We start from the raw sequence: 43,945 nt of genomic DNA on the forward strand, positions 1-43,945 counted from the left end.
CGATTTTATTATAGGGCATCAGATGCTTTTTGTGTATAAAAAAATAAATGATGCCATTGAAGAATTTCTTCAACAACATCATTTATTGTAGAACCAAAATTATTTATCCCTTTACAATGCGAATGTATGTTCGTATAATAGAGATGTAAACAAACAAGTATTGGAGGAATTATAGATGAATAACTATCAAGATCGTGGGATGAAGAAGTGGCAAGGATTCTTTTTATCTGAGCATAGTGAACAATTAGCTGAAAAAGAAGAGCCATTAGTAGTCCTAGAAGAGCAAAGTGATGATGAGAAGAGTCGCTATATATATGATGCTTGGCGTAAGAATTTACCGATTTTGGTGCAATTGCGGATGCGTTCGGTGGGTGGTGATGTCTATCAATTTCATGGGAAGGTAGAAGGCTTATTGGATGATCGGATTGTCTTTCAAAAGGATGGGCGTTGGAAGTCTTATCAATTAGCAAGTATTGAGGCCGTTCGTGTCCAAGCTAGTCAGCCGTGGTTTGTCGATTAATGGATTATAAAGAGTATCCCAAGCGTGATATTATGTGTATTGATTGTAAGTCGTTTTTTGCATCTGTCGAGTCGGTGAAGCTGGGGCTGAATCCTTTGACGTCTTATCTTTGTGTGGTGAGTCATGCGGATAGAAAGGGTGGTTTGGTGTTGGCGTCAACTCCTAAGATGAAGAGTGAGTATGGCATTAAGACGGGGAGCCGTATGTTTCAAGTTCCAAAGTATGATAAGAGGATTAAGATTGTGCCACCTCGTATGGGGTTGTATCTGAAGGTGAATGGCTTGATTAATGAGGTGTTCAAAAAGTATACGAGTGATGAGTATTGGTATCCGTATTCGATTGATGAGAGCTTTATTGATGTGAGTGGTAGTCATAAATTGTTTGGTAGTAATGAAGAGATTGCCAAAAAGATTCAACAAGAAGTCTGGCAGAAGTATAAAATTCCTTTATGTATCGGGATTGGGGATAATCCTTTGTTGGCGAAGTTATGTCTTGATAATGAAGCTAAGAATTATCCGCCCTATATTGCGACTTGGCATTATCAAGATGTGCCAGAAAAGTTATGGCAGATTAGACCGATTACTAATATGTGGGGCATTGGTAAGAAGACGGCTCAACGTTTGGAACGCCTAGGAATCACTAGTGTTAAGCAATTAGCTAATGCCAATCCAGAAGTTTTAAAGCGTCAATTTGGCGTGATGGGTCTGGAATTGTATCATCATGCGAATGGCATTGATCAGTCGATTTTATCGAAGCGTGAGGCGCCTAAAGAGAAGAGTTATGGTTTGAGTCAGGTGTTGCCCCATGATTATCTGGAAGCCTCTCAAGTTAAGGTGATTATTCACGAGATGGCTGGGCAGTTAGCTAAAAGGTTAAGGAAGCATCAGGTAGAGACGCGGTGTATTCATTTAATGATTGGCTATAGTCGTGATATTGTCGAAAAGGGATTTTCCCATCAGATGACGATTTATAAGACCAATCAATCGAGTGTTTTAGAGGCGTATTTCACAGAATTATTCGAGAAGTACTACCAAGGCCAGCCTGTGCGAACCGTTGCTTTAACAGCAGGTAAGTTAGTCCCTAAAGAGAGTCTGCAGTTGAATCTCTTTGAAGCACCCCAAAAGCAAATCCAGCAAGATGACCTCGATAAGATTGTCGACAAAATTCAAGCACGTTACGGTATTACTAGTCTCATTCACGCCAGTAGTCTAACAAAGGGTGCGACGGCTATTGAGCGGGCTAATTTACTAGGTGGACATAGACGATAATGCTAGTTCAATAAGTACTTACAAATTAGGTGGCCATAAACGTTAATGCTAGTTCAATAAGAGCTTACAAGCAGTGACACAATAGTTTTTCGAGACAAGATACTTGCAAATACTATAGAAGATGGCATAATCAAACTAAGTAAAAGGACTGATGGAAGAGAATAGTGAGAAGTTAGTGATAATATTGGAGGAAAAAAAGTGCAAAGAATATTAGTCGTCATTGATATGCAAGTGGATTTTGTTAGTGGATCATTAGGCTCAAAAGAAGCTTTAGGAATTATTGAGCAGGTTACAGAAAAGATTCAATCATATCCTAAAGAACAAGTCTATGCGACACGTGATACGCATGGACCAGACTATCTTTCAACGATGGAAGGGCAAAAGCTCCCCATTATTCATTGTCAAAAAGATACGAAGGGCTGGGAGATTTATCAGTCATTAGCAGATTTAGTATTACAGCAGCATATTTTTGATAAGCAGACATTTGGATCCGTTCGTTTGGCACAATATATGCAAGAATTAGCTGGTAAAGAGCCAATTGAACTAGAATTAGTTGGTTTGTGTACTGATATTTGTGTAGTGTCTAATGCTTTACTATTAAAAGCGTATTTACCCAATACTAAGATAATCGTCGATGCTAGTTGTTGTGCCGGATCAACGCCCGAAAAGCATCAAGCAGCCTTAGATACGATGCGCTCTTGCCAGATTGATATTATTGGATAGAGAGTTTTTTAGGTGAGATAAGTTCATTCATGGTGGCTAGGGAATGATTGTTACACGAATTAGAGCTGATTTTTTTGCAAAATATGATAAAGTGTGGCATGATATGGATAAGTTTTTTATAAGGATTGTAAAAGCTAATAAATAGATAGAAGAGGTGTATTGTTGATGGGGTGTTTATTGGTATAACAGGCAATAAAAAATTGTCGATAATAGGAGAAGATGAACGGCAGATATCATATACGTCGAATGATATTGTTCACATTATTCAGAATAGAGATGCATCACCGATTATTATTCCAATTGGTTCGCCAACGAATGCAAGAGAATATATCAATCGTGTGGATGGACTTTTGGTAACGGGTGGGCAAGATGTTAGTGCACACTTATATGGTGAAAAAGAAGTGCAGATGGATTCAGATAGTTGTTATCAGCGTGATTTATTTGAGATTGCTTTGATTCGTGAAGCATATCGTCAAAATAAGCCGATTTTAGCGATATGTCGGGGGATGCAGATTGTGAATGTTGCTTTTGGAGGGACATTATATCAAGAGCTTGATGCTCCTGATGCGACGGTTATTCATCGTCAGAAGTTTGATTTGACTCAGGTTAGTCATTCAGTTACTATTAATCCAACTAGTGAATTATTTCAAATTCTGAATCAAACAAGCCAATTACAGGTGAATTCATATCATCATCAAGCAGTAAAAGACTTAGCGACACCATTCAAAGCAAGCGCCTGGGCAAGTGATGGGACAATTGAAGCCTTTGAAGCTATCGAAAGTCGTATTAATATCATTGGTATTCAATGGCATCCAGAATTCCTGCTACAAACAGAGCCATTAATGAATAATATTTTTACTGATTTTATTGCAAATGTTCAAAAGTATAAGCTATATTTAGAAGAATCGGAAGTTATTTAGGATGGATAGCAGGAATCCTCGGTAATGTATTAATAGATAGTTTAGTAAGAAGAAAGCTAATTTAGTTCTAATGGAGGGCTAGATTAGTTTTTTTTTGTTTCTTAATACAAAACTTTGCGAGATGATGTATAATAATGAAGTATAGATAAAATTAGTATATAAATAAAAAATAAATAGATAAAAGAGGGCTAGATAAAGATGATAATAATGATTATGAGTATAGTACTGCCAACATTAATCGTCATGTTAGCAGACTATTACTTTTTTAAAGATAATAAAAAAGGGAAATTAGGTTATATCAAAAACTTTTTCTTATATGGAATTGTTAGTAATGTTTATGTATTAGCTTTTTTTAGATATGGTATGAACTTTAGGCAAGTGATTTCACCGAGTACGTTTGGCTCAGTGGGCTTTGTGCTTTGTTATATATTATTAACAGTGGCGGTTGGGGCTTTATTAGTCGTGATTGAATATGGTGTGTTCCAAAAATATTGGCGCGAGAGATTAACTAGTAAAACTCAACATAAGAAGAGTTTGATTTTTTATGTGGTTGCGGTGCTAGTGTATATTCTTGGTTTGGTGGGTATCTTTATGACGGATTGGTTCTTGCAAGAAGTTGAAGGTGTCACTTCAGAACAGATTTTGTTTAATTTGATTTCGCCAGTGGATGGAGCAAGTGGTACAGATGTCTCCTATAGTATTATGAATGATATTGCTTTGCCTGTCTTAGTATTGACGGTGACGGGTGTATTAATCTTAATGATAGCAAGATTTATTCCTAGAAAAAATGTAACAGCCAAGTATTCATTACGTCATGCGATTCAACTTGTTGCTAGTATGGTGATGCTTGGAGTGGGTATCTGGGGGATGAAGTATTGCTTAGTGACCTTGCAATTGAATGAGATATACTATGCGCAAAATGTAGAGTCAGAATTTATTGAGGAGCATTATGTCTCTCCTAAAGAGCTAGATTTGCAGTTCCCAACGAAAAAACGTAATTTAATTCATATTTATTTGGAATCGGTGGAGACATCTTACTTATCGAAGGAATTAGGCGGCTATATGGATGAAAACTTAATGCCAGAATTAACCGAGCTAGCCAAAGAAGGGGTTAACTTTTCTCATAGTGATAAAATGGGTGGCCCACATCAAACATATGGTTCATCATGGTCAATGGCATCAATGGTGAATATGACATCTGGTTTACCGCTTAAGTTCTCAATGCAATTGAATCAAGCGAATATGGGGAAAGACTTTTATCCTGGGGCGATTACTTTGGGAGATATTTTGGCAAAGGAAGGTTATAATCAGACATTAATGATTGGTTCAAGTGCCGTCTTTGCAGCGGTGGATACGTATTATACGAATCATGGGCACTATAAGTTATTTGATTATAACTACGCAATTAAACAAGGCTTAATTCCAAAAGATTATTATGTTTGGTGGGGCTTTGAAGATGAAAAGCTATATCAATATGCAAAAGAAGAGATTACACGCTTAGCAAGTGAAGGTGAACCATTTAACTTTACGATGGAGAATGGGGATACGCACTTCCCGGATGGCTATTTAGATCCGAAAGCTGAACAAAAATACGACCAACAATATGCGAATGTGATTGCTTATAGTTCAAAAGAAGTAGCCAAATTAGTACGTTGGATTCAAGAACAACCCTTTTACGACGATACAACGATTATCTTAACGGGGGATCATTTAAGTATGGATAAGCATTTCTTTGAGGATTTTGATCCCAATTATGAAAGAACTATCTTTAATGTTATTTTAAATCCGGCAACAACAACGACTCATAATCATCATCGTGACTATGCGCCATTTGATTTCTATCCAACGATTTTAGCGGCAATGGGGGTTACTATTCCAGGAAATCACTTAGGCTTAGGAACGAATTTATTTTCAAATGAGCCAACTTTAATTGAACAATTTGGTGAAAAAAGATTAAATAATGAATTAAGTGCCAGAAGTGATTATTTTAATAAAGAGATTATCGATGATGGCAAAGAAAAAATCCATCTCTTTGAAGATATGAAAGCAAAGGTTAAAGAATAAAATTTTGCGAGGGGGCTGCGGTCTCTTCGTTTTTTTTAGTATATATAGAAAAAATATATTTATCATATTAAGAGAACCTTTATGCTACACTAAAAGTAGAAAAAAGTAGAATATTTTTTTATATAAATAATTGACAACGTTTTCATGAATCTGTTAGAATACCTCTATATAAAGAATTCATAAACAAGGGAGATGTTAGAATGAAAGCAAACACATACTTAGGACCAGGGGAATTTGGATTAACTGAAAAGCCAAAACCAACTATTGAAAAGCCAACTGATGCAGTCGTACGTTTGGTAAAAACAACTATATGTGGAACAGATTTACATATTTTGGGTGGTCATGTTCCAGCTTGTCAACCAGGAACAACATTAGGACATGAAGGTATTGGGATTGTCGAAGAAGTTGGTTCAGCAGTTAATAACTTTAAGGTGGGAGATAAAGTTATTATTTCTTGTGTGACAGCATGCAATACTTGCTATCATTGTAAGCGTCAATTACCAAGTCACTGTGATGATGGTGGTTGGATTTTGGGACATTTAATTGATGGTACTCAAGCAGAATATGTTCATATTCCAAGAGCTGATGGGAGTTTATATCATGCGCCATCAACAGTCTCAGATGATGCTTTAGTAATGTTATCAGATATTTTACCGACATCATATGAAATCGGTGTGCAACCTTCACACGTTAAGCCTGGTGATACAGTATGTATTGTAGGTGCTGGCCCAATTGGCTTATCAGCATTATTAACTGTTCAATTCTACTCCCCAGCTAAGATTATTATGATTGATTTATCAGAATCACGCTTAGAAGCCGCTAAAAAATTCGGCGCAACGCATACAATCGTGTCAACAGATCTTGAATCAGTAAAAGCACAAATTGATGACATTACTGACGGACACGGCGTTGATATCTCAATGGAATGTGTTGGCTATCCGCAAACATTTGATATCTGCCAAAAAATCATTTCAATTGGTGGTCACATCTCAAACTTAGGTGTTCACGGCAAACCAGTTCAATTTGATTTACAAGATTTATGGATCAAAAATATTACCTTATCAACCGGCTTAGTAAATGCTAATACAACGGAATTATTATTGGATGTATTAGAAAGCGGTAAGATCGATGCAACACAATTAGTAACGCATCATTTCAAATTATCTGAAATTGATAAAGCTTATGAAGTCTTCCAAAATGCCGGCGAAAACAATGCTCTAAAAGTCATTATTGAAAATGATATTACCCAAGTTCACAAATAGACAGTACTAACCAAAAAATAGAATAAAATATCAAAAAGCATTAGGAATGTCACAAAATGGCGTTTCTAATGCTTTTTTAACTTAGTTTTCAGAAACACGATAGGAATAAATCACAAAATTTGATGAAAAATAAAGAACATATTATAATGAGAGTAGAATAAAGGACTGAAACCATAAAATAAGGTGTTGAGTGTCCAAAATATGTCTTTCAACTAAAGATATAGTGACAACAAGAGTGGTATTTATTGCTAAAAATTTAATAAAAATATATAATAGTAAGATGAGTCACTTGTAGTTAGGGAGGAATATATATGAAAAAGGTACTTTTAATTTTCGGAACACGACCAGAAGCAATCAAAATGTGTCCGTTAGTTAACGAATTAAAAGGGAGAAAAGGGTTTGAAACAACAGTCTGTGTGACTGGTCAACATAAGGAGATGTTGGAACAAGTTTTGACAGTTTTTGATGTAAAACCAGATTACAACTTAGCTATTATGACTAAAAATCAAACATTAGAAGGAGTTACTGCTAAAATATTGAACCTCTTAGGTGAAGTTTTGGATGAAGTTAAGCCAGATGTTATTTTAGTGCATGGTGATACGACAACATCATTTGTAGCAGCCTTGGCAGGATTTTATCGTCAAATTCCAATCGGTCATGTAGAGGCAGGGTTGCGTACGCATGATATTTATTCACCGTTTCCGGAAGAGTTTAATCGTCAGGCAGTCGGCTTAGTGGCGAAGTATCATTTTGCGCCTACAGAAGAGTCAGCAGAGAATTTAATAGCAGAAGGAAAGAATAAGGATAATATTTATGTGACGGGGAATACGGTGGTTGATGCGATTAAGATAACGATTTCTAAAGAGCATTCACATGAGGCAATTGAGTGGGCGAAGGATTCAAGATTAATCTTATTGACAGCTCATCGTCGTGAAAGTATTGGAGAGCCGATGCGTCATATGTTTAGAGCGATTAAGCGAGTGATTGAAGAGCATCCAGATTGTAAGGTCGTCTATCCTATTCATATGAATCCAGTTGTTAGACAGATTGCTGCAGAAGAATTCGCTGGGGTGGATCGTATTCGTTTGATTGAGCCATTAGATGTAGTAGATTTCCATCATTTTATGGATCAGAGTTATCTAATTTTAACGGATAGCGGTGGTATTCAAGAAGAAGCATGTTCTATTGGGAAGCCGGTTCTTGTGATGCGTGATAAGACAGAGCGCAGTGAAGGCGTTAAATCAGGCAGTCTGAAGTTAGTTGGTACTGATGAAGAGCGTATCTACCATGAGATGAAGGAATTACTAGAAAATCCAGAAGAATATCAGAGAATGCATCATGCTAAGAATCCATATGGGGATGGCTTTGCGTCGAAGTATATTGCGGATATTTTGGAGGCTAACCTATAATGAAACGACAAGTATATTATCCAAGAACTTATAGACGCTTGAAGAATAATTATATTAAAAGCGGACTATATTTATTGGTAACGGTATTTATTCCATTATATTATCTATATCGAAATATCGGAACATTTACCAATTTTGTATCAAATACTGTGATTGGTGCATTGAATCAGGTGCTACCATCAGCCTCACCAAGCATTCATGAGACGACATTTTCATTTATGGGGCTAATTTCTTATGTGGACTTAAAAGCTTCTGTAATATCGCCTTATTATTTAGAAGTGCAAATTATTGCGACTATTTTAATTTTAATTATTTGCGTAACAGGTAGAAGGCATAATGTTCCATTTTTTATGTTTTGTTTTTTTGAGGGATTAGGTTTTTTAATTAATTGTATTTATTTTTATTTTAAGGCTGCTGATTTTCCATATTCGATTAATGATTTTTCACAATTATATATGAAGCAGCAATTAGGTATTTGGATTGCCTTTATTATCATTTATGGTGTTACAACGGCATTTATTGGTGAAAAAGGATATCGTTATAAGTTATTATCAACATTTTTATTAGGGGGCTATTCTTTTGTATTTGGAGTAGTGCGTTATATAGTCTTTTTATATGTTTTATCGAAATATTCAACTGTGTATATGTATTTCATGTTTTTCACTTTAGGACCATTATTTGACTTTTTATATTTAGTAGAATTTTATGGGATTTTGATTAACAAATTAATTAAGATATATGATGGAAGTGAAGGAGAGAATCAATGGGAGTGGTATTAAGTATATTAAAAGGATATATGGTAGTGTTAATGGTATTATTAATTGCCTATACATTTAGACACTATATATTCTCATTTAACCGTCTATTGTCAAGACAGAAGATGTATTATCAAGATATTATGACAAGTGAACCAAAGCGTATTTCAATCTTAATTCCTATGTATAATGAAGAATTAGTATTGCATAATTGTTTGGATTCTTTATTAGAATGTGATTATGATCAAGATTATATGGAGATTATTCCAATTAATGATAATTCAAGTGATAGAACCAAGGAATTACTAGACAAATATGCAGCGGAGTATGATTTTATTAAGCCATTACACCGCAATAGTCCCAACCGAGGCAAACCAGCTGGATTAAATGATGCGATGGAATTGGCGACAGGTGAGATTATTTTAGTATTTGATGCGGATTATCGTCCAGCAAAAGATATTTTAAGACAATTAACGGTTGCCTTTGAAGATCCACATGTTGGAGCTGTTATGGGGCGAGTGATTCCTTATAATACAGGGAAGAACTTATTAACTCGCTTATTGAATATTGAGCGTAGTGGTGGGTATCAAGTTGACCAACAAGCACGTTATAATTTGAATTTAGTACCACAATATGGCGGGACTGTAGGTGGTTTTCGTAAGGATGTTATGTTAGAATTAGGTGGGTTTAATACGGATGTTTTGGCAGAAGATACGGAATTAACCTTACGTTTGTTTACGAATGGGTATCGTGTGATTTATGCCAATTCAGCCGAATGTTATGAAGAATCACCTGAAACTTATACCGTACGTGCTAAGCAGATTCGTCGTTGGGCACGTGGACATAATCAAGTATTGTTTAGATATTTCTTTAAGACCTTACGGAATCCATCAATGAATTTCCTAGAAAAAATCGATGCAATGATGTTGTTATTGATTTATACAATGCCATTATTATTATTAATTGGAAAAATTGATTCGATTATTTTATTCTTTGCAGGTAGTATGAATTTATTTTCAGCGTGGTGGGTTATTTTATTCTTAGGAGTGTATTCTTCATTTGGTAATTTTGCGCCATTCTTCCAAATAGGGACCGCCTTATTGTTAGATGGTTTATGGGGCGAAATTTTATTATTACCAATGTTAATTTTTAATTTTTATTTTTATATGTGGCATATTAGTATGGGAGTTATTGATGCGATTGTCGATGCTTTTACCAAACGTACGGTAAAATGGGCTAAGACGCAACGTTTCCTTGATGAAAAGAAAGATGAGCCTACGCTTGAAACTGATAAATCGACTAAAGAAAACTCCAATAAAGGGGGAAGAAGCTAGTGGATTTAATCTATTTATATGCAGCAATCTTTTTTTGCATGTTAAGTTTACCAGTGGGGATTGCATTTTTATACCATGTGAAAAAGCCAGCTGAACCAATGTATATCAATCAAAATAAAACAAGAGATCCGCGTTTTTTTGCGAATAACTTCAATAAAATGATTGATAATGCAGTGATTAATTGTGAAAAAAGTAAGATTACAATAAATGGTAAAGAAGAAAAATTTATCAATAGTGATACTGATAGTAATTTTTCTAATAGTGTCGATCGCTTAGTATTGGCCTTTGATAAAGATTTGTTGGTACCAAGTAATGTTACAACTTTAAAAAAAGCCGTCTATGCTAAAAAGAATATTATGATTTGTGATTCTGAAGTAGTTTGTGACACAATGTATGCACAAGAAAGTATTTATTTAAAAAAGCCTGTTATTGTTGATGGATGGGTTGATGCAAAAGAACATTTAGTTGCAACGGATGGCTGTGATTTAGGTAAAAGTGCTAGTTCACAACACAAGATTACCTTAACAGGTCGTGTAGAGTTTAGAAGACTGTATGCGCCTAGTATCCATTGTGGTGAAGGTTTAGAAGATTGTTTGTTTGATTTTAAGAGTATTGTGACAAAAGAAGACTATATCTCCAAATCAAGTATAACACTCAAAAAAAATACCAAATTCATAGGCGATATTCGCTCATATAAAGATATCGTAATTGAAGATAATACGATTATGAAGGGGAATGTCTTTGCAGATGGCAATATTACAATTGGGAAAAACTGTCTCATTTATGGTACAATCTTTTCACAAGAATCAATCGAAATCGGTGAAGGAAGTATTATTGGACAAAGCGGCGCAATTCGTTCAGTAATCGCTCGTGGTACAGTAATCTTAAACCCTAATTGCATAATTTATGGATATATTAGTTGTGAAAAAGGTGGTTGTAAAAAGGGGTAACGAAAGAATGAATGAAAAAAAAATAGAAGAATGTATTAATTATTTATCAAATATAAGAAAAGAAAAAGGCATAGAAAAGCTAGAAATTGAGAAATATATCAAAAAAGATTTGGAAACGATTGAATATGACGGCTATCTCTTACGCTTAGATATTGATAACCTTCGTGGTATTAATGCAGCTCGTGGGAATTCACATGGCGATGTCTTAATTGAATATACTCATCAATGTATTAGTCATGTATTAGATCCACAACAAAAAGTCTATTGTTTAAGTGGTGGTGAATTTATTATTATTAGTCCTAAAGACAATATGTGTTCAGCTGAAACTTTATATAAAAAGATTCAACAAGAGATTACGAATTTAATTATTAAACATGAATATTGTTTTTCATTTTCAGTTTGTGGCGGGATATTTTATGTTGATGGAACAGAAATTACTTTTGATGAAATTTTAAAATGTTCTGAATTCACTCTTGAAACTGCTAAAAAGAAAGGACCAAATGAATATTATTCTTTTTGTATTAAGGATTATTATGAAAGAGTTAGTAATCATCACTTAAAATTAATGCTACAAAAAGCAGTAAATGATGATTTTGATGGCTTTATAGTTAATTTTCAACCAATTGCAAATCATGAAGGACAGATTAGAGCAGCTGAAGCTTTATTACGTTTTCAAAAGGATGATGTCACGATTAATCCTGGTTTATTAATTGATTTATTAGAAGAAACAGGTTTAATTATTCTGGTTGGAAGATGGACATTAAAAAAAGCCTTAGAATTTTGCAATCATGTACGGATTTTTGATCCAAAATTTGTTATTTCGGTCAATATGTCGTACATTGAAGCTAGTGATTATACAAGATTAGATTATATTTTAGAGACATTAGAAGAATTTGAAGTACCAGCAGGTAATTTAAGTATCGAATTAACAGAAAGTGGTTTGTTAGAAACAGATAAAAATATTCAACATTTATGGCAGGGGTTAAAAAAAGCTGGGGTATTCATTAGTTTAGATGATTTCGGTACAGGATTTTCCAATTTCCATTATATTGAAGACATCAAGCCAGATTTGCTGAAAGTTGATTATATTATTACTCAACAAGCAATGCAAAGTGAACGCCATTTTAAGATTTTAGAAGCGATTAACAGTGTTGTACAACATTTAGATTTAAAGCTTTGCGTTGAAGGTATTGAAGATAGAGAGGTGTTTGATAAAATGAAGAAACTAGGCGCCTCATTTTACCAAGGATATCATTTTAGTAAACCGTGTACTTCTGATGAATTTATCAATAAATTTTTTGCTATTAATATGGAAGAGGAGGAAAACCAATGTCCCAAGAACAACTAACACATGAATTAACATTTGAAGAATTAAAGAATACTATTACATCATTGAGAAGGATATTTGATATCGTACGTGTGGTAGATGCAAGCTTAACGATTCAATATGAATTAAATGAAGAAGGCCAATTAGTTCCTGATGAGTATCGCTGTTATGCGGTATGGGAAAAAGATCATCGTTGTGAGAATTGTATTTCAGCTAAAAGTTTAGCTACTAAGAGAACAACTAGCAAGTTTGAATTTATTCATCGTGACGTATTTTTTGTTATGTCACAGTATATTAAGTACCGTGGTGAAGAATATGTCATTGAATTAGTGAAGGAGATTCATGATGATGTCTTATTTGATGCATATGGTAAGGATGGCTTTGTAGATTTAATGAATCAGTTTAATGATAAAATTTATAAAGATGAATTAACTGGTGCTTATAATCGCCGTTACTTCAATGAGCAACATCTTAAAATTGCTCGTGATGCAGCCGTTGTTATGATTGATATTGATAAGTTTAAGACATTGAATGATACATTTGGACATACAGCAGGAGATATGGCATTACAAGCTTTAGTATCTTGCATTCAGTCTAATATTCGTGGAACAGACCGCCTTATTCGTATGGGAGGCGATGAATTTGTCTTAGTATTAGAAAATATTCCAATTCATATTCTTGAAGAAAAGTTAACACAAATTAAAGAAGATGCTAGTTATATTCGCTTTGAAGAATATCCAGAGCTAAAAATGACAATCAGTTTAGGTGCAGTAGCGACTCCAGGAGATATCCGTGAATCATTAGTATTAGCCGATGATATGTTATATATTGCCAAAGAACAGCGTGATACTGTTAAAATTTATGAAAAGCATCAAAAAGAAATAAGAGAATAAAAGAGTAGGTTCCAATGTGGGGCCTATTTTTTTTGAGATAGGGCAAGTGGTGGATTTAAAGTTAGTGCCAAGAAACCTCCGAAACTTTAGCTTAGTGTGTAGTTTCCATGAATGCATAGTGCTGCATAATGCAGATAGGTTTCCTATCTAAAATAGATTCTCCATTGAAGATATGAGATATCATAGAAGCTAAAAAAGAGGGTATCCCCCCTTTAAATTATTGTTTGAATTGTTTTTCCAATATGCTACATAACATGAAGTGATACTGAGATAGCGCTTCTTCTTGATAGATTTTTTCTTTAATGAATAGACTAAAAGCGAGCGTATGATAATCCAATAAATGTTGGATAAGTATTGCTGACTGCGCTTGATGATGGTGATGTTCATTTTTATAGCAGTAGTCAAGAATCTCTAAACAATAGTGCTGAAATGACGTTCTAAAAGCATTTTGCCCATCAATTTCAAAAGCTTTTTGATAGAAAACTTTTTGCTCATCTAAATACTGTAAAAGAATCGCTAACACCTCTTGCCAAGCGACTGGTTTAGCTTTTTTTGCGAAAATCTCTTCTAATTCAGAAATAAAAATCCATTCAACGACTTGGTATTTATCCAAAAAATGATTATAAAAAGTTTGTCGTCTTACACCAGCATGTTGAGCAATATCTTCAGTAGTAATTTTTTTGAAGTCTTTGCTTAACAACAATTGTTTAAGTGAATGGGCGATTTTCATTTTTGTGATCATTGTTTTTTTCATTTTATCCCTCCGTAAAAAGCATTATACATGAAGAGAAATTGTTTTCACACGTATTTTAATCGCTTAAAGGTAAAATTTGGAATTTCTTCACATTTAGTACTAAAAGTTATCTAATAAAATGATTGTGAGATGGACTATAAAAAGTAATGGGTACAATCTATACATGGCAATATAATCATATCAGGCACTCTACTAGGCGAGTATTTCGCTGGGTGGTTTTGTTTATAATAAATAATACCAGCCTTATATGCCACCACAAAGCGTATTTAGTGTAGAAGTTTTTTGAGATTGGTAATAGGGGATTGTATTCTGTAGGGTATCAGTGCTATGATTATGCTGTAAGGGTTTTCTATAGGAAGGTGGAATTTTTATGGATAAAAGTAGTAAAATATCAGATAAAGATATATCAGAAAAATCAATCATTATAAGCGATAGCGAGCAAGAAGCAATCGACTCATCACAGCAATTGCGCTTATTGAACTATCAATTAGCTTCAGCAAAGTATTATCATCAAGTGAATCAATTAAGTGAGGTCTGCCAAGCATTAACCCAGCTCGCCAAGGATATCCAACTATTAGAGACAACAAAAGATTATGCTCAAGCGACCATTATTATGGAAGATTGTCTCTATCTTAAACAAGAACTCCTTCAACTAACAAAAGAACTGCAACAAATAGAGAAAGAGTTAACAGAAGAGCCACTGCATGAAGAAATGTCTGCTAACTTATTAGTCAAAAAACAAACACTTATCACTACCTATCAAGAAAAAGAACAGCAAATCCAACAACAATTGCAAGAGCCAATGCTTATCAACTGCAAACCAAATTATCAAAAAATCATACAAGAAGATAATTATTCAGCCGATAAACAACATAAAGCCCGTCAAGAAGTTGCTATGTTTGGGACTTACCTAAGTGAATATCTGGAAAAGACTGCTAAACTAAATAAAGAAAAAGTGCAACACTTAACCACATTAAACAATATTAAAGAAGAGATACAAGCAACTGGACACCAAAGAGCCATCGAAAAAGACTTACTGGTGAATTTGCCATATGAACAACAAATTGACTACTATACAAAGGAACGCATAAAGCTAACGATAAACAAACAGTAGTGTATAGATAAATGTGAAAAAATAGAGAGTTGCCACGTGTACCAATCCCCATCATTATGTGAAAGAACTTTCACCGATGAGGTATTTAAAAATAGTGCCAAGAAATCTCTGAAGCTTTAGCTTAGTGTGTAGTTCACCCATTTGGGTATCCAATTCTGGCAATTTCAATCAAAATAAATTATGCTATAGAAGATAAAGCCTAGAAAGGATGCTAAACAATGAAAATGATTATTTCTCCAGCTAAAAAGATGAAAGTAGATGAGGATGCGATTCCTTATCGAGATTTGCCACAATTTTTAGCCAATACAAAAGAGATAAAAGACTATCTCCAAAGCTTAAGTTATCAAGAATTAAAAGATTTATGGAATACAAATGATAAGATTACCCAGCAAAATGTTGAACGCTTGAAAGAGATGGACTTAACAAGCCGTTTAACACCGGCAATCTTAGCGTATGAAGGGATTCAATATCAATATATGGCACCGACCGTATTTGACGAGGAGAGTTTTCAATATGTGGAAGATAATGTGAGAGTCTTATCAGCTTTTTACGGCGTTTTAAAACCTTTAGACGGCATTACTCCTTACCGCCTAGAAATGCAAGCCAAAACCAAAATAAACGGCATAAAGGGATTATATCATTATTGGGGTGATAGACTATATCAAGCTATTCGTGATGAATCAGGCATCATTATTAATCTCGCTTCAAAAGAATATTCAAAATGCATCGAAAAATATTTGCAACCAACCGACAAAATGATTACCTGCGTCTTTGCAGAAATGGTTGATGGCACACTAAAACAAAAAGCTACCTATGCCAAAATGGCACGTGGCGAAATGATTCGTTACCTAGCTGAAAACAAAATTGATAGCCTGAAAGGTGTGAAAAACTTCAATTATTTAGGCTACAAATATGATGAAGGGCTTTCAAATCAAGAAAAATATGTTTTTATCAAATAATTCTTGTTGCAAACATTGAATAATCGCTATTGTTTCTTTATAATATAAGAGATGTTTTTGAGGAGGAATTATGGAAAATACAAAATTTTACACAGAATTCAAAGAGGCGGCATTTTCAGATGATGTTGAATTAACGCTAGCAGATTTTGACCATCCCCAAAAAGAATTTCTTGAGTATATAAAGTTTAGCGATAGTGAATATGAGACATATGTAGATACTGATTTATACCAACGCTCATCATGGATTTTATGGGAGTCTTTATGGCGTCCCCTAGTAGAAAATCATGTAGACTTTATTTTCATTCCAGAAGAAGCGGACGATTGGAGTGATATTTTAATGCCATTGGAAGGTATATCATTTCATTCATCAAGAGATTTTTGGATTAAAAATAAAGAACAAAATTTCGAGGTTGATGGTGATGTTTTGGCTTATTTTAGAAAGATTACAGGTATTAAGTTTATTTGTACTACAAAGGGTGTCTATACCATTAAGCGTCATGTTTGGAAAAAGCCAAGTGCAATTTTAACGCCTTGGGAAGAAGTAGATTTATCCATTAAAGTTGATGAGAATGGTATGGAATTATTTTTAGATGATAAGCAAATTGCGACCTTAGTGAAGCCTAATTATCAAAAGATTGATATTATTGATCCAGCTGAGTTATCAAAAGAAGAGGAATTAAAGTTATATACGAATGTGGAAGCAAAAGTAAATGCCATCTTAACTGAATTGCCAGATAAGGTGTTATCTCTGACCTAAAGGGGAAACATAGAGTCTAGTTAATTATAAAGGCTAGCCTTCTATGTTTTTTTAGTAGAGACAATTGATTTGGCTGTGTCAGAACTAGGGGTCAGAACTAGAGCCTATAAAGCTATCATCTTTGTAGTAGGCGAAAGAATTGTCAAAAAATCTATTAAGACTTTGCTTTAGGGGGCTTTGAGAGATGTTTTATGTCTTTTTTGGTAAGGCAATAAGTTTTTTAGACAGTTAATTTGTTTGGTAAGCCGATAGTTTTTGTAAAAAATGTTTTCTGGAATTTTTTTGTCGGAAATTTATCGAGAAATAAAAAAAGTTGACATTACTGTTAGGGGATAGTTTAATATAAAGATGTAGACAATAATAATTCTAAATAAGCTCTAATTATTAAGTCTGCTAGATCATACGAATGCGCAGATCATTGTTAAGTTTCTTTGAGGAGAGAATCTTCATTAATGATAGTAGACTTCACTTATTATAGAGAAGTTATGCTCAAAAGTATGAGCCTATATTTCGTTTTAGCATCGCTCCTTGAATAGCGCTATTCAGGACAAAAGGATTAAGTAATACTGTGGAATATTACTTAATCCTTTTTGCTTTGCTGTTTTTGAGAGGGATACGCTTGATTTGGGGGATAATTTATAATAGAATTTTGGTGGAAAGGTGTCATAATAGTAAGTTCAATAGGATAATATTTTTAAAGTCAGGTCAATCATTGGGGACAAATGGTTGAGATGGCTTAGTTTGTGAGGAATGGAAAATGAGTGGAAAATTATCAGATTATTTATTGTATCAAGTAGAGGATTTATGGCAAGGGTATTTAGAGCATCCATTTATTATTGGGATGGCGACTGGTGAATTAGAGGAGCGTAAGTTTTCATATTATTTATTGCAGGATTATCTTTATTTGAAAGAGTATATTAAGGTGTTTGCTGTGACGCTTTCCAAGGCGGATGATTTTTCGGAGATTAAGTTCTTATTAGATAGTATGAATGATATTTTTGAAGAGACGTTTCGTGTGCATGTGCCCTATATGAAGCGCTTGGGGATAAGTGAGGAAGAGATTCAGTCGGTTCAGCCGCATCCAAGTAATATTAATTATACTAATGATATGCTTTTGGCTGCTCAAAGTGGTGATGTATTGGACGGTTTGGTAGCGATTTTGAGTTGTTCGTGGAGTTATGCGTATATCGCTCGTGAAACACTTAAAATCTATCCAACCGCCATGCAAGATGAACGCTATGGTGAGTGGTTTGAAGGGTATTATTGCTCCGAATATCAACTTGGAAATGAAGAATTAATTCAACACATTAATCAATTAGCGCAAGGCATTACCGCTGAAAAACGTGAAAGATTAGCCACCATCTTTACAAATTGTAGTCAACATGAGATGAACTTTTGGGATATGGCTTGGCAACAAGGATAAAGCAACAACTGCTAAATGAAACCTTCCCTTCAAATAGTAGTACAAAAACTATGAACGAATGAGAGGAATGATCAAATGATTGGAGAAAACTTAGTAAATGTCCGTCACACACACCCATTAATACACAATATCACCAATTATGTAACGGTAAATGATGTAGCCAATGTACTATTAGCAACAGGTGCCAGTCCCATTATGGCGGATGACATGGAAGAGATGGATGATATCGTCTCAATCTGTCAGGCATTAGTGATTAATACCGGTACCTTGAATCAGCGCACCATTGCATCAATGCTTTATGCCGGCAAAAAATCAAATGAATTGCAGCATGTGACCGTATTAGATCCAGTAGGCGTTGGCGCAAGTCGCTTAAGAAGTCGAACAGCTGAAGCATTCGTGCAGGAAGTTCGTTTTGATGCCATTAAAGGAAATATCTCAGAAATCAAATCACTTTTCCTAGGAACGAATAGCACAAGCGGGGTAGATGCCAATAGCGTGGATAGTGTCACCGAAGAGAACAAAATCGAAATGGCCACAATCATTAAAAAAATCGCCCAAGAAATGCAGACCATTATTATTGCAACAGGAGCCATTGATATTGTAGCAGATGCCAATAAAGCGTATCTCATTACAAATGGTCGTCCAGAAATGAGTTATGTAACGGGAACTGGTTGTCAATTAGGAGCCTTAGTAACAGCTTTTATCACAGCCAATCAAGATAATGCTTTAGAAGCAGCTGCTGAAGCCGTTATGATGATGGGAATTGCAGGTGAATTAGCTTGGTCAAGTCAAGCTGGCAATATCACTTATCGCAATCACATGATCGATGAAATCTTTAAAATGACACCCGAAACAATCACTCAATATGCCAATTATGAAGTAATCTAATCAAAGAGGGGTTTCCAAGATAAAGCATTACAGCTTTTATTAGGGAGCTCCTTTTTCCTATATTCTAAGAAGCGCCAAAGATTCACCTAGATGTAAGACGAACTTAATAAACTGGAAACATTTCCGCCTAATCTTCTATCCATGAATATAAAAAATAACACAAACTTTACAATATAAAAAAATAAAAAATTCATGATAAAAAAGCCGTCGTTTTAGCTATTTCCCATAAAATTGTGGTAAACTACTAACAGAAATAAAGAATAAAAAAAGAGGAGGGAACGAATGAAATTAACAGGTGAAGAAAAAAGAAAAGTGTTCGTAAGTTTAATTATCGTAAGCATTTCAATCTTAGTCTATCAAATTTTAAATAATTTAGATGCGATCCACACAGCTATCACCATCAATTACAAGTCAATCTTTATGCCAATTATTGTAGCATTTTTTATGGCGTATATTATGAATCTATTAATGAGTTCTATTGAAAACAAATTCAATCAACAAGAAAAATTAAAAACATTATCACCAGGAGTTAAAAGAGGCTTAAGTCTAAGTTTAACGATATTACTGATTATCATTGGATTAGTTATTCTATTAGCATTTGCGATTCCACAATTTGTGGCTAGTATTAATCAATTAGTGAAAAATATCGATACCTATGTTTCTGAAATACCGAAATTAGTAGATTATTTAACGACAACTTTTGATAAGCAACCATCTCCTGTGATTGTTGAAAAGGTAACTGAAATGGTGAATAGTGCTATTAACTTCTTATCAAGTTATGTCACAATGGTCTTAGCGAAAATGAATACTTGGATTTTTGGGACAGTATCATCTATTTTTAATTTTATTTTAAGTTTTTCATTATCGATTTATATCTTAATTGATAAGGAGAAGTTATTGAATACCTTTAATCGCTTGATTCGCTCAATGACATCGGATAAGCGTTATAATCAAATTATTCGCTTTTTAACGGTATTGAATCAATCATTTGAGAATTTCTTTAGTGGTCAGATTACAGAAGGAATGCTTTTAGCGGTAATTTCCGTTGTGAGTATGTATTTGTTAGGATTTAAGTATTATTTCTTAATTGGGGTGATTATTGGCTTAACGAATATTATTCCGATTATTGGCTCATGGTTAGGTGGGATTGTCGGAGTATTCTTATTATTAATTGTTGATCCGATTCAAGCGGTATGGTTCTTACTATATATTATTATCTTGCAGCAGATTGAAAGTAATATTATCTATCAATATGTTGTAGGCGGTAAAGTCGGACTTTCAGGATTTTGGATGTTTGTAGCAGTTATTGTAGGACAAGGATTAGGTGGTTTGCCAGGGATTATTATTGGTATTCCATTATTTACTACCTTACAAGTTATTGTTGATGAATATATTGATAAACGCTTAGCCAAAAAAGGAATCAATCTAGCATCCAGTCGTCAAATTAAAACAAAACGTCGCCCAAAATTCTATCGCAAACATAGAAATCGCAGACGTAATCGAATACAGGAATAATAAATCGAAGGAATCTCACAATGATGTGGGGTTCTTTTTTTACGGGTAAGAGTACTTTTTTAGAAAAAATAGCAAAATTATTGGCAATTTATGTGTAAATAAGATATACTTTTCGTAATATACTGTTTATTTTATCGGTAGTAATTATTAATGAATTGCTGAATGGATAGCATGATTTGTAAAAAGAGACTACATAAATAAGTCTTCAATCACTATCAAATCAGCAGGAATGATAACTAAAAGAAAGGATTGTTATATTGGATTTAGAAGAAACGAATAATGTAGTGATAGGTTTAAGTAGAGAGCAGGTGGGCGAATGATTTATTTTATTATTGGCACACTTTTATGGGGAACATCATTTATTGCGGGGAAGATTGCTTTTCAAACAATTGATCCGACTTTAGTAGTGATTTTGCGTTTAACAATTGCAAGTATTGTGATGTTACCAGTTACAGGAGCATTTTTAAAAAAAAGACATATGTATCAGATTACGAAAAAGGACTTTTTATTGTTAATTTTACTAGGAATATTAACGTATCCGGCGACATTTATGTTAGAGTTTACCGGGCTTAGTCTGACGTCTGTATCAAGCGCAACAACGATTATTGGGGTAGGGCCGGTTATGGTAGCTTTAATTGGTGCATTATTCTTTAATGAAAAGCCAGCACCTCTTGTTTATGTGCTAGGCTGTGTATCGTTTGTCGGTATTGCTTTGATGGTTGGTAATGCGGATATGGCATCTATTTCATATTTGGGTTGTTTGATTATGTTCTTGTCAACAATTGTAGTAGCATTTTGGGTACATTTATCGACTAAAGTCTTAGGGAAGATTCCGCCAGTTTATTATACGCCATTATGTATTCAATTCGGGACATTATTTGGTGCGCCAATCCTATCAGTATTTGTTAAGACTTGGCATGTTGATGTAACGATTGAAGGTATCGCAGCGATTGTCTACTTATCGATTTTTTGTAGTATTTTAGCGAGTATGTTCTGGAATAAAGGCTTACAAACCTATGATTCAAGTCGTAGTGGTATCTTTTTATCATTAGAGCCGGTATTTAGTTTATTATTTGCAGTTGTTTTGTTACATGAAAAGATTAGTCTTTTATCAGCAGTCGGGGTAGGATTAGTGATTATCTCTGCTACCATCTGTATGGTATTGCCAACGAAGGATTCTGAAAGCGAAGAAGAAGTCGTTGTTGCTTTGGCTGGCGCTGAAATGGATGAATAAATTTTTATAAAAAATATGAAGTATGTAGTCACAAAACTATTTGTTGTGGATAGTTTTCGTGGCTTTTTTATTTGCTAAAAATCTTGATAATGCATCTTTATTTCTTGATGTTTCGAGAATAAATATAGTGATTGTGAAGGGCTCTGAATGTTGTTATGACGGCGTTTTTGGCGTGGTAAGAAGTTTTTGAATTTTAGTTGAATTTAATAGATTTTTTGGTCAAGAAGATGTAAGATGTAGTCGTGAATGCCACAATATTAGTGGAGATAGGGTAGAAAGGAGGGATTGGTAGAGGTCGTCTTATTGGGAGGATTTTTTGCAATGTTGGCATGTTTTTTTGCGAGAGAGGTGTAGGGATGATTTATTTTTTATTAGCTACTTTATTATGGGGGACGTCATTTATTGCAGGGAAGATTGCATTCCAAACGGTGGATCCTACTTTAGCTGTAATGTTTCGGTTATTGATATCAAGTGTGGTACTAATACCATTAACGCTTTCCTTTTTTAAGAAGAAAATCTATCGGCTGAGTAAAAGGGATTTCTTATTGTTAACGGCATTGGGAATCTTGACGTATCCAATGACATTTATGTTAGAATTTTCAGGATTAAGCCTCACATCAGCATCGAGTGCTACAACGATTATTGGATTGGGTCCGATTATGGTGGCATTAATTGGGGCATTATTCTTTAAGGAAAAAGCAAGTCCACTTGTGTATTTATTAGGAATTACGTCTTTTATTGGAGTTGCTTTAATGGTTGGAAATGCCGATCTTGAATCGGTATCTTACTTAGGTTGTTTATTTGTATTTTGTTCCACAATTGTTGTAGCATTTTGGGTACAATTATCGAAAAAAGCCTTAAAGAAGATTCCACCATTATATTACACGCCAATCTGTATTCAATTAGGGACTGTATTTGGATTGCCTGTTTTATCATTATTTGTAAAGAATTGGACAATACTACTATCAACTGAAGGAGTAGCCTCAATTGTTTATCTAGCAGTATTTTGTAGTGTCTTAGCAGGTATCTTTTGGAATAAAGGTTTAGAAGTAACAGACCCAAGTAAAAGTGGTATCTTTTTATCATTAGAACCCGTCTTTGGAGTGATATTTGCAGTTGTATTATTAGGCGAAGAAATTAGTTTCCTATCAGCAGTAGGGATAGCATTAGTGATTATATCAGCTGCCGTATGCATGCTCTTACCACAAACAACCAAGGAAAGTATTGAAGTAGAAGCAAACTTTATGGAAATAGAAAACGAAAAAATTTGATAAGGAAAGGTTTTGAGTCAGTTAATGTTACAAAAAAATATAGAAAATGAAGCCGCCCAGATGCGATGCCCTCTAAAGGAACTAAAAGTAGTTCACTTGGAGGGTATTTTTTTGAGAATTTTGCAAAGACGTTGCAACAGATATTTGTATAAAGTGGCGAAAAATTGTCGCAAACACCGTATATACTTATATGGTATTTGTGAAAATTTAACAATTAAAAGAAATCTGTTTCATTATTTCCTATCGTAAATGGAAAAAATAAAAAAATAATATGATGTATTATTTTGTAATATTTTTTTGGTTTTTTTACAAGGAATAAAACCCTATTTATAGATTAGAAACACTAAAAAATATATTATATGTATATAATGTGTACAAAAAATAAAAAAGGGAGTGTGTGTTATGTTTAAAGGTAAGAGGAGATTCATATTATCAATATTTTTGTTGATTAGCATTGCATTTTCGCTATTTTTGGGAAATATTTCAAAAGCAGCTGAATCGACTGAATATAGTGTTGCGACTTGGGAAGAGTTAAAGAGAGTGATTGAAGAAGAACCAGGAAATTTAACAATTGTATTAACGGAAAATTTGGCAGCAGATTCAACAATTACTATACCAAGTGATAAATCAGTTACTATATCTGGTGATAAATCAATATATAGATTAAAAGATACATCAGGATTCTTATCAATGTTTCATGTATCTAATAATAGCTCATTGGTAATTGATAATGGAATTGTTTTAAGTGGAGAAGAAGCACCAATAGAAGTAAAATTACAAGAAGTATCTTATGATATGTATCAATATGACAATCTTACTGGAAAAAGATATATTTTGCGCAATAAGAATAAACAAGAAATCATTACGGCAACACAAGATAGTGAAGATATTGAACGTGATACAAATCCAAATATTAAATTTGATAATACTTATATGGATAAAAGTTTATTAACAAATTCAATATTTGCTGCAAAAATATATGGTTATTTAACAGTTGAAAAAAATAGTAATAATAAAAAATTCTATTATCAATTACGCAATGAGGCAACAGGAAGAAGTCTTGCTATTAGAAATAAAACAGCTTTTAGAGGGGCTTTATTTGATAGTTTTTTAGTAGATGATGCAGAAGTAAAAAGATTTGAAGATTATATTGTTGCGGCTGGACAAAAAAGAGGCTCAGTAGCATTTACATTTGCAAGATGGAAAACAGATAACTATTCATTAGACGAAAAAGAAATAGTTTATGCAGTAAATGATGGACGTATTACAGGAGAGGCTTCTGCAGAGCGTAATATTAATGAGCATGGAGTAGGTACAAGAAATTATCGTTATATGAGATGGAGCGATTTATACAATAGATATATTGCTTATAACCATAATAATTTAGATCAACACACTGAAGATACTCCACAATTATATGAAGTAGTAGATGATCGAGTAGGTCAACCATTTTCACATGCATACACTAAAGCAGAATTAGGGAATCCTTCTGAAGGGGGCTTCTTTATTCATAATGATGGTGGAACAGTAACGATTAATGGTGCAACTTTGCAAGACTTTACTACTGTTCAATCAGGTGATACTGTTTCAAATATTTCTCCAGTTTATAATGAAAATAATGCTACATTTTATATGCATTCTGGGACTATCCAAAATAATGAGGTTGGCTATCATATTCAAAAAGGTCCAATGCCTGAAGAATTAAGTACTAAACCAGGACGTGAAATTAATAGTTATATTTCTGGAAGTTATCCAAATAATTGTGCTGGAGCAATCATCTTTAAAAATTCAACAGGTGTATTAGATGGTACAGCACAACTTATCCATAATAAGGGTGATGTAGGCGGTATTTATTGTGATAGTTCATTTGTTACACTTTCAGATAAAGCAAAAGTTGATAGTAATAATGGAATCCTATTGGCAGGTGCAATCTATATTACAGGTAACAAAGTGGGGAATCCCGCTCATCAAGATGGAGTTGTCGTAAAAGGTGGCGAAATCTCTAATAGTCATACATGGAGAAATGGTGCTGTAACCACTAAAGGACCTGCTAATGAAGTAGGTGGACGATTTACTTTGAATGAAGGAACATTACATGATAATTCTTCATATGATAAAGGTGGCGCAATTCGTGTTGCTTCAAATGGAGTCTCTTTAAATGGCGGTGAACTTTATAATAACAAATCACGTGTTATGGGTGGTGCTATTTATGTTGAAGGAGATAATGCACGTAACTCTAGAACTTTAGTCATTAATGATGGATCTATTTATCATAATCAAGCAGTCGGATTAAATGCAGAAGAATTAGGTGGAGATACGGATGTGTATTTTCCAAAAGGTAAGCCGGATTCAAGAGTAGGTTATTTGCAAAGTGGTACAGGAGGCGGTATTTGGGTTTGCCCATTTGGTACATTCTCTTTTGATGCTTCAAGAGTTATGATTACTGATAATACTGCTGAGAGAGAACGTGGCGGAAATGATTTACATAAAGATAATGGTTTATCAGGTGCTATTGTTATTAAAAATATTGGCATATATTGGAAAAATGAAGATAATGAACCTATTCCAGATTATGCAGCCGAACCATATGAAGGCGTAGTCAATATGACGAATACAAATAAAAGTATGAATCATCAAAAAGGTGTACGAATTCATGATAATATTTCTCGTCGTGGTGGTGGTATTGGTGCAGATGGAACATTAATATTAGGTACTAAAACAAAAGAATCAAAACAACAAGCATTTTTATCATTTACAAAAGAATGGGATCAAGATATTCCTGATGAACCAATTTTCTTAAAATTCACTCTACAAGCATCTGATGGATTTAAAACAGAATTAGGTATTACAAAATTAACCAAAGATGAAACTCCAACTGAAGTCTATGATGATTTGGAAGTATTTAAATAAAATGGTAGTTGGAAAGTTACTATTGCATTACCAACTTATTTAAAAACAGCTACTGGTCAAGAAAGATTATTTGAGCAAAGTGTTGAAAATGGAGAAGTTATTCCACTTCAGTCATGGAAAGTCTTAGTTGAAGAAGTAAATGAAGATGGCACACCAAATAATAAATACAACATGACTTTATCTGATGTCGCAGTTACTGATGTGTCTCGATTAGTTAATCACTATGAAATGGTTGATAGTTCAGGAAAATCAGTTCAAACAGATATTGAATTTGAAACGATTAAGATGGCACAAACTGGTACTAACCATTATCAAACAAAACCAACCCCAACACAAGTTACTTTATCAGCAACTAAACAATTAGTAGGAGGGGATATTCATGATTATATGAATCAATTCGTCTTCCAAATAGTAGAGAAAAAAGCTGATGGAAGCGAAAAAATCATCGAAAGTATTAAAAATAATGATACAAGTGGTCAAAATATTATTTTCTCACCAATTATTTATAAAGAAGCTGGTGTCCATCACTATATTATTCGTGAAGTAGCAGGAAATAATGAAGATATTCAATATGATACTAATGAAAAAAATATAACGGTCACAGTCACTCAAAATGGCGACGAATTAGTAACGGATATACCAGATAATCAAAAAAATCTAGGAGAATTTATAAATATCCTAAAAACATCTCAACTTAAAAAAGGAACAATCGCCTTTAAAAAGGTTACTAAGTTTATCTTACCAGGACAAGAAGGTCTAAGTTTTGAATTTAGTAAACCATTAAAAGGTGTTGAATTTGCCTTACAACAAGATGGTGTAAATAAATATTTTGCCACTTCTGATGGAGAAGGAATGGTCGTCTTCAGAGATATTCCATATGGAGAATACCAATTAGTTGAGACAAAACCATTAGAAGGCTACCTACCTTTAGAAGAACCAAAAACAGTTACCATTAACCAAAACAATCAAGTAATTGATTTAGGTGAAATTGTAAATATTATGAAAAAAGGTAAATTAATTATTCATAAAGTGGATGCTGATGATCATAATACAACTATTAAAGGTGTTGTGTTCGAATTATCATCAACAAAAGAAGGAAGTAGTTATGCGAAAACTGCTGTTACATATGAGAATGGGGAAGCAGTCTTTGAAAATATACCATTTGGAGAATATCAAGTAAAAGAATTGTTAGCAGCACAATCTTACCAACAATTAGCTGAACCATTTATCATTAATATTACCGAAGATGGACAAGTCCTCGAAAAAATAATAACCAATGAAAAAATTAAAGGTTCTGTCATTTTTACAAAAGTTGATGCAGATAATCCTGAGCAACCATTAAAAGGCGTTGAATTTGCCTTACAACAAGATGGTGAAAATAAATATACCGCTACTTCAAACGACGAAGGACAAGTAATCTTTACAGATGTTATTTACGGTGTGTACGATTTAGTAGAAACACAGCCCCAAGAAGGATACTTACCACTTGAAAAACAAGTCGCAGCAGTTAACATCGATCAACAACAAAAACAAATTGACTTAGGAACCATTACCAACCAAATTAAAAAAGGCTCAATAAAAGTAACTAAAGTCGATGCAGAAGATACTACTAAAACATTAGCAGGAGTCACATTTGGATTATATCAAGGTGATACCAAAGTTGCCGAAGCCGTCACAAACGAAGATGGTGTAGCTTTATTTACAGGCGTGAATTATGGAGAATATACCCTAAGAGAAAGCAAATCTTTAGAAAATTATGTCCTATCAAATGAAATAAAAGAAGTCACCATTTCAGAAAACGGCAAACAAATCGACTTAGGCCAAATCACAAACAAAAAAATCAAAGGCAGTCTTGAAGTTACAAAAGTTGATGCAGAAAATAAAGCAACAAAACTACAAGATGCCGTCTTCACATTAGTATCAAAAACAGATGAAACAATGAGATTCGAAGCAACAACTAATGAAGAAGGAATTGCAATATTCAATGATCTACCATATGGTGAATACACCTTAACGGAAACAACTGCACCAACAGGATATTTAGTATCAACTATTCCAATTGATGTAACCATCACAACAGACGGACAAAAAGTGCAACAAGAAGTAAGCAATGAAAAAATTAAGCGTACTATTAAATTTACAAAAGAATGGCAGGGTGCTAAACAAGATTCAGTTGTCATTAATTTATTGGCAGATGGTAAAAAAGTAGCTGAATTAACTCTAAGTGAACAAACTAACTGGATAGGAACTTTTGTAGACATCCCACAATTCGATCTAACAGATGGACATGAAATTAATTACACTGTTACAGAAAATACTATTGATGACTACAAGACAGATATTACTGGTTCAATGGCAGATGGCTTTGTGGTAACGAATACCGAACAACCAATTATTCCAGAAACACCAACCACACCAGAACAACCAACAAAACCAAATAAACCAGAAAAACCAGAAAAACCAGAAAAACCAGTAACACCAATAAAACCAAATAAACCAGAAATCCCAAATGGAAAGCCAAGTGTGCCAAATGTAGATATCCCGCAAACACCAGGAAACCCACAACAACCTACTAAACCACACTTACCAACAACGGGGGCAACTTCATCCCTAACATCAATTATAGCGGCAGTGGTACTTATGGGAATTGGAACAATCATACTAAAAAAACGAAATGAATAGTATGAAATATCACCAATTAAACAAAGACGTCAATCAATTTTAGATTGGCGTTTTTGTTTGCACGAAGAAGGATAGTGAATGGACAGGATTCATCATCAAGTAACTTTTGGAATAGATTTTAAGCGCCTCTTCGTCAAACACACTTAATGAAGTAACCATCATTTCAACAAATATCCGTTCAACATCGGATAAAAAAGTGTTATACTATACATAGTACTATATTAACCATAAAGGATGAATTGGATGGAAAATTATAATGAAGCATACATTTTGTTAGAGGAAAATATTACAAAATTGTACCAAGAAGTAACAGTAAAGCAAAAAGAACAAGAATTATCAGCAAATATTGTTAGTAATCGCTGTAAATGGTTGGAGTACATTAATATCATGATCATTGCCTTAACATCAGTGGGAGTATTCATGACCATTTTTAATGATATTTTTGTTTTGAAAATTATTTCAAGCGCCTTGGCAATTGCGGCTTTAGTATTTACCGTTTTCTTGAAAATTTTTGATCTAAAATCACGTACATATCGTCATAAAAATACGGCAAATGATTTACTAGAATTGAAGAATGCTTTTCATTTAGTAATGATGGAAATTAACTTACAAATGATTCTGCAAGGTAGTATTGAAGACTTAGCTACCTTAAAAGACGAGTATGATGCATTAGCTAGCCATCTATCAGTAGTCTATATGAATGCGCCGGCACCATGCAAAAAAGCGGTAAAAAATGTTGCCAAAGTTTCGAACAATGAACAAAATTAAGTAACCCTAATGGATACTTAAGTCAGGCCTCGTGCTTGGCTTTTTTTATGCCCCAAAACTCAAAATTCCTAGGAAAATGTGCAATACGCAAAAATGGCTAACAAGCAAAACTGATGCTCGCAAAAATCTACACACGAAAATATACACTCTCAAAATTCTAAATGAAAAAACCACTTATATCATAAAATATTTTGACAAGCAAACTTGGCAGATATATAATTAAACTAACAAGTAGACTTGGCAAAGGAGTTGAGTGTATGGATAAAGAAAAGTTGCTTTCAAGAAGTCGTGATGAGAATATTTTTGGGGATGAAAGAGTTCGTCATACCAAGGCAGTATCCTATCAATGGGGAGCGATTGCTGCAAGTTTAGCATTTATTATCTTAATCATTGCATCCTACTTTACAGACATCGATACGCGTTCAGGTAAGTTGGTTTTTGCGTGTATGTTGTTTGGTCAGCTTAGTTATACTTATTGGGCGAAGCGAAAAGAAGCCACACGTTTTTCAAATATTGTTAATCTTTTGATGGTAGGTGGGTTCTTTATTTTAATCATAGGCTTCATAGTCGAGTTGATTCAAAATGGATAATCAATTAGTCTTACACAACCATTTACGTGAAATTCGTGATGAAAAGCATCTAACCCAAAAAGAACTAGCAAAAATATTAGGTGTCTCGCGCAATACCATCAGTTCCATTGAGACAGGACAATATTCACCAACCGCAAAATTAGCACTCTTAATCGCTATAGCACTTGATAAAAAGTTTGAAGAAGTTTTCTATTTTGAAGAATAACAAGCCAAAATAGAGTCGTTAACCAAGGTCATAAAATTTTTAAAAAAAGGAAGGAAGATAAAAATGGATGAAATGACAAGTAAAAAAATAAAAAGTCTAAAAAATTGGGCTGTATTCTTAATTATTGTTAATACAATTGCTTTAGTTAGTGGCATATCTGGTTTATTCCAAAATTTAACAGTCGATATTAATCAGCAAATGGAAATCTATAAATCAATGCCAGAATCAGTTCAACAAACAGTACGCCATGGCTTAGAAGTATCATCAAGCCCAGCAATTATCAGCTTAAATGCAGTACAACTAATCTTTGTAGCAGCTTTAATCTTTTTCTTATTCGGCTTTATTAGAACAGCCAAACGAGGTGAATTACCAGAAGTGACAGCTATCTATGTTGGCTTTGCAAAATTAAGCTTTACAATCATTTTCGGAATTATCCAAGGATTTATGTTAGATTCTTCATTTGGAATTGCTTTTTGGACAAGCTTTACAACAATTATCATCGGTTCAGTCATCGGTTTTATTATTTATGGATTGATGTTATCAAAATATAATAAAGTTAAATCAGTAATTGAATAAGGAAAGCTAACCAATATAATTCTTAACACAAAATTCAAATATAAAAATAAAACTCTCGATAGTAAGTGGTCAACACCATTTACTATCGAGAGTTTTTTGTTGAAGAATTTATTATAATAATTACACTAAATCCACACTTATTTTAACAACAATTTTCTTAATGTGTGTTGGTTGGTCTTTCATCATAGCAACTTTGTGAGCATCACTTGGCCAACAAATCAGAAAATCTCCTGGTTCTAAATAATAGCGACCGTTCTCATTTCCTGTATAAAAGGCAATATCCTTGTCTTCTTGGTAGGCATCTTTCACAAATAATGCATCTGGATGAGCTGTTGCGATACCTTCTACACCTTCTAAAATATAATGAACATCTAAAAACTTTTTGTGTGATTCATAAATGCAGTCTTTTTCAGGTTTCGAAGTTAGGGTAACAGGATTGGCAAATAATTTATCTTGTTCATATACAATTGAGCTTTCTGGAAAGTTTTCTAAATTTATTTTTTTAAGTTCATTCAATACACGATAAATAATGGGTGATGATTTGTAATTCTCACTATATTTAATATTATCAAATAGCATAATAAGCCTCCTATGAATTATTTTTTATAAATGGGTAAACAGCTCCACACAAGCCTGCATTATTCCCGAGTGATGCTTTTGTAATGATTAGATTTTTTTTAAAGCAAGGCATTGTTAATTCTAGTATTTTTTCTCGTAAGGGACTAATAAATAATTCTTCTTGTTGGCTAACACCTCCGCCAATAATAATAGCTTCTGGATTAAAAATATGAATAAGTCCAACAATACCACGTGCGATATTATCAATCCATTGTTCTACAATTACTGATATAGTTGGATTGCCTTTTTGGAGTTGAGTAAAGATATATTTTCCGTTTATTTTTTCAAGATTAATGTGTGGATCATTGTTTAAAGTTTCTTTCACATCAGCAACAAGTGCTGTTGTTGAAGCATATTGTTCATAACAACCGATATTGCCACAGTAGCATGGTTTTCCGTGAGCGTTTAATGGGAAATGACCAAGTTCTCCAGCGATGCCCATTTGTCCGCTAAGTAAATGATTATTAATGATGATTCCGCCACCAACACCTGTTCCAATAGTAAGCATTACAACATTTGAATAGTTAGCAGCATCTCCTAGCCAGTGTTCACCAATTACTGCACAATTCGCATCGTTTTCAACTAATACAGGTAGGTGATAGGTTTCTTGAAGAATATCTTTTAGAGGTGTGCCGACCCAATTATTAATGTGTCCAGCTGTACCGGCTACAATACCATTATGAACATCAATTTGGCCTGTAGCTGAAACACCAATACCTTTTATAGTTGAAAGATCAATAGTATTTTCGTGAATAAAGGACTCCAAACTTTTTAATACAGTATCTATTATCGGTGTTTTATAGTGATCAAAATTAACAGAATAGGTTCCAGAGTTTGTAATCTCACCATTTGAACGAACCAAACCTAATTTTACGGCTGTTCCACCAATATCAATACCCAAATAATATCGGCTCATGATTATGCCTCCTCAATAACTTTCATAAAGCGTTGTGCAATAACTAAAGGTCTTGTAATAGCACTACCAACCACTACTGCATACGCACCAGCATCTAGCATTTGTTTTGCTTGTTCCGGAGTATGAATTTTCCCTTCACCAATAACTGGGATGTCGATTTCTTGAGATAATTTGTGAACTAATTCAAGGTCTGGTCCATCAATTTTAGGAGAATAATCAGTATAGCCACTTAAAGTAGTTCCCACAAAATCAACTCCACATTTCCAAGCATTTATACCTTCCTCATAAGTTGATATATCTGCCATTAAAACAATGTCAGGATATTTTTCTTTGATTTCTTTTAGGAATTGATTGATGGTTGTGCCATCACCACGTTGACGCATAGTGCAGTCTAATGCAATAATATCAGAATGTGCTGCAACTAATTCATCAATTTCTTTCATGGTGGGTGTGATATAGGAATCATAACTGTCGTATTCTATTTTAATAATACCAATAACAGGTAAATTTGTTTCTTCTTTTATAGCGATGACATCACGTACGCTATTGGTTCTAATACATGGTGTTCCGGCTAATTTTGCTGCACGAGCCATTAAATACATGATTGATTTTTCTTCTACATATAAAGGTTCTTCAGGGAGTGCTTGGCAAGAAATAATGATATTTCCTTTAATTTGTTGTAAAATTTCTTCTTTTGTATATTTCATAATAAAATCCTCCTCTAAATAGTGATATTATATTTTTTAAGTGTATTTTTTAGTACCATTGCCATTATGTTATAGCCTTTTACATTAGGGTGAACACCATCGAAAGTAGTTCCTTTTAATACCATATTTGATCCAGGGATAACAGTTGTATGGTAGTAATCAACATAGATAATATGATGCTCTTTACAGTAATCAGCCAAAAACTTGTTTAATTCATTGATATATTGTTTGCGTTTTGATTCGCAACTAGATATTGGTAGTTTTATTGGTAATAAGGATGTAACGATGGGGATAGTTTGACTTGTTGAAAATTGTTCTAATATATTATGGTAATTTTTTTTGCTAGTAGCTAAAATCTCATCATAATTCGCACCAGCAATCTGATTCCAATAATCATCTTCTAGTAGATTTGAATCATTAAAGCCAATATGTAGAATGCAATAAGTAGCTTGGTGTTGAAGCACGTCAGCAAATAAACGTTTTAATAAATAAGTAGTGGTATCACCTTTAATGCCTCGATTAATGATCAGTTGATTGTCATTTTTAAAATAAGCATTTAATTCCCAATTATTAATCACTGTATCACCAACAAAGATAAAATCTGGATGTAAATTATTTTCAATTAAGATGGAATTTTTTATGTCATATTCTTTTCTTAATAAATCTGAACTAACAACTTTTGAAAAATATCCAGGACTATTATAATAATTATTTTTGCGCATGATTAACCCTCCTTTCATTATGAAAAACAAAGATATTTCTAGCTAAATTATAGTATTTTAGATTTAATTTATAAATGGTTGAAAGTATTATAAGTAGCACAAAACGACTATAATACAATTGAAAAGTAAGTAGTTTTATTTTATACTCAAAACAAATATGCCAGAAAATAGGAGGGAAAATTATGAATAGTTCATTTATCAATTTTATTCGTTTTAATTTTTTGTATATTGATCGATATACATTTGGGCAATCTTGGGTATATCCAGAAGATTATCTTCCGTATAGTATGTTGAGATATATACAACATGGAGAAGCTATTTTTGTCATTGATGGTGTTGATTATAAAGTATCAGAAGGGAATGTTGTGTATATACCAGTCGGTAGTAAATTATCTTGTCATGCCTTAGATGAAGAATTTTCATTTTATAGTATACGTTTTGCCACTTCAGTAAAATACGACGGTGGAGATTTACTTAGTGAATATTATTGTGTACCAACTATTATGTATGATAAAAATGATGAAGCAATTACATATTTTGAGGAAATGTATCATTGGGTTAAATCAGATGTTCATTCAAGAATGTTTCGAGTAAGAGGCTATTTGGAGTTAATTATCGGTTATATTATCGATCAAGGGGCTGTTGACTCATTAAATAAACACTTTGCACAATCTAACGAAAGTCTAAATACGATTAAACACCACACTAGAAAGAATGAGGGACGCTTAGATACTAGAATACAAAATGTTGTGGATTATATTATTCTTCATCCTACAGAACAATATACTGTTTTAAAAATGAGTGATATGGCAAATTTAAGTGAATCAAGATTTAGAACGTTATTTAAAAAGCAAGTTGGGAAAAATCCACTAGATTATTTAAATGAGATTAAAGTAATGACCGCTGCTAGAAAATTATTGATGTCTAATGACAATATTAGTGATATTGCGTATCAAGTTGGTTATGAAGATCCGAATTATTTTAGTAGAATATTTAAAAAATATTTTTGCATCACGCCGAAACAATATAGAGATAATGCAAAAGAATAGATAATCTTTGTGAAAAATATAATTTGAGTACAAAAAGAGTAAAAATAATCGTTTTGTACTACTAATAAATGATTTGTTTATGGAGAAATGTAAGCGTTGTCTTTATACTGAGATTGTAAATAAGATTTTACCAAACAAATTCTTTTAAGGAGGAGCAAACATGAAAAAGAGATTATTAAATGCTGTATTAGCGGTAGCAACAGGGTCATTATTACTTGCAGGATGTGCTAATAATAGTACCACTCAACAAGAAGTAGTGGAGAATCCAACAGGTGAATTAAGTGGAGAAATTACTTTTTGGCACTCATTTACTCAAGGTGGTCGATTAGATACCATACAAGAAGTTGCAGATAAATTTATGGAAGATAATCCAAATGTAAAAATTAATATTGAAACTTTTTCTTGGGGAGATTTTTATACAAAATGGACAACAGGATTAGCGTCAGGTAATGTTCCAGATATGAGTACTGCACTTCCAGGACATGTTGTAGAAATGATGGATGCAGATGCGTTACTACCAGTTAATAATGTCATTGATAAAATTGGACGCGATAAATTCTCTCAAGCGGCATTATCAGAAGGTGAAATTGATGGAGAAAATTATTCGATGCCACTTTATTCACATGCACAAGTAATGTGGTATAGAAAAGATTTATTAGAACAAGCCGGTTTAGAAGTACCAAAGACATGGGCAGAATTTGCAGAAGCAGCTAAAGCCTTAACAACTGATGAAATTTATGGATGTTCATTCCCATCTGGTTCAAATGATTTGATGGGTACACGTTTCTTAAACTTCTATGTTCGTAGTGGTGGAGGTAGTTTATTAACAGATGATTTAAAAGCTGATTTAACTAGTCCTCTTGCATTGGAAGGAATTAATTATTGGGTTGACATTTATAAGAATTCATCACCAAAAGATTCTATTAACTATTCTGTATTAGATCAAGCTACTTTATTCTATCAAGGGAAAACAGCTTTTGACTTTAACTCAGGATTCCAAATTGGTGGGGTTGCTGCTAACTCTCCTGAATTATTAGATAAAATTGATTGTGCACCAATTCCTAAATTACACGCAGAAGATGGCGATGAAGGAATTGAAACATCAAATATTCCATTAGTTGTCTGGTCTAAATCAGAACACCCAGAAATTTGTGCAGCGTTCATTGAAAAATTATACGAAAAAGATAACTATATTAAATTCTTAGAATCAACACCAGTTGGAATGTTACCATCTATTAAAGGAATTGCAGACAGTCCTGAATATCAAGCTAATGAAACAGTCCAAAAATTCTCAAATGCTGTAGATGTTATTAGTGAAGCAGTTGATAAAGGTACAGCTATTGGTTTTGAACACGGACCAAGTGTAGAAGCTGGTTTATTAGCATCTCAAGGTGTAATTGAATCTATGTTCCAAGATATTATTACCAATGGAACAGATGTGAAAGAAGCAGCTAAAACAGCAGAAGATAAATTAAATGAGTTGTTTAGCGCAATTGAAGAATAAAGACATTTTAAATAGGAAATCTTTAATAGGTTTCCTATTTTTTTAGAAAGAGGTGGAGAGTGTGAACGCAAAAGCTAAAAAAGATTATATGAGATGGGTATTTGTCTTACCGGCTTTAATCATTGTAGGAGTTTTGTTAATTTATCCAATATTTTCTAGTTTGTACTATAGTTTAACAACTAAACATTTAATTAAGCAAACGTATAAATTTATTGGGTTACAAAATTATATGACAGTATTAAAAGATCCACATTTTTTTAAAGCATTTGGTATTTCAGTGGTTTGGACAGTCATTTCATTATTAGGTCAATTATTTATCGGATTTACAGCAGCATTAGCAATTAATCGAGTAAAACTTTTTAAAGGTGTATATCGTACCTTATTAATTATTCCATGGGCGTTTCCATCAATTGTTATTGCATTATCTTGGAAATGGATTTTAAATGGTGTATCTGGTTTTATTCCTAATATTTTAGTGCAATTAGGTCTAACAAGTCAGTTACCACAATTTTTAAGTGATGCAAGTTTGGTCTTGCCTACGTTATTCTTTATTAATATATGGTTTGGAGCACCAATGATTATGGTTAATGTTCTTTCAGCTTTGCAAACCATACCTCGTGAACAATATGAAGCTGCTTTAATGGATGGAGCATCAAAACGTCAGCAATTTTTATATATTACATTACCACATATTAAAGTAGTTATCGGTTTGTTAGTCGTTTTACGTACAATTTGGGTATTTAATAACTTTGATTTGATTTATTTAATTACAGGTGGTGGACCAGCAAATGTTACAACCACAGTACCGATTTATGCGTATAACATGGGTTGGGGTGCAAAACTATTAGGTAGATCATCTGCAGTTACGATTCTGTTATTACTATTCTTATTAGCAATTTGTACAATTTACTTTACTATTATTAGAAAATGGGAAAAGGAGGTTAAATAATGAATACTAAAAGAGACAAAATCGGTAATTTTTGGTGTCATATTTATCTCATTATTTTAACAATTATAGCTGTTTTCCCATTATTGTGGATTATTCTATCATCTGTTAAGACAACAGGGGAATTAACGGCTAATCCGACAACATTTTTACCGAAACAATTTACATTTGAAAATTTTAGTCATGTCATTCATGATTTAGGTTTTGCTGTTAATATTAAAAACAGTATTATTATTTCATTAGTGACAACTTTAATTGCGATTACTGTATCTGCAATGGCAGCTTATGGTATTGTTAGATTTTTCCCAAAATTTGGGAATATTATGTCTAAGTTATTGGTAACAACATATATGTTTCCACCAATCTTATTAGCTATTCCTTATTCATTGGTAATGGCAAGTGTAGGATTATCTAACACAAGAATTGGGTTAGTTATTGTGTATTTATCATTTAGTGTGCCATATGCAGTGTGGATGTTAGTAGGATTTTTCAATACAGTTCCTTTAGAAATTGAAGAGGCTGCTAAAATTGATGGTGCCGATCGCTTGCAAACGTTTGTGAAGATTGTTTTACCATTAGTTATGCCAGGGATTGTTGCAACAGCCATTTACACATTTATTAATGCTTGGAATGAATTCTTATATGCTTTGATTTTAATTAATAGTTCTGAAAAAATGACTGTTTCTGTAGCTTTACGCTCATTGCAAGGTGCGGAAATATTATCTTGGGGGGATATGATGGCTGCTTCAGTATTAGTAGTAGTTCCATCAATTATATTCTTTATGTTTATTCAGCGCAAAATTGCAGCTGGTATGACAGAAGGTTCAATTAAGTAGTAATAATTTTTTAGATAAAAACTTTTTAAAATTTTAGATTAAATGGAGGATTTGTTATGAAAACTATTGGATATGCAGTTGTAGGGACAGGGTATTTTGGTGCTGAATTAGGTCGTATTATGAAAGAACAGCCAAATGCTAAAATTGTTGCAGTGTTAGATCCAGAGAATGCGGAAGGAATTGCGGAAGAATTAGGCTGTGATGTGGAAACTGATTTGGACACTCTATATAGTCGTGAAGATGTTGATGCAGTTATTGTAGCATCACCTAACTATTTACATAAAGAGCCAGTTATTAAAGCTGCGGAACATGGTGTACAAGTATTTTGTGAAAAACCAATTGCATTAAGTTATGAAGACTGTGACCAAATGGTTAGCACTTGTCATGAAAAAGGAGTTACCTTTATGGCAGGACATGTCATGAATTTCTTTAGAAGTGTTCGTCATGCGAAACAATTAATTAATGATGGTGTAATTGGTGAGGTATTATATTGTCATTCAGCTAGAAATGGATGGGAAGAGCCTCAACCAAGTATTTCATGGAAGAAAATTCGTGAAAAATCAGGAGGACATTTATATCATCATATTCATGAATTAGATTGCATTCAATTTATTATGGGGGTACCTGAAGAAGTAACAATGGTCGGCGGAAATGTTGCGCATAGTGGTGAAGAATTCGGTGATGAAGATGATATGCTATTTATTACTTTACAATTTCCAAACAATAAATATGCAGTCTTAGAGTACGGCTCAGCATTCCATTGGCCAGAACATTATGTCTTAATTCAAGGTACAAAGGGTGCCATTAAGATTGATATGAAAGATGTTGCCATGACTGTGAAAACATCTGAAGGAGAACAACAATATCTTGTTCATGAAACAAAAGAAGAGGATGATGAACGTACAAGTATTTACCATGGTACTGAAATGGATGGAGCTATTATGTATGGTAAACCAGGTAAATTACCACCAAAATGGTTACACAGCATTATGAAGAATGAAATGAAATACTTTAATGATTTATTACATGGTGAAGAACCAGATGAAGAGTTCAAGCCATTATTAACCGGTGAAGCGGCTCGCTCAGCAATTGCTACTGCAGATGCTTTAACCATCTCACGTTTTGAAGATCGAAAAGTAAAATTAAGTGAAATTATCGGTTAATAAATTATCAATAGCTATTGTAAATAAAAAAAGGAGAGATACGAATATGTGTAAAAAATTTAACATTAAAGTCCCAGTGTTGCTTTTGTCATCTGTAGTTGCCTTATCTTTTCCAACCACTCATATATTAGCTAATGAGTCTAATGAATTTACAAATACTATTGAAAACATTGCAACTGATAGGCAGAATTCTAGCTTATTATTGCAGAAAACAAATATTGATATAACAGCAGGAAAGGGATTTGATTTAAGTTCTGAATCAAGTGCTAAAACCATTGAAAAAATGGATGAGGGAACGATTATTATTACTTATCAATCAACTAGTTCTAATAATATCCAGTCATTAATAAGTATTGGTAATAACACAAGAGGAAATAGAGATCGTCATTTTCACTTATATATTACTAATAGTGGATTATTAGGAATGGAATTACGCAATACGGATAGAGAATTTAAATATACTTTTTCAAGCCCTGCTGCAGTTAGAACATTATATAAAAACAACTTTGCTACTAATACAATTGCGTTTGTAGCAGATAAAGAGCATAAACAATATAAATTATTTGCGAATGGTACATTATTAACAACTCTAGATGTTCAGGATTATAAGTTTATTAAGGATATTACTGGAACTAATAATGTGCTATTAGGTGGAACAAATCGAGAAGGTTCTATAGCGTATCCTTTTGGTGGAACTATTAAATCTGTTCAAGTCTATCAAAAGGTACTAAGTGATGAAGACTTACTAACAACTACTGCAGCGAATGCTCAAGGAAGTCACATTTTCTATGCAGGTGATAATTCTAAGGCTAATTATTTCCGTATTCCATCATTACTAACCTTAAGTTCCGGTCATGTAGTATCTGCGGCTGATGCACGATATGGTGGAACACATGATTCAAAAAGTAATATTAATATCGCTTTTTCAAAAAGTGTTGATGGTGGGCATACATGGTCTAATGCTACTTTACCATTAAAATTTGATGATTATGTTTCTAAAAATATTGATTGGCCAAGAGATTCTCATGGAAAAGAATTGAGAATTCAAGGTAGTGCTTCATATATTGATCCTGTTTTATTAGAAGATAAAGAAACAAAACGCTTATTTATCTTTGCAGATGCTATGCCAGCTGGAATTGGTGGTGGAAATGCATTATACGGTTCAGGTTATAAAGAAATAGCTGGTCAAAAATATATGAAATTAAGATCAAAAGACGATCCAAATAATACCTATAACTATACTATTCGTGAAAATGGTGTTATTTTTGATGATCGGACAAATACAAGAACAGAATATTCAATTGATGGTGAATATAATTTGTTGAAAAATGGTCAACCTCTTACTTGTCAACAATATGATTATACTATCGAAAGTGGTAAATTATTAGAATCTAAAACGCAAACTATGGTGAATATGAATGTTTTTTATAAAGATGCTTTATTCAAAGTATTCCCAACTAATTATTTGGCAATGCGTTATAGTGATGATGAAGGAGAGAATTGGTCTGATTTACATATTATTAGTAACTTTAAACCAGAAAATTCTAAATTCTTAGTATTAGGACCGGGTGTTGGTAAGCAAATTACAAAAGGTGCACACAAAGGAAGATTAATCGTTCCATTGTATTCTAAAGCAGATTCCGAATTGGGATTCATGTATAGTGATAATCATGGGGATGAATGGCATTACGTGCCTGCTGATCACAATAAAGGTGGTGCAACTGCAGAAGCACAAATAGTTGAAATGCCAGATGGATCGTTAAAAACTTTCTTAAGAACAGGTTCAAGACATGTAGCAGAAGTAACTAGTGTCGATGGTGGTGCGACATGGAGTGAGCGTCGTACTGTACCAATGATTCATACAACAGGATATGGCACTCAATTATCTGTTATTAATTACTCAAAACCAATTGATGGCAAACCAGCTATTATCTTATCATCACCTAATTCAACAAATGGACGTAAAAATGGTCATATTTGGATTGGGTTAATTGAAGAAACTGGTAAAGAAGGTATTGATAAATACACAATTAATTGGAAGTATGATTATGCAGTAGATGGATCCAATATAGGCTATTCATATTCTTGCCTAACAGAACTTCCAAGTGGTGACATTGGCTTATTGTATGAAAAATATGATTCATGGTCACGTAATGAATTACATTTAAAAAATATATTAAAATACGAAACATATACCATTAGTGATTTAACACAACATACTCATTAATACTGTTTTGTAGAGGAGGATTTTATGAAAAACTTAGAGAAATATAAAGGAATCATTCCAGCTTTTTATGCATGTTATGATGCAGAAGGGAATGTTAGTCCAGAACGAATCCAATCATTTACACAATATTTAATTGATAAAGGGGTTAAAGGATTATATGTAAATGGTTCATCAGGTGAATGTATTTATCAAAGTAAAGAAGAACGTAAAATTATTTTAGAAAATGTAATGGTGGTTGCCAAAGGGAAAATTACCATTATTGCTCACGTAGCATGTAATAATACTGCTGATAGTCAAGAATTAGCTAAACATGCAGAAAGTCTGGGTGTTGATGCGATTGCAGCAATTCCACCAATTTACTTCCATTTACCAGATTATGCGATTGCAACATATTGGAATGATATTAGTCATGCAGCTCCAAATACAGATTTTATTATTTACAATATTCCGCAATTAGCCGGGGTAGCATTAAGTGTGAATCTATATAAAGAAATGCTTAAAAATCCAAATGTTATTGGTGTTAAAAATTCATCAATGCCCGTACAAGATATTCAAATGTTTAAAGATGTTCTTGGTGAAGAGAGTGTAATTTTTAATGGACCAGATGAACAATTTATTGCAGGACGCATAATGGGAGCAGATGCTGGAATCGGTGGAACATATGCTGTTATGCCAGAATTATTTTTAGCTGCAAATGAAGCATTTATTGAAGGAGATTTTGTTAAAGCTCAAGAAATTCAATATAAGATTGACCGCATTATTTATGCAATGTGCGCATGTCATGGTAATTTATATGCAGTTATGAAAGAAATCCTAAAAATGAAAGGTATGGATATAGGTAGTGTTAGAAAACCATTACCAGCATTAATTGAATCAGACTACCAACAAGTTAAAGTATGTGCTGAGATGATTGATGAAGCAATTAATAGTTTAAAATAAAAATAAGAAAGAACAAGCTTAAATATTAAAACTCATAATCTTATAAAAAGAATTCTCATTAATATTATTTATATTTTTGGGAATTCTTTTTTATTAACAAAATTATGAAATACGGAACAAATAAAAAGCTATAAAAGAAATTATTTTCCGAAAATAGAATAAAAATAGAAACGTGTTTCTAAATATAAAAAATCGTTGAAATTCAGAACATGGACGTTATAATGATGTTGTAAACGTTTACTGAAGGAGGTCTCCAAATGCAATTACAAAAAGACTTAATTCCTATTATTGAATCAAATTTAGATAATATGACAAGTTCAGAAAAAGAGGTTGCGCAATATTTTTTACAACAAGAAGCAATTATCGATGATTTTTCAACTTCCTTTTTTTGCAACAATATTCATGTATCAAAGGCGACTTTAACTAGATTTGCTCAAAAATGTGGTTTTTCAGGCTTTAGAGAATTTATTTTTCAATATAAAGAGATATGGAACGAAAAATCTCGACTAACAGCAACAATGAAAGAAAGCGATGAATTAGTCGCTTGTGATATTGCTGTAATAGCATTTGATGCGACCTTAAGAGAAAGATTCGATGGTTTAACAATTAATGAATTTATAAAACAAGTAAAAGACAAATATCCAAATCAATTATTAATGGCAGATATTAGTAATTTTGAAGAAGATCTGAATGCCTATAAGGCGGGGGTTGATTTTGTAGGGACTACTTTATCAGGTTATACTGATGAAAGTCCAAAACTTGACGGGCCTGATTTTGATTTAATGAAACAATTAGTTGAAGGAAATATTCCAGTTATAAATTGCGGCGAAAACCCACATGCTTGCGTGTAGGATGAAAGCAACTTCTCTTTACTTGACAATAGCATATAATAAACATATATAATATATGTATAAATAAAACATAGAAAGGGAATGGCCATAATGGCATGACCTAAAAAAGATAACATATAAATTAATTCTACAGTAGGGCATATCAGCGAAGCTACAGTAATTAAGTATATTGAGGAGCAAAAAAAGCCATGATTGACAAAGAATACAACAACATTCTGAAAAAATATCATAAACTTTCTGACAGGCATATTTTGGTCGTTGAGACCGATATGCCTTATTCTGTTGTACTTAAAGTTGTGAATCTTTCTGATAAGATACGCAAAGCAGGTAATGAGCTTGTTAGTCTGATAAGAAAGAATTATGAACAACTTCTACGTACAAAGAGATACCGTAAAT

General features: G+C 33.3%; 39 protein-coding genes and 2 pseudogenes. 36 read left to right on the top strand and 5 right to left on the bottom strand.

Annotation, left to right across the window (positions count from 1 at the left end):
• Positions 1-175: 175 nt before the first annotated feature.
• The 12 genes from BMX09_RS09970 to BMX09_RS04885 all read left to right on the top strand — a co-directional run bounded on the left by BMX09_RS09970 (position 176) and on the right by BMX09_RS04885 (position 13,425).
• Entirely contained in the window at positions 176-520 is a 345-nt protein-coding gene (locus BMX09_RS09970) for a hypothetical protein (protein ID WP_143054378.1), read from the top strand.
• A complete protein-coding gene (locus BMX09_RS04835) occupies positions 520-1,788 on the top strand; it encodes a Y-family DNA polymerase (protein ID WP_218138919.1) in 1,269 nt (422 codons plus the stop codon). The genes BMX09_RS09970 and BMX09_RS04835 overlap by 1 nt, the downstream gene beginning before the upstream one ends.
• Positions 1,789-1,986: 198 nt before the next feature.
• Positions 1,987-2,511 (top strand): cysteine hydrolase family protein, encoded by a 525-nt coding sequence (locus BMX09_RS04840; protein ID WP_089746575.1) that lies wholly within the window; start codon positions 1,987-1,989, stop codon positions 2,509-2,511.
• Between the two features lie 170 nt (positions 2,512-2,681).
• Positions 2,682-3,431, top strand: coding sequence for a gamma-glutamyl-gamma-aminobutyrate hydrolase family protein (locus BMX09_RS04845; RefSeq protein WP_177159540.1), 750 nt, complete (start codon positions 2,682-2,684; stop codon positions 3,429-3,431).
• Positions 3,432-3,644: 213 nt separating this feature from the next.
• Complete coding sequence (locus BMX09_RS04850; protein WP_177159541.1) at positions 3,645-5,495, top strand: LTA synthase family protein; 1,851 nt, start codon at positions 3,645-3,647, stop codon at positions 5,493-5,495.
• 200 nt (positions 5,496-5,695) lie between these two features.
• Entirely contained in the window at positions 5,696-6,757 is a 1,062-nt protein-coding gene (locus BMX09_RS04855; protein WP_089746578.1) for a zinc-dependent alcohol dehydrogenase family protein, read from the top strand.
• A gap of 311 nt (positions 6,758-7,068) precedes the next feature.
• Positions 7,069-8,166 (top strand): non-hydrolyzing UDP-N-acetylglucosamine 2-epimerase, encoded by a 1,098-nt coding sequence (wecB, locus tag BMX09_RS04860; RefSeq protein ID WP_089746579.1) that lies wholly within the window; start codon positions 7,069-7,071, stop codon positions 8,164-8,166.
• Positions 8,166-8,945, top strand: a complete 780-nt coding sequence (locus BMX09_RS04865; RefSeq protein WP_089746580.1) for a hypothetical protein — start codon at positions 8,166-8,168, stop codon at positions 8,943-8,945. The genes wecB and BMX09_RS04865 overlap by 1 nt, the downstream gene beginning before the upstream one ends.
• Complete coding sequence (locus BMX09_RS04870; RefSeq protein WP_089746581.1) at positions 8,930-10,255, top strand: glycosyltransferase family 2 protein; 1,326 nt, start codon at positions 8,930-8,932, stop codon at positions 10,253-10,255. Before BMX09_RS04865 ends, BMX09_RS04870 begins: the two co-directional genes overlap by 16 nt.
• Positions 10,255-11,205 (top strand): bactofilin family protein, encoded by a 951-nt coding sequence (locus BMX09_RS04875; protein WP_089746582.1) that lies wholly within the window; start codon positions 10,255-10,257, stop codon positions 11,203-11,205. The genes BMX09_RS04870 and BMX09_RS04875 overlap by 1 nt, the downstream gene beginning before the upstream one ends.
• Before the next feature lie 7 nt (positions 11,206-11,212).
• Positions 11,213-12,553 (top strand): EAL domain-containing protein, encoded by a 1,341-nt coding sequence (locus tag BMX09_RS04880; protein ID WP_177159542.1) that lies wholly within the window; start codon positions 11,213-11,215, stop codon positions 12,551-12,553.
• Positions 12,535-13,425, top strand: coding sequence for a GGDEF domain-containing protein (locus tag BMX09_RS04885; protein WP_089746584.1), 891 nt, complete (start codon positions 12,535-12,537; stop codon positions 13,423-13,425). The genes BMX09_RS04880 and BMX09_RS04885 overlap by 19 nt, the downstream gene beginning before the upstream one ends.
• 217 nt (positions 13,426-13,642) lie before the next feature.
• On the opposite strand, the gene BMX09_RS04890 is transcribed toward BMX09_RS04885, so the two are convergent.
• Positions 13,643-14,179, bottom strand: a complete 537-nt coding sequence (locus tag BMX09_RS04890; RefSeq protein WP_089746585.1) for a TetR family transcriptional regulator — start codon at positions 14,177-14,179, stop codon at positions 13,643-13,645.
• Between the two features lie 370 nt (positions 14,180-14,549).
• On the opposite strand from BMX09_RS04890, the gene BMX09_RS04895 reads away from it, so the two are divergent.
• From BMX09_RS04895 to BMX09_RS04960, 14 genes are all read left to right on the top strand, one after another.
• Positions 14,550-15,293 carry a hypothetical protein gene (locus BMX09_RS04895; protein ID WP_089746586.1) on the top strand — a complete coding sequence of 248 codons (744 nt, stop codon included), beginning with the start codon at positions 14,550-14,552 and terminating at the stop codon, positions 15,291-15,293.
• 218 nt (positions 15,294-15,511) lie between these two features.
• Positions 15,512-16,252 (top strand): peroxide stress protein YaaA, encoded by a 741-nt coding sequence (yaaA, locus tag BMX09_RS04900; protein ID WP_089746587.1) that lies wholly within the window; start codon positions 15,512-15,514, stop codon positions 16,250-16,252.
• A gap of 70 nt (positions 16,253-16,322) precedes the next feature.
• On the top strand, positions 16,323-17,009 hold the full coding sequence (locus BMX09_RS04905; RefSeq protein WP_089746588.1) for a hypothetical protein: 687 nt from the start codon (positions 16,323-16,325) through the stop codon (positions 17,007-17,009).
• A 757-nt stretch (positions 17,010-17,766) separates the two neighbouring features.
• Complete coding sequence (gene tenA / locus BMX09_RS04910) at positions 17,767-18,432, top strand: thiaminase II (RefSeq protein ID WP_089746589.1); 666 nt, start codon at positions 17,767-17,769, stop codon at positions 18,430-18,432.
• 75 nt (positions 18,433-18,507) lie between these two features.
• The gene (gene thiM, locus BMX09_RS04915; RefSeq protein WP_089746590.1) at positions 18,508-19,320 is read left to right on the top strand and encodes a hydroxyethylthiazole kinase; all 813 of its coding nucleotides are present in this window, start codon (positions 18,508-18,510) and stop codon (positions 19,318-19,320) included.
• Positions 19,321-19,602: 282 nt separating this feature from the next.
• A complete protein-coding gene (locus tag BMX09_RS04920; RefSeq protein WP_089746591.1) occupies positions 19,603-20,835 on the top strand; it encodes an AI-2E family transporter in 1,233 nt (410 codons plus the stop codon).
• 316 nt (positions 20,836-21,151) lie between these two features.
• Complete coding sequence (locus BMX09_RS04925; RefSeq protein ID WP_089746592.1) at positions 21,152-22,069, top strand: DMT family transporter; 918 nt, start codon at positions 21,152-21,154, stop codon at positions 22,067-22,069.
• A 356-nt stretch (positions 22,070-22,425) separates the two neighbouring features.
• Positions 22,426-23,340 (top strand): DMT family transporter, encoded by a 915-nt coding sequence (locus tag BMX09_RS04930; protein WP_089746593.1) that lies wholly within the window; start codon positions 22,426-22,428, stop codon positions 23,338-23,340.
• Positions 23,341-23,811: 471 nt separating this feature from the next.
• Positions 23,812-26,250 (top strand): hypothetical protein, encoded by a 2,439-nt coding sequence (locus BMX09_RS04935; protein ID WP_143054379.1) that lies wholly within the window; start codon positions 23,812-23,814, stop codon positions 26,248-26,250.
• 171 nt (positions 26,251-26,421) lie between these two features.
• Positions 26,422-28,932 carry a SpaA isopeptide-forming pilin-related protein gene (locus BMX09_RS04940; protein ID WP_089746595.1) on the top strand — a complete coding sequence of 837 codons (2,511 nt, stop codon included), beginning with the start codon at positions 26,422-26,424 and terminating at the stop codon, positions 28,930-28,932.
• Between the two features lie 243 nt (positions 28,933-29,175).
• The gene (locus BMX09_RS04945) at positions 29,176-29,700 is read left to right on the top strand and encodes an SLATT domain-containing protein (RefSeq protein WP_089746596.1); all 525 of its coding nucleotides are present in this window, start codon (positions 29,176-29,178) and stop codon (positions 29,698-29,700) included.
• Between the two features lie 257 nt (positions 29,701-29,957).
• Positions 29,958-30,290: a DUF6442 family protein gene (locus BMX09_RS04950; RefSeq protein ID WP_089746597.1), complete on the top strand. Its 333-nt coding sequence runs from the start codon at positions 29,958-29,960 to the stop codon at positions 30,288-30,290.
• Positions 30,283-30,495 (top strand): helix-turn-helix transcriptional regulator, encoded by a 213-nt coding sequence (locus BMX09_RS04955; RefSeq protein ID WP_089746598.1) that lies wholly within the window; start codon positions 30,283-30,285, stop codon positions 30,493-30,495. The genes BMX09_RS04950 and BMX09_RS04955 overlap by 8 nt, the downstream gene beginning before the upstream one ends.
• 63 nt (positions 30,496-30,558) lie before the next feature.
• Positions 30,559-31,071, top strand: coding sequence for a hypothetical protein (locus BMX09_RS04960; RefSeq protein ID WP_089746599.1), 513 nt, complete (start codon positions 30,559-30,561; stop codon positions 31,069-31,071).
• A 120-nt stretch (positions 31,072-31,191) separates the two neighbouring features.
• On the opposite strand, the gene BMX09_RS04965 is transcribed toward BMX09_RS04960, so the two are convergent.
• From BMX09_RS04965 to BMX09_RS04980, 4 genes are read right to left on the bottom strand one after another with little or no spacing between them, the layout of a single operon-like run.
• Entirely contained in the window at positions 31,192-31,650 is a 459-nt protein-coding gene (locus BMX09_RS04965; RefSeq protein WP_089746600.1) for a YhcH/YjgK/YiaL family protein, read from the bottom strand.
• 10 nt (positions 31,651-31,660) lie between these two features.
• On the bottom strand, positions 31,661-32,605 hold the full coding sequence (locus tag BMX09_RS04970) for an ROK family protein (protein ID WP_089746601.1): 945 nt from the start codon (positions 32,603-32,605) through the stop codon (positions 31,661-31,663).
• A gap of 2 nt (positions 32,606-32,607) precedes the next feature.
• Positions 32,608-33,315: an N-acetylmannosamine-6-phosphate 2-epimerase gene (locus BMX09_RS04975; RefSeq protein WP_218138922.1), complete on the bottom strand. Its 708-nt coding sequence runs from the start codon at positions 33,313-33,315 to the stop codon at positions 32,608-32,610.
• Positions 33,316-33,326: 11 nt separating this feature from the next.
• Complete coding sequence (locus BMX09_RS04980; protein ID WP_218138920.1) at positions 33,327-34,034, bottom strand: SGNH/GDSL hydrolase family protein; 708 nt, start codon at positions 34,032-34,034, stop codon at positions 33,327-33,329.
• A 182-nt stretch (positions 34,035-34,216) separates the two neighbouring features.
• Here BMX09_RS04980 and BMX09_RS04985 point away from each other — a divergent pair, with 182 nt between their 5' ends.
• From BMX09_RS04985 to BMX09_RS10175, 10 genes and pseudogenes are all read left to right on the top strand, one after another.
• Positions 34,217-35,083 (top strand): helix-turn-helix domain-containing protein, encoded by an 867-nt coding sequence (locus BMX09_RS04985; protein WP_089746604.1) that lies wholly within the window; start codon positions 34,217-34,219, stop codon positions 35,081-35,083.
• 160 nt (positions 35,084-35,243) lie between these two features.
• The gene (locus BMX09_RS04990) at positions 35,244-36,587 is read left to right on the top strand and encodes an ABC transporter substrate-binding protein (protein WP_089746605.1); all 1,344 of its coding nucleotides are present in this window, start codon (positions 35,244-35,246) and stop codon (positions 36,585-36,587) included.
• A gap of 88 nt (positions 36,588-36,675) precedes the next feature.
• Positions 36,676-37,536, top strand: coding sequence for a carbohydrate ABC transporter permease (locus BMX09_RS04995; protein WP_177159543.1), 861 nt, complete (start codon positions 36,676-36,678; stop codon positions 37,534-37,536).
• A complete protein-coding gene (locus tag BMX09_RS05000) occupies positions 37,536-38,369 on the top strand; it encodes a carbohydrate ABC transporter permease (protein ID WP_089746607.1) in 834 nt (277 codons plus the stop codon). Before BMX09_RS04995 ends, BMX09_RS05000 begins: the two co-directional genes overlap by 1 nt.
• 56 nt (positions 38,370-38,425) lie before the next feature.
• Entirely contained in the window at positions 38,426-39,532 is a 1,107-nt protein-coding gene (locus BMX09_RS05005) for a Gfo/Idh/MocA family protein (protein WP_089746608.1), read from the top strand.
• A gap of 46 nt (positions 39,533-39,578) precedes the next feature.
• On the top strand, positions 39,579-41,759 hold the full coding sequence (locus BMX09_RS05010; protein ID WP_089746609.1) for a sialidase domain-containing protein: 2,181 nt from the start codon (positions 39,579-39,581) through the stop codon (positions 41,757-41,759).
• A 24-nt stretch (positions 41,760-41,783) separates the two neighbouring features.
• Entirely contained in the window at positions 41,784-42,698 is a 915-nt protein-coding gene (locus BMX09_RS05015) for a dihydrodipicolinate synthase family protein (protein WP_089746610.1), read from the top strand.
• A gap of 257 nt (positions 42,699-42,955) precedes the next feature.
• A pseudogene (locus BMX09_RS10440) lies at positions 42,956-43,156 on the top strand (MurR/RpiR family transcriptional regulator); the annotation flags it as partial.
• A gap of 36 nt (positions 43,157-43,192) precedes the next feature.
• Positions 43,193-43,528, top strand: a pseudogene (locus BMX09_RS10445) (N-acetylmannosamine-6-phosphate 2-epimerase); the annotation flags it as partial.
• 209 nt (positions 43,529-43,737) lie between these two features.
• On the top strand, positions 43,738-43,945 hold a 208-nt coding region (locus BMX09_RS10175), incomplete at its 3' end, for a hypothetical protein (protein ID WP_218138921.1).

Origin of the sequence: Granulicatella balaenopterae, assembly GCF_900111135.1 — a bacterium.
GTDB classification, from domain to species: Bacteria; Bacillota; Bacilli; order Lactobacillales; family Aerococcaceae; genus Granulicatella; species Granulicatella balaenopterae.

Coding starts and splice junctions, on each gene's coding strand:
- BMX09_RS09970 (WP_143054378.1), top strand. CDS start 176: ATGAATAACTATCAAGATCGTGGGATGAAGAAGTGGCAAGGATTCTTT.
- BMX09_RS04835 (WP_218138919.1), top strand. CDS start 520: ATGGATTATAAAGAGTATCCCAAGCGTGATATTATGTGTATTGATTGT.
- BMX09_RS04850 (WP_177159541.1), top strand. CDS start 3,645: ATGAGTATAGTACTGCCAACATTAATCGTCATGTTAGCAGACTATTAC.
- BMX09_RS04855 (WP_089746578.1), top strand. CDS start 5,696: ATGAAAGCAAACACATACTTAGGACCAGGGGAATTTGGATTAACTGAA.
- wecB (WP_089746579.1), top strand. CDS start 7,069: ATGAAAAAGGTACTTTTAATTTTCGGAACACGACCAGAAGCAATCAAA.
- BMX09_RS04865 (WP_089746580.1), top strand. CDS start 8,166: ATGAAACGACAAGTATATTATCCAAGAACTTATAGACGCTTGAAGAAT.
- BMX09_RS04870 (WP_089746581.1), top strand. CDS start 8,930: ATGGGAGTGGTATTAAGTATATTAAAAGGATATATGGTAGTGTTAATG.
- BMX09_RS04880 (WP_177159542.1), top strand. CDS start 11,213: ATGAATGAAAAAAAAATAGAAGAATGTATTAATTATTTATCAAATATA.
- BMX09_RS04885 (WP_089746584.1), top strand. CDS start 12,535: ATGTCCCAAGAACAACTAACACATGAATTAACATTTGAAGAATTAAAG.
- BMX09_RS04890 (WP_089746585.1), bottom strand. CDS start 14,179: ATGAAAAAAACAATGATCACAAAAATGAAAATCGCCCATTCACTTAAA.
- BMX09_RS04895 (WP_089746586.1), top strand. CDS start 14,550: ATGGATAAAAGTAGTAAAATATCAGATAAAGATATATCAGAAAAATCA.
- yaaA (WP_089746587.1), top strand. CDS start 15,512: ATGAAAATGATTATTTCTCCAGCTAAAAAGATGAAAGTAGATGAGGAT.
- BMX09_RS04905 (WP_089746588.1), top strand. CDS start 16,323: ATGGAAAATACAAAATTTTACACAGAATTCAAAGAGGCGGCATTTTCA.
- tenA (WP_089746589.1), top strand. CDS start 17,767: ATGAGTGGAAAATTATCAGATTATTTATTGTATCAAGTAGAGGATTTA.
- thiM (WP_089746590.1), top strand. CDS start 18,508: ATGATTGGAGAAAACTTAGTAAATGTCCGTCACACACACCCATTAATA.
- BMX09_RS04920 (WP_089746591.1), top strand. CDS start 19,603: ATGAAATTAACAGGTGAAGAAAAAAGAAAAGTGTTCGTAAGTTTAATT.
- BMX09_RS04925 (WP_089746592.1), top strand. CDS start 21,152: ATGATTTATTTTATTATTGGCACACTTTTATGGGGAACATCATTTATT.
- BMX09_RS04930 (WP_089746593.1), top strand. CDS start 22,426: ATGATTTATTTTTTATTAGCTACTTTATTATGGGGGACGTCATTTATT.
- BMX09_RS04940 (WP_089746595.1), top strand. CDS start 26,422: ATGACTTTATCTGATGTCGCAGTTACTGATGTGTCTCGATTAGTTAAT.
- BMX09_RS04945 (WP_089746596.1), top strand. CDS start 29,176: ATGGAAAATTATAATGAAGCATACATTTTGTTAGAGGAAAATATTACA.
- BMX09_RS04950 (WP_089746597.1), top strand. CDS start 29,958: ATGGATAAAGAAAAGTTGCTTTCAAGAAGTCGTGATGAGAATATTTTT.
- BMX09_RS04955 (WP_089746598.1), top strand. CDS start 30,283: ATGGATAATCAATTAGTCTTACACAACCATTTACGTGAAATTCGTGAT.
- BMX09_RS04960 (WP_089746599.1), top strand. CDS start 30,559: ATGGATGAAATGACAAGTAAAAAAATAAAAAGTCTAAAAAATTGGGCT.
- BMX09_RS04965 (WP_089746600.1), bottom strand. CDS start 31,650: ATGCTATTTGATAATATTAAATATAGTGAGAATTACAAATCATCACCC.
- BMX09_RS04970 (WP_089746601.1), bottom strand. CDS start 32,605: ATGAGCCGATATTATTTGGGTATTGATATTGGTGGAACAGCCGTAAAA.
- BMX09_RS04980 (WP_218138920.1), bottom strand. CDS start 34,034: ATGCGCAAAAATAATTATTATAATAGTCCTGGATATTTTTCAAAAGTT.
- BMX09_RS04985 (WP_089746604.1), top strand. CDS start 34,217: ATGAATAGTTCATTTATCAATTTTATTCGTTTTAATTTTTTGTATATT.
- BMX09_RS04990 (WP_089746605.1), top strand. CDS start 35,244: ATGAAAAAGAGATTATTAAATGCTGTATTAGCGGTAGCAACAGGGTCA.
- BMX09_RS04995 (WP_177159543.1), top strand. CDS start 36,676: ATGAGATGGGTATTTGTCTTACCGGCTTTAATCATTGTAGGAGTTTTG.
- BMX09_RS05000 (WP_089746607.1), top strand. CDS start 37,536: ATGAATACTAAAAGAGACAAAATCGGTAATTTTTGGTGTCATATTTAT.
- BMX09_RS05005 (WP_089746608.1), top strand. CDS start 38,426: ATGAAAACTATTGGATATGCAGTTGTAGGGACAGGGTATTTTGGTGCT.
- BMX09_RS05010 (WP_089746609.1), top strand. CDS start 39,579: ATGTGTAAAAAATTTAACATTAAAGTCCCAGTGTTGCTTTTGTCATCT.
- BMX09_RS05015 (WP_089746610.1), top strand. CDS start 41,784: ATGAAAAACTTAGAGAAATATAAAGGAATCATTCCAGCTTTTTATGCA.